Source organism: Pseudomonas sp. Pf153 (assembly GCF_001269775.1).
GTDB classification, from domain to species: Bacteria; Pseudomonadota; Gammaproteobacteria; order Pseudomonadales; family Pseudomonadaceae; genus Aquipseudomonas; species Aquipseudomonas uvaldensis.
Genome location: NZ_LHVL01000018.1, coordinates 115,344 through 173,014, shown reverse-complemented (window position 1 = coordinate 173,014; position 57,671 = coordinate 115,344). Strand labels below are relative to the sequence as shown.

Annotated in this window: 46 protein-coding genes (2 of these 46 cut by a window edge); 23 read left to right on the top strand and 23 right to left on the bottom strand. The window is 60.8% G+C overall.

Translation table 11 applies throughout. From position 1 onward, the window contains the following. From mreD to mreB, 3 genes are all read right to left on the bottom strand, one after another. Positions 1 to 434, bottom strand: partial view of a rod shape-determining protein MreD gene (gene mreD / locus AD666_RS12840; RefSeq protein WP_053152248.1) — the 5' portion only. It extends 55 nt beyond the left edge of the window; 434 of the gene's 489 nt are visible here — the first part of the coding sequence; the start codon lies at positions 432 to 434; the stop codon falls past the left edge of the window. Then, positions 431 to 1,498 carry a rod shape-determining protein MreC gene (mreC, locus tag AD666_RS12835; RefSeq protein ID WP_371259592.1) on the bottom strand — a complete coding sequence of 356 codons (1,068 nt, stop codon included), beginning with the start codon at positions 1,496 to 1,498 and terminating at the stop codon, positions 431 to 433. The genes mreD and mreC overlap by 4 nt, the downstream gene beginning before the upstream one ends. Positions 1,499 to 1,669: 171 nt before the next feature. After that, complete coding sequence (mreB, locus tag AD666_RS12830; RefSeq protein WP_002555108.1) at positions 1,670 to 2,707, bottom strand: rod shape-determining protein MreB; 1,038 nt, start codon at positions 2,705 to 2,707, stop codon at positions 1,670 to 1,672. Between the two features lie 250 nt (positions 2,708 to 2,957). On the opposite strand from mreB, the gene gatC reads away from it, so the two are divergent. The 6 genes from gatC to AD666_RS12800 all read left to right on the top strand — a co-directional run bounded on the left by gatC (position 2,958) and on the right by AD666_RS12800 (position 8,212). Continuing rightward, positions 2,958 to 3,245: an Asp-tRNA(Asn)/Glu-tRNA(Gln) amidotransferase subunit GatC gene (gene gatC / locus AD666_RS12825; RefSeq protein WP_053152244.1), complete on the top strand. Its 288-nt coding sequence runs from the start codon at positions 2,958 to 2,960 to the stop codon at positions 3,243 to 3,245. A gap of 16 nt (positions 3,246 to 3,261) precedes the next feature. Then, complete coding sequence (gene gatA, locus AD666_RS12820; RefSeq protein WP_053152242.1) at positions 3,262 to 4,713, top strand: Asp-tRNA(Asn)/Glu-tRNA(Gln) amidotransferase subunit GatA; 1,452 nt, start codon at positions 3,262 to 3,264, stop codon at positions 4,711 to 4,713. Between the two features lie 10 nt (positions 4,714 to 4,723). Beyond that, positions 4,724 to 6,169 carry an Asp-tRNA(Asn)/Glu-tRNA(Gln) amidotransferase subunit GatB gene (gatB, locus tag AD666_RS12815; protein WP_053152240.1) on the top strand — a complete coding sequence of 482 codons (1,446 nt, stop codon included), beginning with the start codon at positions 4,724 to 4,726 and terminating at the stop codon, positions 6,167 to 6,169. Between the two features lie 179 nt (positions 6,170 to 6,348). Further along, positions 6,349 to 6,726 carry a septal ring lytic transglycosylase RlpA family protein gene (locus AD666_RS12810; RefSeq protein WP_053152238.1) on the top strand — a complete coding sequence of 126 codons (378 nt, stop codon included), beginning with the start codon at positions 6,349 to 6,351 and terminating at the stop codon, positions 6,724 to 6,726. A 50-nt stretch (positions 6,727 to 6,776) separates the two neighbouring features. Further along, on the top strand, positions 6,777 to 7,835 hold the full coding sequence (locus tag AD666_RS12805) for a calcium/sodium antiporter (RefSeq protein WP_053153223.1): 1,059 nt from the start codon (positions 6,777 to 6,779) through the stop codon (positions 7,833 to 7,835). After that, complete coding sequence (locus tag AD666_RS12800; protein ID WP_053152236.1) at positions 7,832 to 8,212, top strand: carboxymuconolactone decarboxylase family protein; 381 nt, start codon at positions 7,832 to 7,834, stop codon at positions 8,210 to 8,212. Before AD666_RS12805 ends, AD666_RS12800 begins: the two co-directional genes overlap by 4 nt. Positions 8,213 to 8,348: 136 nt before the next feature. Here AD666_RS12800 and AD666_RS12795 read toward each other — a convergent pair whose 3' ends face one another. The 5 genes from AD666_RS12795 to kdgD form a co-directional block, all read right to left on the bottom strand. Further along, entirely contained in the window at positions 8,349 to 9,290 is a 942-nt protein-coding gene (locus tag AD666_RS12795) for an AEC family transporter (protein WP_053152234.1), read from the bottom strand. Positions 9,291 to 9,496: 206 nt separating this feature from the next. Beyond that, complete coding sequence (gene garD / locus AD666_RS12790) at positions 9,497 to 11,050, bottom strand: galactarate dehydratase (RefSeq protein WP_053152232.1); 1,554 nt, start codon at positions 11,048 to 11,050, stop codon at positions 9,497 to 9,499. Positions 11,051 to 11,063: 13 nt separating this feature from the next. After that, positions 11,064 to 12,428 (bottom strand): MFS transporter, encoded by a 1,365-nt coding sequence (locus tag AD666_RS12785; protein ID WP_053152230.1) that lies wholly within the window; start codon positions 12,426 to 12,428, stop codon positions 11,064 to 11,066. Positions 12,429 to 12,513: 85 nt separating this feature from the next. After that, positions 12,514 to 13,959, bottom strand: coding sequence for an aldehyde dehydrogenase family protein (locus AD666_RS12780; RefSeq protein ID WP_053152228.1), 1,446 nt, complete (start codon positions 13,957 to 13,959; stop codon positions 12,514 to 12,516). 129 nt (positions 13,960 to 14,088) lie between these two features. Beyond that, complete coding sequence (gene kdgD / locus AD666_RS12775; protein WP_053152226.1) at positions 14,089 to 15,000, bottom strand: 5-dehydro-4-deoxyglucarate dehydratase; 912 nt, start codon at positions 14,998 to 15,000, stop codon at positions 14,089 to 14,091. A gap of 368 nt (positions 15,001 to 15,368) precedes the next feature. Between kdgD and AD666_RS12770 the strand changes: the two genes are divergently transcribed. Next, positions 15,369 to 15,725 (top strand): hypothetical protein, encoded by a 357-nt coding sequence (locus AD666_RS12770; protein ID WP_053152224.1) that lies wholly within the window; start codon positions 15,369 to 15,371, stop codon positions 15,723 to 15,725. A 285-nt stretch (positions 15,726 to 16,010) separates the two neighbouring features. Here the strand turns inward: AD666_RS12770 and AD666_RS12765 are convergent, their stop codons facing one another. From AD666_RS12765 to AD666_RS12750, 4 genes are all read right to left on the bottom strand, one after another. Continuing rightward, positions 16,011 to 16,757, bottom strand: coding sequence for a FadR/GntR family transcriptional regulator (locus tag AD666_RS12765; protein WP_053152221.1), 747 nt, complete (start codon positions 16,755 to 16,757; stop codon positions 16,011 to 16,013). Positions 16,758 to 16,955: 198 nt separating this feature from the next. Beyond that, on the bottom strand, positions 16,956 to 18,683 hold the full coding sequence (locus AD666_RS12760) for an ABC transporter ATP-binding protein/permease (protein WP_053152219.1): 1,728 nt from the start codon (positions 18,681 to 18,683) through the stop codon (positions 16,956 to 16,958). 87 nt (positions 18,684 to 18,770) lie between these two features. Beyond that, positions 18,771 to 19,331 carry a response regulator transcription factor gene (locus AD666_RS12755; protein ID WP_053152217.1) on the bottom strand — a complete coding sequence of 187 codons (561 nt, stop codon included), beginning with the start codon at positions 19,329 to 19,331 and terminating at the stop codon, positions 18,771 to 18,773. Further along, on the bottom strand, positions 19,324 to 20,586 hold the full coding sequence (locus AD666_RS12750) for an ATP-binding protein (RefSeq protein WP_053152215.1): 1,263 nt from the start codon (positions 20,584 to 20,586) through the stop codon (positions 19,324 to 19,326). The genes AD666_RS12755 and AD666_RS12750 overlap by 8 nt, the downstream gene beginning before the upstream one ends. Before the next feature lie 271 nt (positions 20,587 to 20,857). On the opposite strand from AD666_RS12750, the gene AD666_RS12745 reads away from it, so the two are divergent. After that, positions 20,858 to 21,577: an SIMPL domain-containing protein gene (locus AD666_RS12745; protein ID WP_053152213.1), complete on the top strand. Its 720-nt coding sequence runs from the start codon at positions 20,858 to 20,860 to the stop codon at positions 21,575 to 21,577. Between the two features lie 44 nt (positions 21,578 to 21,621). Here the strand turns inward: AD666_RS12745 and AD666_RS27020 are convergent, their stop codons facing one another. Continuing rightward, positions 21,622 to 21,714: a DUF6124 family protein gene (locus tag AD666_RS27020; protein ID WP_371259587.1), complete on the bottom strand. Its 93-nt coding sequence runs from the start codon at positions 21,712 to 21,714 to the stop codon at positions 21,622 to 21,624. 1,208 nt (positions 21,715 to 22,922) lie between these two features. Here AD666_RS27020 and AD666_RS12740 point away from each other — a divergent pair. The 9 genes from AD666_RS12740 (at position 22,923) to AD666_RS12700 (ending at position 35,493) form a co-directional block, all read left to right on the top strand. Beyond that, complete coding sequence (locus AD666_RS12740) at positions 22,923 to 24,524, top strand: ABC transporter substrate-binding protein (protein WP_053152211.1); 1,602 nt, start codon at positions 22,923 to 22,925, stop codon at positions 24,522 to 24,524. A gap of 255 nt (positions 24,525 to 24,779) precedes the next feature. Continuing rightward, positions 24,780 to 26,405 carry an ABC transporter substrate-binding protein gene (locus tag AD666_RS12735; RefSeq protein WP_053152209.1) on the top strand — a complete coding sequence of 542 codons (1,626 nt, stop codon included), beginning with the start codon at positions 24,780 to 24,782 and terminating at the stop codon, positions 26,403 to 26,405. Positions 26,406 to 26,709: 304 nt separating this feature from the next. Further along, positions 26,710 to 28,314: an ABC transporter substrate-binding protein gene (locus tag AD666_RS12730; RefSeq protein ID WP_053152207.1), complete on the top strand. Its 1,605-nt coding sequence runs from the start codon at positions 26,710 to 26,712 to the stop codon at positions 28,312 to 28,314. 168 nt (positions 28,315 to 28,482) lie between these two features. Continuing rightward, on the top strand, positions 28,483 to 29,856 hold the full coding sequence (locus AD666_RS12725) for an OprD family porin (protein WP_053152205.1): 1,374 nt from the start codon (positions 28,483 to 28,485) through the stop codon (positions 29,854 to 29,856). 75 nt (positions 29,857 to 29,931) lie between these two features. Then, positions 29,932 to 31,527, top strand: a complete 1,596-nt coding sequence (locus AD666_RS12720; protein ID WP_053152203.1) for an ABC transporter substrate-binding protein — start codon at positions 29,932 to 29,934, stop codon at positions 31,525 to 31,527. Positions 31,528 to 31,601: 74 nt separating this feature from the next. After that, positions 31,602 to 32,612 (top strand): ABC transporter permease subunit, encoded by a 1,011-nt coding sequence (locus AD666_RS12715; protein WP_053152201.1) that lies wholly within the window; start codon positions 31,602 to 31,604, stop codon positions 32,610 to 32,612. Positions 32,613 to 32,622: 10 nt separating this feature from the next. Beyond that, positions 32,623 to 33,534, top strand: coding sequence for an ABC transporter permease subunit (locus AD666_RS12710; RefSeq protein ID WP_053152199.1), 912 nt, complete (start codon positions 32,623 to 32,625; stop codon positions 33,532 to 33,534). 10 nt (positions 33,535 to 33,544) lie between these two features. Then, positions 33,545 to 34,513, top strand: a complete 969-nt coding sequence (locus tag AD666_RS12705; RefSeq protein ID WP_053152197.1) for an ABC transporter ATP-binding protein — start codon at positions 33,545 to 33,547, stop codon at positions 34,511 to 34,513. Beyond that, the gene (locus AD666_RS12700; protein WP_053152195.1) at positions 34,513 to 35,493 is read left to right on the top strand and encodes a peptide ABC transporter ATP-binding protein; all 981 of its coding nucleotides are present in this window, start codon (positions 34,513 to 34,515) and stop codon (positions 35,491 to 35,493) included. Before AD666_RS12705 ends, AD666_RS12700 begins: the two co-directional genes overlap by 1 nt. A 136-nt stretch (positions 35,494 to 35,629) precedes the next feature. Here the strand turns inward: AD666_RS12700 and AD666_RS12695 are convergent, their stop codons facing one another. The 4 genes from AD666_RS12695 to AD666_RS12680 form a co-directional block, all read right to left on the bottom strand. Next, positions 35,630 to 36,091 (bottom strand): hypothetical protein, encoded by a 462-nt coding sequence (locus AD666_RS12695; protein ID WP_053152193.1) that lies wholly within the window; start codon positions 36,089 to 36,091, stop codon positions 35,630 to 35,632. A gap of 272 nt (positions 36,092 to 36,363) precedes the next feature. Next, a complete protein-coding gene (locus tag AD666_RS12690) occupies positions 36,364 to 36,609 on the bottom strand; it encodes a hypothetical protein (RefSeq protein ID WP_053152191.1) in 246 nt (81 codons plus the stop codon). 332 nt (positions 36,610 to 36,941) lie between these two features. Beyond that, the gene (locus AD666_RS12685) at positions 36,942 to 38,525 is read right to left on the bottom strand and encodes a peptide chain release factor 3 (protein WP_053152188.1); all 1,584 of its coding nucleotides are present in this window, start codon (positions 38,523 to 38,525) and stop codon (positions 36,942 to 36,944) included. A 165-nt stretch (positions 38,526 to 38,690) separates the two neighbouring features. Then, complete coding sequence (locus AD666_RS12680; RefSeq protein ID WP_053153221.1) at positions 38,691 to 39,614, bottom strand: hypothetical protein; 924 nt, start codon at positions 39,612 to 39,614, stop codon at positions 38,691 to 38,693. Between the two features lie 459 nt (positions 39,615 to 40,073). Here AD666_RS12680 and AD666_RS12675 point away from each other — a divergent pair, with 459 nt between their 5' ends. The 5 genes from AD666_RS12675 (at position 40,074) to AD666_RS12655 (ending at position 45,144) form a co-directional block, all read left to right on the top strand. Continuing rightward, a complete protein-coding gene (locus AD666_RS12675; protein WP_172679632.1) occupies positions 40,074 to 40,763 on the top strand; it encodes an ABC transporter permease in 690 nt (229 codons plus the stop codon). 24 nt (positions 40,764 to 40,787) lie between these two features. Next, a complete protein-coding gene (locus AD666_RS12670) occupies positions 40,788 to 41,681 on the top strand; it encodes a glycine betaine ABC transporter substrate-binding protein (RefSeq protein WP_053152184.1) in 894 nt (297 codons plus the stop codon). Positions 41,682 to 41,693: 12 nt separating this feature from the next. After that, the gene (locus tag AD666_RS12665; protein ID WP_053152182.1) at positions 41,694 to 42,347 is read left to right on the top strand and encodes an ABC transporter permease; all 654 of its coding nucleotides are present in this window, start codon (positions 41,694 to 41,696) and stop codon (positions 42,345 to 42,347) included. Beyond that, positions 42,344 to 43,501 carry a betaine/proline/choline family ABC transporter ATP-binding protein gene (locus AD666_RS12660; RefSeq protein WP_053152180.1) on the top strand — a complete coding sequence of 386 codons (1,158 nt, stop codon included), beginning with the start codon at positions 42,344 to 42,346 and terminating at the stop codon, positions 43,499 to 43,501. Before AD666_RS12665 ends, AD666_RS12660 begins: the two co-directional genes overlap by 4 nt. 479 nt (positions 43,502 to 43,980) lie before the next feature. Beyond that, complete coding sequence (locus AD666_RS12655; protein ID WP_053152177.1) at positions 43,981 to 45,144, top strand: type III PLP-dependent enzyme; 1,164 nt, start codon at positions 43,981 to 43,983, stop codon at positions 45,142 to 45,144. 42 nt (positions 45,145 to 45,186) lie between these two features. Here AD666_RS12655 and AD666_RS12650 read toward each other — a convergent pair whose 3' ends face one another. Together AD666_RS12650 and AD666_RS12645 are read right to left on the bottom strand one after the other, a co-directional pair. Continuing rightward, positions 45,187 to 46,065, bottom strand: a complete 879-nt coding sequence (locus AD666_RS12650; RefSeq protein WP_053152174.1) for a hypothetical protein — start codon at positions 46,063 to 46,065, stop codon at positions 45,187 to 45,189. Positions 46,066 to 46,187: 122 nt separating this feature from the next. After that, entirely contained in the window at positions 46,188 to 48,470 is a 2,283-nt protein-coding gene (locus AD666_RS12645; RefSeq protein ID WP_256222616.1) for an alpha-xenorhabdolysin family binary toxin subunit A, read from the bottom strand. A 511-nt stretch (positions 48,471 to 48,981) separates the two neighbouring features. Here AD666_RS12645 and AD666_RS12640 point away from each other — a divergent pair. Continuing rightward, complete coding sequence (locus AD666_RS12640; RefSeq protein ID WP_053153214.1) at positions 48,982 to 51,507, top strand: sulfite reductase flavoprotein subunit alpha; 2,526 nt, start codon at positions 48,982 to 48,984, stop codon at positions 51,505 to 51,507. Between the two features lie 132 nt (positions 51,508 to 51,639). Here AD666_RS12640 and AD666_RS12635 read toward each other — a convergent pair whose 3' ends face one another. The 4 genes from AD666_RS12635 to ptsP all read right to left on the bottom strand — a co-directional run. Further along, positions 51,640 to 53,181 carry an alkaline phosphatase gene (locus AD666_RS12635; protein WP_053152172.1) on the bottom strand — a complete coding sequence of 514 codons (1,542 nt, stop codon included), beginning with the start codon at positions 53,179 to 53,181 and terminating at the stop codon, positions 51,640 to 51,642. Between the two features lie 194 nt (positions 53,182 to 53,375). Next, positions 53,376 to 55,118, bottom strand: coding sequence for a PTS fructose-like transporter subunit IIB (locus tag AD666_RS12630; RefSeq protein ID WP_053152170.1), 1,743 nt, complete (start codon positions 55,116 to 55,118; stop codon positions 53,376 to 53,378). A gap of 14 nt (positions 55,119 to 55,132) precedes the next feature. After that, entirely contained in the window at positions 55,133 to 56,074 is a 942-nt protein-coding gene (pfkB, locus tag AD666_RS12625) for a 1-phosphofructokinase (RefSeq protein ID WP_053152168.1), read from the bottom strand. Further along, positions 56,074 to 57,671, bottom strand: the 3' portion of a protein-coding gene (gene ptsP, locus AD666_RS12620) for a phosphoenolpyruvate--protein phosphotransferase (RefSeq protein ID WP_053152166.1). 1,267 nt of this gene lie beyond the right edge of the window; 1,598 of the gene's 2,865 nt are visible here — the last part of the coding sequence; the start codon falls outside the window, past its right edge — the gene reads right to left on this strand; the stop codon is at positions 56,074 to 56,076. The genes pfkB and ptsP overlap by 1 nt, the downstream gene beginning before the upstream one ends.

The following is a 57,671-nucleotide window of genomic DNA, read 5'->3' as shown; positions in this document are numbered from 1 at the left end:
CAGAGCAAGGCACTGACCAGGGCGGGCAGCACCATCGCCAGGGTGGGCTGGCGATTGCCCGTTAACGCACTGAGCCACAATTGCACCAGCTGGGCGAGGCCGAAGATCACCAGGATCACCAGGCATTGCTGCCACATCGGGAACATGCGCAGGCGTTGCTGCAGCGACAGCACCAGGAAGGTGATCAAGGTCAGGATCAGTGCGTTCTGGCCCAGCAACGTGCCATAAAGCACGTCCTCGGCCAGCCCCAGGCACCAGGCGGTGACCATGCCCACCTTGTGCGGCAGCGCCAGTGCCCAGAAGGCCAGCAGCAGGGCCAGCCACAGTGGACGCAGGATCTCCATGAACTGCGGCAGTGGCGAGATACTGAGCAACAGGCCCAGGGCGAAAGTCAGCCAGACCATCCAGCCGTTACCGGATTGAGTACTGCTCATTCTTCTCGTGCTCCCCTGGTGGCTGGCGTGGCGGCAGGTGGCTTGGGCGCAGGACGGGTCGCCGGTGCGTGAGCTGCCGGCCTGGCAGGTGTCGCAGCAGGTGCGGGAGCGGTAGCCGGCGCCGTTGCCGGGGCTGGTGCGGTCGGTGGCACCGAGGGGGTCGGAGTCGTGGCCGGTGCCGGGGCCGAAGTGCCGTGCGCTGTCGCTTCGCCCCCCTGCCGATCCTGCGCCTCCTGGGCGACAGCGGCATCATTGGCGCGCTCTTCCGGCGTACGGTTATCGCTGAATACCAATAGCAGGTATCGGCTGCGGTTCAGGGCAGCCGTTGGCACCGCGCGGACGATGGCGAATGGCTGGCCGGAGTCATGAATGACTTCCTTGACCGTCGCCACGGGGTAACCGGCCGGGAATCGCTGGCCAAGGCCGGAGCTGACCAGCAGGTCGCCCTCCTTGATATCGGCAGTATCAGCCACGTGCCGCAGTTCCAGGCGCTCCGGGTTGCCGGTACCGCTGGCAATCGCCCGCAAGCCGTTGCGGTTCACTTGCACGGGAATGCTGTGGGTGGTGTCGGTCAGCAACAGCACACGAGAGGTGTACGGCATCAACTCCACCACCTGGCCCATCAGGCCTCGGGCATCGAGCACCGGCTGGCCAAGGACCACGCCGTCGCGCTCCCCCTTGTTGATGATGATTCGATGGGTGAAGGGGTTGGGGTCCATGCCGATGAGCTCGGCCACTTCGACCTTTTCGTTGACCAGCGCCGAAGAATTGAGCAACTCGCGCAGGCGCACATTCTGCTCGGTCAGGGCCGCCAGCTTCTGCATGCGCCCCTGCAGCAGCAGGTTTTCAGTCTTGAGTTTCTCGTTTTCGGCGACCAGCTCGGTCCGGCTGCCGAACTGGCTGGCCACACCTTGCCACAACCGCTGCGGCAGGTCGGTGATCCAGTAGGACTCCATAAGGACCAGCGACATCTGGCTGCGCAGAGGCTTGAGCAGCGTGAAACGGGCATCGACCACCATCAGCGCAACCGATAGCACGGCCAGCACCAGCAGGCGCACACCCAGCGAGGGGCCTTTGGCAAAAAGCGGTTTAATAGGCCGCTCCTCCCAGGCAGATGTTCTCTTTATTCATACGGTATCGAACCGGCCTGGCTACGAATGACAGAAGATAAACGCCAACAGGCAGCACTGCAAAGTGCTGCCTGTGCGCTCACCCATGTAATGCAAATCCGGCGATTATTCGCTGGAGAGCAGGTCCATGGTGTGCTTGTCCATCATTTCCAATGCACGGCCACCGCCGCGGGCAACACAGGTCAGCGGGTCTTCGGCAACGATCACTGGCAGCCCGGTTTCCTGGGCCAGCAGTTTGTCGAGGTCGCGCAACAACGCACCACCACCGGTCAGCACCAGGCCGCGCTCGGCGATGTCGGAAGCCAGTTCCGGCGGCGATTGTTCCAGGGCACTTTTCACAGCCTGGACGATAGTAGCCAGGGACTCTTGCAGAGCCTCCAGCACTTCGTTGGAGTTCAGGGTGAATGCACGTGGAACGCCTTCGGCCAGATTGCGACCGCGCACATCGACTTCACGTACTTCGCCGCCCGGGTAGGCGGTGCCGATTTCCTGCTTGATGCGCTCGGCGGTGGATTCGCCGATCAGGCTGCCGTAGTTGCGGCGTACGTAGGTGATGATCGCTTCGTCGAAACGGTCGCCGCCCACACGCACGGATTCGGCATAGACCACACCGTTGAGGGAGATCAGGGCGATTTCGGTGGTACCACCACCGATGTCGACGACCATCGAGCCACGGGCTTCTTCTACCGGCAAGCCGGCACCGATGGCGGCTGCCATGGGCTCTTCGATCAGGAACACTTCGCGGGCACCGGCGCCGAGGGCCGATTCACGGATGGCGCGACGCTCCACCTGGGTGGACTTGCATGGAACGCAGATCAGCACGCGTGGGCTGGGCTGCAGAAAGCTGTTTTCGTGAACTTTGTTGATGAAGTACTGCAGCATCTTTTCGCAGACGCTGAAGTCGGCGATCACACCGTCTTTCATCGGGCGAATGGCCGCGATGTTGCCCGGCGTACGGCCCAGCATGCGCTTGGCTTCCGTACCGACAGCCACGACACTTTTCTGGTTGCCGTGGGTGCGGATGGCCACGACCGAGGGTTCATTCAGGACGATACCGCGCTCGCGCACGTAAATAAGGGTGTTGGCAGTGCCCAGGTCAATGGAAAGATCGCTGGAAAACATGCCACGCAGTTTCTTGAACATGGGAAAGGGACCCTAGGCAACGCGTGGGTAAAAAAGTGCGGCAAACTCTAACAACGACAGGGATTTTGGGCAAGGCGCCAATATGTTAAATTGGCCGCTTTTCTGTGCACCAAACCCTACAATCGCGGCCAATGCCCTGTTTCGAACAGTATTTGTGATACACGGCACTGGACCGTAGAAATGCGGTAGTGTTCCGACAATCTAACACACGGACAGACTGCGTCCGTTTTGTTTTCCACTGGAGAATCCCATGGCGCTTGAACGCTCCGACGTGGAAAAAATCGCTCATCTGGCCTGCCTGGGCCTCAATGAAGCCGATCTTCCACACATCACTTCTGCCCTGAACAGCATTCTGGGGCTGGTCGACGAGATGCAGGCGGTCAATACCGACGGTATCGAACCCCTGGCCCACCCACTGGAAGCCAGCCAGCGCCTGCGCGCAGACGTCGTGACCGAGCCGAATAACCGCGAGGCCTACCAATCCATCGCACCCGCGGTCGAAAACGGCCTGTACCTGGTTCCGAAAGTCATCGACTAAAGGGAAAGAGCCTCTCATGCATCACATGACCCTGGCCGAGATCGCCCGCGGACTCGCCGATAAAAAGTTTTCTTCCGAAGAGCTGACCAAGACTCTGCTGGCGCGCATCGCCCAGCTCGACCCGCAGCTCAACAGTTTCATCAGCCTCACCGAAGAACTGGCCATGAGCCAGGCCAAGGCCGCCGACGCCCGTCGCGCCAACGGTGAAACCGGCGCCCTGCTCGGCGCGCCGATTGCCCACAAGGACCTGTTCTGCACCCAGGGCATCCGCACCAGCTGCGGCTCGAAGATGCTCGACAACTTCAAGGCCCCGTACGACGCTACCGTGGTCGCCAAGCTGGCTGCCGCCGGGACCGTAACCCTGGGCAAGACCAACATGGACGAATTCGCCATGGGCTCGGCCAACGAGTCGAGCCACTACGGCGCCGTGAAGAACCCATGGAACCTGGCACACGTGCCGGGCGGCTCGTCCGGCGGTTCCGCCGCGGCCGTGGCCGCGCGATTGCTGCCAGCCGCTACCGCCACCGACACCGGCGGCTCGATCCGCCAACCGGCGGCGTTCACCAACCTCACCGGCCTCAAGCCCACCTACGGCCGCGTATCGCGCTGGGGCATGATCGCCTACGCCTCCAGCCTCGACCAGGGCGGTCCACTGGCCCGCACCGCCGAAGACTGCGCGATCCTGCTGCAAGGCATGGCCGGCTTCGACCCGAACGACTCCACCAGCATCGACGAACCGGTGCCGGACTACAGCGCCAGCCTCAACGACTCGTTGCAGGGCCTGCGCATCGGCGTGCCAAAAGAGTACTTCGGCGCCGGCCTCGACCCACGCATCGCCGATCTGGTCCAGAACAGCATCAAGGAACTGGAAAAGCTCGGCGCGATCATCAAGCAAATCAGCCTGCCAAACATGCAGCACGCGATTCCGGCGTACTACGTGATCGCCCCGGCTGAAGCCTCCTCCAACCTGTCGCGTTTCGACGGCGTGCGCTTCGGCTACCGCTGCGAGAACCCGCAGAACCTGGTAGACCTGTACAAGCGCTCCCGTGGCGAAGGCTTCGGCGCCGAAGTGCAGCGCCGGATCATGGTCGGCACCTATGCGCTGTCCGCCGGCTACTACGATGCCTACTACCTCAAGGCCCAGAAGATCCGCCGCCTGGTGAAGAACGATTTCATGGCCGCCTTCAACGAGGTCGACATCATCCTCGGCCCGACCACGCCAAACCCGGCCTGGAAACTCGGCGCCAAGAACAGTGACCCGATCGCCGAGTACCTGGAAGACGTCTACACCATCACCGCCAACCTCGCCGGTTTGCCGGGCCTGTCCATGCCGGCCGGTTTCGTCGATGGCCTGCCGGTGGGCGTGCAGTTGCTCGCGCCGTATTTCCAGGAAGGCCGCCTACTCAATGTGGCGCATCAGTACCAGCTCAATACCGACTGGCACACCCGCACCCCAACCGGCTTCTGAGGAGACACACATGCAATGGGAAGTCGTGATCGGGCTGGAGATTCACACCCAGCTCACCACCCGGTCGAAAATCTTTTCCGGCAGCGCCACCACGTTCGGTTCCGAGCCCAACACCCAGGCCAGCCTGGTCGACCTGGGCATGCCCGGCGTACTGCCGGTGCTCAACGCCGAAGCAGTGCGCATGGCGGTGATGTTCGGCCTGGCGATTGACGCCGAGATCGGCCAGCACAACGTGTTTGCCCGCAAGAACTACTTCTATCCGGACCTGCCGAAGGGCTACCAGATCAGCCAGATGGAATTGCCGATCGTCGGCAAGGGCCACCTGGACATCGCCCTGGAAGACGGCACGGTCAAGCGCGTCGGTATTACCCGGGCGCACCTGGAGGAAGACGCCGGCAAGAGCCTGCACGAGGAATTCAGCGGCGCCACCGGCATCGACCTGAACCGCGCCGGCACGCCACTGCTGGAAATCGTCTCCGAACCGGACATGCGCAGCGCCAAGGAAGCCGTGGCCTACGTCAAGGCAATCCACGCGCTGGTGCGTTACCTGGGCATCTGCGACGGCAACATGGCCGAAGGCTCGTTGCGCTGCGACTGCAACGTATCGGTCCGGCCCAAGGGCCAGGCTGAGTTCGGTACGCGCTGCGAGATCAAGAACGTCAACTCGTTCCGCTTCATCGAGAAAGCGATCAACAGCGAGATCCAGCGCCAGATCGAACTGATCGAAGACGGCGGCAAGGTCATCCAGCAGACCCGCCTGTACGACCCGAACAAGGACGAGACCCGTCCGATGCGCAGCAAGGAAGAGGCCAACGACTACCGTTACTTCCCCGACCCGGACCTGCTGCCGGTGGTCATCGAGGATTCGTTCCTCAATGACGTGCGCGCCACCCTGCCTGAACTGCCGCCGCAGAAACGCGAGCGCTTCCAGGCCCAGTTCGGCCTGTCGAGCTATGACGCCAACGTCCTGGCCACCAGCCGCGAACAGGCCGATTACTTCGAAAAAGTCGTGAGCATCGGCGGCGATGCCAAGCTGGCGGCCAACTGGGTGATGGTCGAGTTGGGCAGCTTGCTGAACAAGCAAGGCCTGGAGATCGAAGAGTCGCCGGTGTCGGCCGAACAACTGGGCGGCATGCTGCTGCGGATCAAGGACAACACCATCTCCGGCAAGATCGCCAAGATGGTCTTCGAAGCCATGGCCAATGGCGAAGGCAGCGCCGACGAGATCATCGAGAAGCGCGGCTTGAAGCAGGTCACCGACACCGGGGCGATCAGCGCCGTGCTCGATGAAATGCTCGCGGCCAACGCCGAGCAGGTCGAACAGTACCGTGCGGCAGACGAAGCCAAGCGCGGCAAGATGTTCGGCTTCTTCGTCGGCCAGGCCATGAAAGCCTCCAAGGGCAAGGCCAACCCGCAACAGGTCAACGAACTGCTGAAAAGCAAGCTCGAGGGCTGATTGTCATGGAGCCAGATGTTCGACCTGGCTCCACTCTCCCTTGTGGGAGCGCCTCGGTGGGAGCAAAGCTTGCTCGCGATGAAAACGCCTCGATCCGTCAGAAGATCGCGTTATCGTTTATCGCGAGCAAGCTTTGCTCCCACAGGCTCGCCTCCATATTTATATTCGGAAACTTCCAGATGAAGCGTCTCCTTGGCGCCTGCGCCCTGCTGTCCCTGCTGGCCGGCTGCGCCAGCCAGAGCGGGACGGTCGATCCACACGGCTACGACCAGACCGGCGTTGCCTCGTATTATGGTTCCCGCCATCATGGCAAGCGCACCGCCAGCGGCGAGCGTTTCGACCAGCACAGCCTGACTGCCGCCCATCGCCAGTTGCCGTTCGGCACACGGGTAAAGATCACCAACCTGGGCAACAACGACAGTGTTGTGGTGCGCATCAACGACCGTGGTCCGTATACCCGCGGTCGCCTGATCGACGTATCGCAAGCGGCAGCCAAACAACTGGGTATGTTGCGTAGCGGCACTGCCCGGGTGCGCGTGCAGGCCCTCGACGACTGATAGACGGAGCCCAGGCCATTTCTCTATTGTCAGCCTTGCCACTGTTCAGCCTGATCGAATTATTCGGTGCGCTGCTGCTACTGATCGCTGGCGCCGAGCTTTTGGTGCGGGCTGCCGTTGGCCTGGCCGCACGCCTGCAGGTGCGACCACTGATCATCGGCCTGAGTGTCGTCGCCTTCGGCAGCAGCGCGCCGCAAATGGCCGTCAGCCTGCAGGCGACCCTGGCTCAGAACGCCGACATCGCTGTGGGCAGCGTAATCGGCAGCGGCATTTTCAACATTCTCGTCACGCTGGGACTGTCGGCCCTGATCATCCCACTGCGCGTTTCGCGCCAGTTGGTGCGCCTGGACATTCCGCTGATGATCGGCGCCAGCCTGCTGGTGTTCGTGCTGGCATGGAATGAGGCACTGACACGGCTGGACGGCGTGCTGCTGTTGATGGCCCTGGCGGTCTACCTGGGTCTGCTGCTGCGCCAGTCGCGCCACTCGGGTCGTCCCCATGCGGTGATCGAAGTCACACAGGCATCCTGGTTCAAGAGCCTTTCGATGATCGTGCTGGGGTTGGCCATGTTGATATTCGCCGGCCATCTGTTACTAGGCGCTGCCGTGGAAGTGGCCACCGATCTCGGGCTATCGGAACGCATCATTGGCTTGACCATCGTCGCCGTCAGCACATCACTACCGGAACTCGCCACGTCCCTGATCGCCGCGCTGCGTGGCCAACGTGACATTGCGGTAGGCAACGTGATCGGCAGCAACCTGTTCAATCTGCTGGGCGTCCTGGGAGTGACCGCCCTGGTGGCGCCCTCGCCACTGTCGGTCTCCCCCAACGCCTTGGATTTCGACTTGCCGGTGATGCTCGGCGTGGCCGTGCTGTGCCTGCCGGTGTTCTATTCCGGCTACCGCGTCACCCGCGCCGAAGGGCTGCTGTTGCTGGGCCTGTACCTGGCTTATGGGCTGCATGTGGTGTCGTTCACCACGGGCATGCCACTGGCCGGCCAGCTGGAACGGCTGATGCTGTTCTACGTGCTGCCAGCCCTGCTCGCCTTCCTGCTGTTCACTTCCGTGCGCGCCTGGCGCCGCCAACACCACAAGAGGGATTTGCCATGACCGATATTCCAAAGACCGGCCTGGACATGCGTCGCCAGGTGATGGGCGACGCCTTTGTCGACCGCGCCCTGGGCAACGCCACCGAATTCACCCAGCCGCTGCAAGACTTCGTCAATGAACACGCCTGGGGCAGCGTCTGGAGCCGCGAAGGTCTGCCGCTGAAGACCCGCAGCCTGATCACCCTAGCCGCCCTCACCGCCCTCAAATGCCCGCAGGAACTCAAGGGTCACGTGCGCGGCGCGTTGAACAATGGCTGCACGGTGGAGGAGATTCGCGAGGCGCTGCTGCATTGCGCAGTGTATGCCGGGGTGCCGGCGGCGATCGATGCGTTTCGGGCGGCGCAGGAAGTGATCGATAGCTACCAGAAACCTGAGTGACTGAAAGACCGCTATCGCGAGCAGGCTCGCTCCCACAGCAGATTGATGGCGTACACAAAATTCGTGTTCAACACTGACCCACGGTGGGAGCGAGCCTGCTCGCGGTTGGGCCTGAAGGTCACCACAAACCCTGACCTTAGATCCACCCACCCCACTGCAACACAAAGATCCCAAGGTTGGTGGTGATCGCCGCCATCAACGTGGTGATGACGATGATCGCCGCCGCCAGTTCGTGGTTGCCATCGGCAGCCCGGGCCATGACGAAGCTGGCGGCTGCGGTGGGGCTGCCGAAGTACAGGAACAGAATCCCCAGTTCCGCCCCGCGAAAGCCCCAGAGCCAGGCGCCAAGCGTGGTGATCAACGGCAGGCCGACCATCTTCACCAGGCTGGAACTCAGGGCCATCTTGCCGCTCTTGCGCAGGGCTGCCAGAGACAGCGTGCCGCCGATACAGATCAACGCCAGGGGCAAGGTCATCTGCGCCAGGTACTTGCCCGAGGTCTCGAGCCAGTTCGGCAGGCCAATCTGCCAGTAGGCGAACGGTGCAGCGGCGATCACGCTGATGATCAGCGGATTGCTGATCACGCTTTTGCAGATGCTCCAAGGGTCGGACTTGATCACCGGGCTGTAGACCGCCAGCACGATGGTCGACAGGGTGTTGTAGAACAGGATCACCAGCGCCGCGAGGATCGCGCCCAGGGAAATCCCATAGTCGCCATACATGCTCGCCGCCAGCGCCAGGCCGATCACGCCGTTGTTGCCGCGAAACGCGCCCTGGGTGTAGATGCCGCGATCCTGACGCGGACAACGCCAGATCGCCCAGCCCCAGGCCATGGCGAAACTCACCAGGGTCGCAATGGAAAAATAGATCAACAGGTCCGGCTGTAATGCGGCGTGCAGATCGGCGTGCAAGATCCCCAGGAACAGCAGCGCCGGCATGGTGACGTTGAACACCAGCGACGAGGCGATATGGATGAAGTTATCGTTGATCCAGTAGACGCGCTTGAGCAACACCCCCAGAAACAGCATGGCAAACACCGGCGCGGTGATGTTCAGGGTTTCGAGGAAAATGGCCAGCATGCCGGGGACCTTTGGAGAGGGTGTCGTTAGGTAGCTAATGATAAGCCACTTACGGCACTGGCGTCTGGTGATTCCTGTGGGAGCGGGCTTGCTCGCGAATGCGGTATGTCATCCGATGCATGTGTTGAATGACACACCGCTTTCGCGAGCAAGCCCGCTCCCACATTGGATTATGGGCGAGCGCAACATCTGCGCTCGCCGCCGGCTCAGGTAATCGGCGCCGGGTTGAACAGGGTGATGTCGTTGAACAGCTTGTGCTGTTCGGCCCAGGTCTTCTTCTTGCCGCTGGCCACATCCAAGTAGTAGTGGAACAGCTCCCAACCCAACTCTTCGATCGTCGCCCGCCCCGTAGCGATCCGACCGGCGTCGATGTCGATCAGGTCCGGCCAGCGCTGGGCCAGTTCGGTACGGGTCGAGACCTTCACCACCGGTGCCATCGCCAAACCGTACGGCGTGCCGCGACCGGTGGTGAACACGTGCAGGTTCATCCCTGCTGCCAACTGCAAGGTGCCGCAGACGAAATCGCTGGCCGGCGTGGCGCAGAAGATCAGGCCCTTTTGCTTGAAGCGCTCGCCCGGGCCGAGCACGCCGTTGATCGCGCTGCTGCCGGACTTGACGATCGAACCCAGGGATTTCTCGACGATGTTCGACAACCCGCCCTTCTTGTTCCCCGGCGTGGTGTTGGCACTGCGGTCGGCCTCGCCCTTGGCCAGGTAACGGTCGTACCAGTCCATTTCCCGCACCAGCTCTTGAGCAACTTCCTGGGTCTGCGCCCGGGAGGTCAGCAGGTAGATCGCATCGCGCACTTCAGTGACTTCGGAAAACATCACCGTCGCCCCGGCACGCAGCAGCAGGTCCGAGGCATAGCCCAGCGCGGGGTTGGCGGTGATGCCGGAAAACGCATCGCTGCCGCCGCACTGCATGCCCAGGATCAGCTCCGAGGCCGGCACGGTTTCGCGACGGCGCTGGTCGAGCTTCTTCAAGCGAGTCTCGGCCAGTTCCATGATCTGCTCGATCATTTCGGTGAAGCCGTGGCTGGAATCCTGCAAGCGATACAACCACGGCTCACTGAGGTCCACCGAGCTATCGTTGTCGTGCATCACCTGCCCGGCCTGCAATTTCTCACAGCCCAGGCTGATCACCAGGGCTTCGCCGCCCAGGTTCGGGTTGCGCGCCAGGTTGCGCACGGTGCGGATCGGGATGTACGCATCGGTCGCGGTGATCGCTACGCCACAGCCGTAGCTGTGGGTCAGCGCCACCACGTCATCGACGTTCGGGTACTTGGGCAGCAACTCGTCCTTGATGCGCTTGACGGCATGGTCCAGAACGCCGGTTACACACTGCACCGTCGTGGTGATGCCCAGGATATTGCGCGTACCGACGGTGCCGTCGGCGTTGCGGTAGCCTTCGAAGGTGTAGCCCTCCAGCGGCGCATCGGCCGCCGGCACGTCGGTGGACAGCGGCAAGCTGTCCAGCGGCGGCGCGGTCGGCATGCGCAGCTGGTCTTCCTTGACCCAGCTGCCACGGGGGATCGGCTGCAACGCATAGCCAATGACCTGACCATAGCGAATGACCTCGCCGCCCTCGGGAATGTCCTGCAACGTGACCTTGTGGCTCTGGGGCACAAAGTCCACGGTGACCAGGCCATCCGGGAACTCGGTCCCGGCCGGTACGCCCTGGTCGTTGACGACGATCACCACGTTGTCCCGCTCGTGCAGGCGGATGTAACGGGGCGAGTCGGCATGTTCAATCAATTGCATTGTTGCCGCTCCTTCAGGATTTGGCTTCAGACAGACTGGTGATACCGGCATCCTTGGCCGTGGGTTCCTTGAGCACGACACGCTTGATCGGCCCGACGATAACCAGGTAGCTGAACACCGCCATCAGCGCGTTGCAGCCGACGAACACCAAGGCCCATTTGAACGAACCAGTGGAGCTGATGATGTAGCCGATGACGATCGGGGTAGTGATCGAGGCCAGGTTGCCGAAGGTGTTGAACAGGCCACCGCTCAGGCCGGCGATCTGTTTTGGCGAGGTGTCGGACACCACGGCCCAGCCCAGCGCACCCACGCCCTTACCGAAGAAGGCCAGGGCCATGAAGCCCACCACCATCCATTCGATGTCCACGTAGTTGCACGCCACGATGCTGCTGGACACCAGCAGGCCGCCAATGATTGGCGCTTTGCGGGCGAAGGTCAGCGAGTGGCCCTTGCGCAGCAGGTAATCGGAAATCACCCCGCCCAGCACACCACCGATGAACCCGCAGATGGCCGGCAAGGAGGCGATGAAACCGGCCTTGAGGATAGTCATGCCGCGCTCCTGCACCAGGTACACCGGGAACCAGGTCAGGAAGAAGTAGGTGATACCGTTGATGCAGTACTGGCCCAGGTATACGCCCAGCATCATGCGGTTGGTCAGCAGTTGGCGGATGTAATCCCACTTCGGACCGTCGGCTTTCTTTTCCTTGCCTTTGTCCTGGTCCATGTCGACCATCGCACCGTTGGCGGCGATGTGATTGAACTCGGCCTCGTTGATCATCGGGTGTTGGCGCGGGCTGTAGATCACCTTCAGCCAGATCAGCGAGAACACGATGCCGATCACGCCCATCACGATGAACACATGCTGCCAGCCGAAGCGATAGACGATCCAGCCCATCAGCGGCGCGAACAGCACGGTGGCGAAATACTGCGCCGAGTTGAAGATCGCCGAGGCGGTGCCGCGTTCTGCGGTCGGGAACCAGGCGGCGACGATACGTGCGTTACCCGGGAAGGACGGCGCTTCGGCCAACCCCACCAGAAAGCGCAGCATGAACAGCGCTACCACGGCGGTGGACAGGCCGAACTCACCCACATAGCCTTGCAGCACGGTGAACAGCGACCAGGTGAAAATGCTCAGGGCATAGATTTTTTTCGACCCGAAACGGTCGAGCAGCCAGCCGCCAGGAATCTGCCCGGCCACGTAGGCCCAGCCGAAGGCGGAGAAGATGTAACCGAGGGTGACCGCGTCGATGCCGAGGTCTTTTTGCAGGCTGGAGCCTGCGATGGCGATGGTGGCGCGGTCGGCATAGTTGATCGTTGTCACCACAAACAGCATGAGCAGGATCAAGTAGCGGACGTGCGTCGGCTTGGTCGCTTGCATGTAACAGTACTCCCACTATTTATTTTTATGCGGGTCAGCAGATTGTACGACCGGGGCTGGATCACCAGCCCGGCCGGTGTTGCGTTTACGAACCGATGTAGGCGGTTTTCACCACGGTGTAAAACTCTTGTGCGTAGCGACCTTGCTCACGCGAACCATAGGACGAACCTTTGCGCCCGCCGAACGGCACGTGGTAATCCACGCCGGCGGTCGGCAGGTTGACCATTACCATGCCCGCCTGGGAATGGCGCTTGAAGTGGTTGGCGTACTTCAAGGAGGTGGTGGCAATACCGGCCGACAGACCGAACTCGGTGTCGTTGGCCATCGCCAGCGCCGCCTCGTAGTCCGCCACGCGCACCACGTTGGCGACCGGGCCGAAGATCTCTTCACGGCTGATGCGCATCGAGGCTTCGCTATCGCTGAACAGCGTCGGCGCCAGGAAGTAACCTTCGGTGTCGCAGGTCACCAGACCACCACCGCTGACCAGCCGAGCACCTTCGCTCTGACCGATGTCGATGTATTTCAGGTCCTGGCTGAGCTGGGCTTCGGAGACGACCGGGCCGATGTCGGTACCGGCCCTCAATGCGTGGCCGACCTTGATCGACTGCATGCGCTCGGCCATGGCCGCGACGAATTTGTCGTGGATGCCGGCGGTCACAATCAGGCGACTCGAAGCCGTGCAACGCTGGCCGGTAGAGTAGAACGCACTCTGCACCGCCAGTTCGACGGCCTGCTTGAGGTCGGCATCGTCGAGGATGATCTGCGGGTTCTTGCCGCCCATTTCCAACTGCACCTTGGCCTGGCGCGACACGCAGCTGACGGCGATCTGCCGGCCCACGCCCACGGACCCGGTGAAGCTGATGCCGTCGACTTTCGGGCTGTTGACCAGGATGTCACCGACCACACGACCGCTGCCCATCACCAGGTTGAACGCACCGGCCGGGAAACCGGCGCGGGAAATGATTTCCGCCAGGGCCCAGGCGCAACCCGGTACCAGCTCGGCGGGCTTGATCACCACGCAGTTGCCGTAGGCCAGGGCCGGGGCGATTTTCCATGCGGGGATAGCAATCGGGAAATTCCATGGGGTGATCAGGCCGACCACGCCGAGGGCTTCACGGGTGACTTCGACGTTGACGCCCGGACGCACCGACGGCACGTAGTCACCGGAAAGACGCAGGCATTCACCGGCGAAGAACTTGAAAATGTTGCCGGCGCGGGTCACTTCGCCGATGGCTTCGGGCAGGGTCTTGCCCTCTTCCCGGGCCAGCAGTTGACCGAGCTCTTCGCGACGGGCGAGGATCTCGCTGCCGACTTTATCCAGCGCATCGTGACGGGCCTGTATGCCCGAAGTCGACCAGGCCGGGAACGCAGCACGGGCAGCTTCGATGGCGGCATTGACTTGAGCTGCGTCAGCCTTGGCGTATTCACCGATGACATCGGACAAGTCAGATGGGTTGATGTTGGTGCAATAGTCGGCACCGGCTACCCACTCACCGTTGATGTAGTTATCGAAACGCTTTGCATCAGTCACGGAGCTACTCCTTTTACAAAAGCTGTCTAGGAACGCCGAGCGTCCCTGGCTGCATTCCCACGCAGAGCATGGGAACGATCAAGCCTTACGTAAAAAGCCGCTGATTGCTCAGCGGCCTCGTCGGGTCTGTTATTGCTTGCCTTGCTTGTCGATCAGCGCGGCCAGGGCTTCGTATTCTTCCGGCAGCAGGTCGGTCAGCGGCGTGCGCACAGGGCCCGCGTCGTAGCCGACGATCTTCGCACCGGCCTTGACGATGCTCACGGCATAACCGGCTTTGCGATTACGGATATCCAGGTAAGGCAGGAAGAAGTCGTCGATGATTTTGCCGACGGTGGCGTGGTCGTCGCGGGCAATGGCGTTGTAGAAGTCCATCGCGGTTTTCGGGATGAAGTTGAACACCGCCGAGGAGTAGACCGGCACACCCAGGGCCTTGTAGGCCGCGGCATAGACTTCAGCGGTCGGCAGGCCACCCAGGTAGCTGAAACGATCGCCGAGGCGACGACGGATCGATACCATCAGTTCGATGTCGCCCAGACCATCCTTGTAGCCGATCAGGTTCGGGCAACGCTCGGCCAGTTGTTCCAGCTGAACCGCGTTCAGGCGGCAAACGTTGCGGTTGTACACCACTACGCCGATCTTCACCGACTTGCACACGGCTTCAACGTGGGCGGCAACACCGTCCTGGCTGGCTTCGGTCAGGTAGTGCGGCAGCAACAGCAGACCCTTGGCACCCAGACGCTCGGCTTCCTGGGCGTATTCAATGGCCTGGCGGGTCGCACCGCCGACACCGGCGAGGATTGGCACGCTGCTGGCGCAGGTATCGACCGCAGTCTTGATGACTTGGGAGTACTCACTGGCGGCCAGGGAGAAGAATTCGCCGGTGCCACCCGCTGCGAACAGCGCAGAGGCGCCGTACGGGGCCAGCCACTCGAGGCGCTTGATGTAGCTGTCGCGATTGAAATCGCCTTGGGCAGTGAAATCGGTGACCGGGAACGACAGCAGGCCAGACGAGAGGATGGACTTCAGTTCTTGTGGATTCATTATTCGAACACCCTGGGACGCAAATGTGTGTGTGTGAGGTTAAGCTTCGGCCAGAAGTTGTAGGTCATCGTACAACTTAAAATGTAGACGTCAACTGTATTTCGTCTTTTGTCAGGTGCGTGGGCATGGAGGTTAGTCGCTAAGCCTTGTAAATCGGGCCATCCGCGAAATTGGAGAGCCAATGAAACTTGAGAGCGAAGCCCCTGGACCGCTCATCAAGACTGTCAACTCTGTCAGTAGGCGAGATTGCGGGAAGGAGGCATAACGGCAGTGTGGCCGTGCGACGCCCGGCTGTGGTCCTTTTCTGAAATCTTTAAAGTGAGTCGCCCGTACGCAACGATCAAGGCCGCCTCACAAGGAGTGACATCATGGCGAAGACGTATGCGAAACCGATGCTCAAGGATTTTCCGGCCACTGGGGAAGTCACGATCAGCTTGGCAAAGACAAAGACGTTAACCGTGAAAATTCCGGATGCAGCTTTCGACCAGTACTCGAACGCCCGACTGACTCTGGGCGTCGGCTCGACGCCTCCTACTCCGGTAGGCGCGTTTACACCTCTGACCGACGGCGAGGAAGGTACGCCACGCAAGGATGTGACAATGACGCTAACCAATACCGACTTGGCAGCTTATGTCGGCCAATTGGTTGAGCTTCGTTATGAGGTTAGCTACGAGAGCGGGGATCCCGATACATCCGAGCCGCAAATGTTGCGGATCAGCGCGTAGGGCTGGCGCTGCGATTTGTCAAACAGGCAAACAGATGAAAACCGAACACCGTTTTCTTCGGCGAGGGATGTTTTATGTGGCGAGGGAGCTTGCTCCCGTTGGGGCGCGAAGTAGCCCCTCATTTTGATCGTTCCCACGCTCCGCGTGGGCATGCCTCCCGTGACGCTCTGCGTCACCTTCCAGAAGCGGAACGCGGAGCATCCCAGGCGCCGTGCCCACGCGGGAGTGGAAACGATCAAACTCAAGCGGGAGCAAGATCCCTCGCCACAGGAACACTGATGCGTTTCAGCCCTGTGCCTGGGCCTCCTCATGAGCCTGGCGCAGCCGCTCGCGGCTGTTGGTCAGGTGCAGGCGCATCGCCGCACGGGCGGCGTCGGAGTCCTGGCGGGCGATGGCCTCATAGATTTCCTCGTGCTCGCGGCTCAGGCGGTCCATGTAGTGCTGCTGGTCATCGTGGGCCAGGCGCGCCGAATTCACCCGAGTACGCGGGATGATGCTGGTGCCCAGGTGGGTCATGATGTCGGTGAAATAGCGGTTGCCGGTGGACAGGGCGATTTCCAGGTGGAAGGCGAAGTCCGAGGCCACAGCGTCGGTGGCGTGGGTCGCGCTTTCGTTCAACGCGTCGAGGGCGGCGCGCATGGTCGCCAGTTGCTCGTCGGTGCGGCGTTGGGCCGCGAGGCCGGCCGATTCCACCTCCAGGCTGATGCGCAACTCCAGGATCGCCAGCACATCGCGCAATGTGACCACCGTGGCCGGGTCGATCCTGAATCCGCTCGGGCTGGGTGTGTCCAGCACGAACGTGCCGATGCCGTGGCGGGTTTCCACCTGCCCTGCCGCCTGCAAGCGGGAAATCGCCTCGCGCACCACCGTGCGGCTGACGCCGTGGGCCTCCATGATCGCCGACTCGGTGGGCAGTTTATCGCCGCGCTTGAGCACGCCGTCGCGAATCTGCTCGGACAGCACCGTCACCAGCTCCTGCGCCAGGCTGCGGCGCTTGCGGGGAAGTCGTGGGACGTCGATCGGGTTTTCCATGAGTCTGTGTCTCGGGCAGGCGGCTGAATGCGCATCATCATAGCGCAACGTGGTTGTATGATCACTTTTTGCGCAAGGAAGCATTAATCACATCCCCTGCGAGGGCGGCTTGCTCGCGAAAGCGGTACGTCAGTTGTAGTGAAGGTGTCTGATATACCGTCTTCGCGAGCAAGCCCGCTCCCACAGGGTTTGCGGTGTTCACGCGATCACGGCATGCTCCACCAGTTGGCCATTTTCAATGCGCACCTGTCGCGGATGGAAGCGTTTCAAACTGCTTCGGTGACCAACGCTGACGATACTCAACCCCGGTAACTGGTCGATCAGCGCCTGATACAGCGTCGCCTCGTCTTCCTCATCCATCGCTGACGTGGCTTCGTCCATGTACAGCCACAGCGGCGCATAGAGCAAGGCGCGGGCGAACGCCAGGCGCTGTTGTTCGCCAGGCGAGAGCATGCGTTGCCAATGATTACTTTCATCCAGCCGCGGGATCAGGTGCGGCAGGCGGCAGGTTTCCAGTACCTGTGCATAACGTTCATTGGGGTAGACGTCCCCGGGCTGTGGATAACTCAGCACCTCGCGCAGGCTGCCAATAGGCAAATAGGGTTTTTGCGGCAGGAACAGATACCGCGCCGCCGGCAACAGGATGCGTCCGTGGCCGGTGGGCCACAGATGTCCCATCGCCCGGAACAGCGTGGATTTACCGCTACCGGAACGGCCGCTGAGCATCACCCGCTCCCCCGGCTCCACGGTCATGTCGGCGTTGGAGAGCAAGTGTCGGCCATCGGCCACATCCAGTCCCAGGCCTTTCACTTGCAGCAGGTTGCCTTGGTTCTCCACGTCGATGGCCGGCACGCGGTCCTCGTTATCGCTCATGGCCTGGCGGAAGCTCAGCAGACGATCACACGTGGCGCGCCACTCGGCGAGCTGGGCGTAGGCATCGATGAACCAGCTGAAGTTCTCCTGCACATTGCCGAACGCCGAGTTGATCTGCATAAGCTCACCCAGCTGGATCTTGCCAGCGAAGTAACGCGGGGCGGCGACGATAAAAGGAAAGATGATTGCGATCTGACCGTAGCCGGAGGTGAAGAAGGTCAACCGCTTGGACACCCGCATGATGTCCCAGAAGTTATGCCAGACCAGGCCAAAACGTCCGCTCAGGCGCCGGTTCTCGTTGGGTTCGCCGTTATACAGCGCAATGCTTTCGGCATTCTCGCGCACCCGCACCATGGAGAAACGCAAGTCCGCCTCGAAGCGTTGCTGATTGTTGTTCAGACCGATCAGGCGCCGGCCGATCAGGTGCGTCAGCCAACTGCCCACCGCGGCATACACCAGGGCGCACCAGAACATATAGCCTGGAATCGTATAGCCGAACACTTCGATGCTGCCCGACACGCCCCATAGGATGATCGAGAACGACACCAGGCTGACCACGGTGCGCAACAATCCCAACCCCAGGCCGAGGGTGTTGGTGGTGAAGCTGTTGAGGTCTTCGGAAATCCGCTGGTCCGGGTTGTCGGTATAGCCGCCCTGCTCCAGCCGGTAGTAATTCTTGTCCTTGAGCCAGCGCGCGAAATGCTGCTCGGTGAGCCAGGCTCGCCAGCGGATAGTGAGCATCTGCGTCAGGTACAAGCGATACACTGCCCCCAGGATCGCCACCGCAGCGATGCCACAGAAGTACAGGATCAGTTGCCAGAATGCAGTGTCGTTCTTCTCTTGCAGGGCATTGTAGAAATCCTTGTACCAACTGTTGATCCAAACCGAAATCGCCACGCTGAACAACGACAGCGCAATGACTGCGATCAACAGCGCCCAGGCCTTGCCCTTCTCCTCGCTACGCCAGTATGGCGTGGTCATCTGCCAGACACGGCGGAAAAACTGTCCGCGCACCGCGTCATTGACCGCGGAATATTCAGCGTTCTGATTCATGGTTAGAGCCCGATAAAAACAATCGGGCCGATCATAGAGCATCGGCCCGATTTATCGCGAGGGGGACAACATCCGTTCAGCGCAGGTTCAGCGACGCACGGGGCGCTTCTGCAATTTGCGCTGCAAGGTGCGCCGGTGCATGCCCAGGGCGCGGGCGGTGGCGGAAATATTGCCTTCGTGCTCGGTCAGCACCCGCTGGATATGCTCCCACTGCAGGCGGTCCACCGACATGGGGTTTTCCGGCACCAGGGAGTCGAGGTCGGCGTGTTCGGACAGCAGCGCGGCCAGCACGTCATCGGCATCCGCCGGTTTGCACAGGTAATTGCAGGCGCCGCGCTTGATGGCCTCGACCGCCGTGGCGATGCTCGAATAACCGGTGAGGATCACCACGCGCATTTCCGGGTCCAGTTCCAGCAGCTTGGGCAGCAATACCAGGCCCGAGTCGCCGTCCATTTTCAGGTCCAGGGCCGCGTAGTCCGGCAGATCGGCCTGGGCAATGGTCAGGCCCTCTTCGGCGGAACCTGCGGTGCTGACGCGAAACCCGCGACGGGACATGGCCCGTGCCATGACGCGGGTGAACGTGGCGTCGTCATCTACCAGCAACAGGTGCGGCAGTTCTTCGCCGTCGACTTGGATCTCGTCACTCATATTCGTCTCCTCGGTCGGCACGAGGCAGGCGCAGCTCGGTGAGCGTGCCGCCTCCCTCATGGGGGTAGAGTTTCACCGAGCCGCCGGCGCGTGTCACGCTGGCCTTGCTCAAAAACAGGCCAAGGCCCAGACCTTTGCCCTTGGTGGTAAAGAAAGGCTTGCCGATCTGCTCGGCAATCGCCAGCGGCACACCGGCGCCATGGTCGCGGATGCAGATGGTCAGTTCGTAGTCATTCCAGTCCAGCGCCACCTCCAGGCCTTCGGGGCAGGCATCGGCAGCGTTGTTCAACAGGTTCAGTAACGCCTGGGTCAAATCCGGCGGCGGCGCCATGCGTGGAACCACACCCTTGCCCAAGTGCTGCAAGCGATAACTGGCTTCAGGGCGCATCAGGTGCCAGCGGTTCAAAGCTTCGTCCAACCAGAAAGTGACTGCCTGCATGTCGATGTCCAGGCGCCGGTTGGCCTCGGCGGCGCGCACCAGGTATTGCAGGGTTTCCTTGCAGAGCTTGACCTGATCCTGCAGCACACTGAGGTCGTCCTGCAGCGCCGGGTCGGGGTGATCCTGGCGCATTTCCTTGAGCAGCACGCTCATGGTTGCCAACGGGGTGCCCAATTCATGGGCAGCGCCAGCGGCCTGAGTCGCCACGGCCAGCAGTTGCTCGTCCCGCAGGCCTTCTTCACGGCGAATGGCCCGCAGTTCTTCCTGGCGACGCAACTCCTCAGCCATGCGCGCGGCGAAAAAGGTGATGACTGCCGCGGCCAGGGCGAAACTCAGCCACATCCCGTAGATCTGCAGGTTCTCCCGGGCGATGGGAAAGGTTTCCAGCGGATAAAAGCGCGCCAGCAGCAGGGTGTACAGCGCCAGGGCGATGCCGGACAGGATCAACGAATAACGCCAAGGCAACGTCACCGCGGCGATGGTCAGCGGCACCAGGTAATAAGAGACAAACGGGTTGGTGGAACCGCCAGAGAAGTACAGCAGCGCACTGTGAATAAACAGGTCACAGGCCAGTTGCACGGCGTACTCGAGCTCGGTTACTGGCCACGAGGTGCGCAGGCGGACGGCCGTCAGCGCACAGAGCACACTGGAACAGACCAGGGTGATCGCCAGTTGCAGCCAGGGCAGCGGCAGCAGGTCGAACCAATAGGCGAGCCCCACCGAGCCGGCCTGGGCCGCCAGGACCAGAATGCGGATGAATGTCAGGCGCCAGAGGTTCTGGCGAGAGGCGGATGTCATTTGCAAAGGGGCGAGCATGAGCTCTCCTGATGAGCGCTCCAGGCGGATCGCACGGAGTATACCCAAGGCGCGGGTGACACAGGCAGATATGCGGCAAAGCGCCACAGCGTCCAAACGTTACACATCATCCTGTGGCGAGTGGATTTATCCCTTCGCCACAAAAGCATGCCCTGCGTTGCCATTCGATCTGTATAGAAGTTGTAACTGTGCGAACCCACTCATAAAAGCTAGAGTCTTATCGTTCACGCAGGCCCGGACCTACCCCTGCGCCTCATCCCAAGGAGCTTTCATGCACACGTTCCGCCGCCACGTCACCCTGCTCGCCCTCAGCCTCGGCACCGTCGCCAGCCTGCCGGCCCTGGCCGCTGACGAGCTTCACTACAACCAGATTTCCCTGCGCGCCGAAGTCAGCCAGGAAGTGGCCCGCGACCTGATGATCGTCACCCTCTACACCGAGGAACAGAACACCGACCCGGCCAAACTCGCCGCTGCCGTCAGCACCACGTTGAACAAAGCCATCGGCCAGGCCAAGCAGGTCAAGGACATCACCCTGCGCCAGGGCAGCCGCAACAGCTACCCTATCTACGACGGCAAAGGCCAGAAAATCACCGGCTGGCGCGAACGCGCCGAACTGCGCCTGGAAAGCGCCGACTTCGCAGCCTTGTCCAAGCTCACCGGCGAACTGCTCACCGACATGAAAATGGGCGGCATGGACTTCGCTATCGCCACCGCCACCCGCCAGAGCAGCGAAGACGCCCTGCTCAAAGACGCCGTCAACGCCTTCAAGGCCCGCGCCCAACTGGCCACCGAGGCCCTGGGCGGCAAGGGTTACAAGATCGTCAACCTGAACCTCAACACCAACGGTTATCCACAACCGTACATGCGCGCCCCAACGATGATGATGAAAAGCGGTTCCATGGATGCTGAATCCGTGACGCCTGACGTGGAAGCGGGTACCAGCAAGGTGACCATGACGGCGGATGGGTCGGTTGAAGTGTTGATGCAATAAAGCAGAGCAAGGTGCCCGACCTTGAATAGTCGGGCAACCCCACGCTAAACCCCGGCCATGGCTTTGACCGAAGCCAGAGTTTCGGAGGTGCTGGTGAGCAGCGTGTCGGCATCGGCCTTTGCGGTCACTGAAAACATAGTAATCGTTCCTACGTACCTCATGGCTAGCCACCTCAGATCAGGCATGCAAAGTCGAACTGTGTGCGAGTGCTCGCGATAGCGCTCTGTCATTCAGCATTCGCATCGACTGACCCACCGCCATCGCGAGCAGGGCTCGCTCCCACAATGGGTCGGTGCATTCTTTCAAGAGCCGTGTCGAGCTATAAGCCGCGCCGCGGCTTTTGATCTTCCGCACCTTCGGGAGGCTGAGTGGAGGCGTTCATCAGGGGGGATGGCGCACAGCGCCGTTCGACGTAGTCGAACCCATCGAGTGGAGGTCAAGCGCAGCGGACCGGAGCCGATGCCCCCTGATGAATGCCGGAGCGAAGGAACCCCGAGCTTCGGCGAGGGGCCGTACGCTGGGGCGAGCCCTTTTGGTTACTTTTGGCTGGGCCGGCATTCCGGGCGTCCGCCAAAAGTGACCCGCTGTAAAAGCGGAACCATAAGTAGCCGTTACCGAAGCAATGGATATACACCCGGTCGACAAAACCCGGACACAGCCATCGCGAGCAAGCTTTGCTCCCACAGTGAGATCTGTGGTCGGCTGCGAATGATCAGTCACCGCAAAATCCTGTGGGAGCGAGCCTGCTCGCGATAGCGGTGAATCAGTCGATGCAGATGTTGAATGACAGACCGCCATCGCGAGCAAGCCCGCTCCCACAATGGGTCGATGTAAGCCTTCAAGACCGTACCGAGCAATAGGACGCGCCGCGGCTTTTGATCTTCCGCCCCTTCGGGAGGCTGAGTGGAGGCGTTCATCAGGGGGATGGCGCGCAGCGCCGTTCGACGCAGTCGAACCCATCGTGTGGAGGTCAAGCGCAGCGGACCGGAGCCGATGCCCCCGGATGAATGCCGGAGCGAAGGAACCCCGAGCCTTGGCGAGGGGCCGTACGCAGGGGCGAGCGTTCTTTGCTTACTTTCTTTGGCGTCTGAAAGAAAGTAAGTCGCCGTCAGGGCGAAACCATAAGTAGCCGTTACCGAAGCAATGGATATACACCCGGTCGACAAAACCCGGACACAGCCATCGCGAGCAAGCTTTGCTCCCACAGTGAAATGCGCGCCCATCAAGCCCAGATACCGGGCCAGCTATGCCCAAACCCAAGGGTCCCCCTCACTTTTGGCTATTTCCCCCGCCGCCCTCCAGAACGCTACTCTTCGCCAATCGTCGCCATCGCCCAAGGGATTTCATGGACAGAACCACCTTCAAGCCCCTCCTGCTCGCCCTCGCCCTGATCAGCAGCGCCCCAATGGCCCAGGCCGCCACCACCCTGGTCTACTGCTCCGAAGCCAGCCCCGCCGGGTTCGATCCCAGCCAGTACACCAGCGGCACCGATTTCGACGCTTCGGCCGAAACCGTCTTCAACCGCCTCACCCAATTCAAGCGCGGCGGCACCGAAGTCGAGCCGGGGCTGGCGACAAGCTGGGACGTGTCTACCGACGGCCTGGCCTACACCTTCCACCTGCGCGAAGGCGTCAAGTTCCATACCACCGACTACTTCACGCCCACCCGCGATTTCAACGCGGACGATGTGGTGTTCACCTTCCAGCGCCTGCTCGACCCCCAGCACCCGTTCCGCCAGGCCTACCCCACCGAGTCGCCTTACTTCACCGACATGGGCCTGAACACCACGATCAAGCGCGTCGAAAAAATCGACGAGCACACCGTGCGTTTCAACCTGAACAACGTCGATGCCGCTTTCATACAGAACCTGGCGATGAGTTTTGCGTCGGTGCAATCCGCCGAGTACGCCGCGCAGTTATTAAAGGAAGGCAAGGCCGGCGACCTCAATCTGAAACCCGTTGGCACCGGCCCATTCGTGTTCAAGCGCTATCAGAAGGATTCGCAGATCCGCTACGCCGCCAACACCGCGTACTGGAAACCTGAAGATGTCAGAATCGACAACCTGATCTTCTCCATCACCCCCGACGCCGCCGTGCGTCTGCAAAAGCTCAAGCGCAATGAATGCCAGGTCAGCGGCTATCCGCGCCCCGCCGACATCGAGATCATGGAACAGGATCCGAACCTGCGGGTGCTCAGGCAGCCCGGCTTTAACCTGGGCTTCCTGGCCTACAACGTGACGCACCCGCCCCTGGACCAACTCAAGGTCCGCCAGGCGCTGGACATGGCCATCGACAAGCCGGCAATCATCAAAGCCGTGTACCAGAGCGCCGGACAACTGGCGCAGAACGCTTTGCCGCCGGCCCAGTGGTCGTTCGACCCGGCCATCAAGGACGCGCCCCATGACGTGACCAAGGCCAAGGCGCTACTCCAGGAAGCCGGGGTTGCGCCGGGTACTACCATCAATTTATGGGCGATGACGGTGCAGCGCGCCTCCAACCCCAACGCGCGGATGTCAGCGCAGATGATCCAGCAGGACTGGGCGAAAATCGGGATCAAGGCCAACATCGTCAGCTACGAATGGGGCGAGTACATCAAGCGCGCCAAGAACGGCGAGCACGACGCGATGATTTATGGCTGGACCGGCGACAACGGCGACCCGGACAACTGGCTGGGGGTGCTCTACAGCTGCGCGGCGGTCAAGGGCAGCAACTACGCCAAGTGGTGCGACCCGGCCTACGACAAACTGATCCGCCAGGCCAAGGTCTCCACCGACCGCCAGCAGCGCATCGACCTCTACCGGCAGGCACAAGAAATCCTCAAGCAACAGGTGCCCATTACACCGATTGCCAACTCCACGGTGTTTCAGCCGATAAACAAAAACGTGGTGGATTTCAAACTCAGCCCCTTTGGTCTCACACCCTTCTACGGCGTGGGTTTGCAGAAGTAAAACCCGCCCCAAACCGGTGCTCTGCGTCTTCGACGCGCACCGGTAAAGGGCGCCTTTTGCACCTAAAAAACCCACGCAAACGATCAACAGCGTCAGAAGTTACACGGATGCGACATTAAGGTACGTTCGTGCCACTGTTTCAGATTTGGAACCGCTCTGGATCTTGCATTGGGTATGGGGCCTGCATAAGTATCCGCAGGACGACTCACGAGGTCGCCCTCAAATCCAAAAATGACAACAAATCATGAGGCCAACATGCTTAAACACGCGGTCATTCCGTTTTTAGTCGGCGCAGGCTTATTGGCCAGCGCACCCTTCGCCCAAGCGGCGGCTAACCTGGTGTTCTGCTCCGAAGGCAGCCCCGCCGGCTTCGACCCGGGTCAATACACCACCGGAACCGACTTCGACGCCTCTGCAGAAACCATGTTCAACCGCCTCACCCAGTTCGAGCGCGGCGGCACCGCCGTGATTCCTGGCCTGGCGACCAAGTGGGATATTTCCGAAGACGGTCTGAGCTACACCTTCCACCTGCGTGAAGGCGTCAAGTTCCACACCACCCCTTACTTCAAGCCGACTCGTGAGTTCAACGCCGACGACGTGCTGTTCACCTTCAATCGCATGATTAACAAGGATGATCCGTTCCGTAAGGCGTACCCGACCGAATTTCCGTACTTCACCGACATGGGGATGGACACCAACATCACCAAGATCGAAAAAGTCGACGACCACACCGTCAAGTTCACCCTCAAGGATGTCGACGCTGCATTCATCCAGAACATGGCCATGAGTTTTGCCTCGATCCAGTCCGCCGAGTACGCGGCCCAGCTGCTCAAGGACGGCAAGGCACCGGACATCAATCAGAAACCGATCGGCACTGGCCCGTTCGTGTTCAAGAGCTACCAGAAAGACTCCAACATCCGCTACACCGGGAACAAGGATTACTGGAACCCTTCCGACGTGAAGATCGACAACCTGATCTTCGCCATCACCACCGACCCGTCGGTGCGTATCCAGAAGCTGAAGAAGAACGAGTGCCAGGTCACCCTGTTCCCGCGTCCCGCCGACCTCAAGGCGCTGAAGGACGACAAAGCTTTGAAGATGCCTGACCAGGCCGGCTTCAACCTGGGCTACATCGCCTACAACGTGATGGACAAGATCAAGGGCAGCAACGAGCCGAACGTGCTCGCCAACCTGAAGGTTCGCCAGGCACTGGACATGGCGGTCAACAAGCCGCAGATCATCGACTCGGTCTACCAGGGCGCCGGCCAGCTGGCGGTCAACGCCATGCCTCCGACCCAATGGTCCTACGACACCACCATCAAGGATGCCAAGTACGATCCTGAGAAAGCCAAGGAGCTGCTCAAGGAAGCCGGCGTCAAGGAAGGCACCAACATCACCCTGTGGGCGATGCCGGTCCAGCGTCCGTACAACCCGAACGCCAAGCTGATGGCTGAAATGCTCCAGTCCGACTGGAAGAAAATCGGCCTGAACGTGAACATCGTCAGCTACGAATGGGGCGAGTACATCAAGCGTTCCAAGGGCGGCGAGAACCAGGCGATGATCATCGGCTGGAGCGGTGATAACGGTGACCCGGACAACTGGCTCAACGTGCTGTTCGGTTGCGACTCCCTGAGTGGCAACAACTTCTCCAAATGGTGCGACAAGAAATTCGACGGTCTCGTCAAGGAAGCCAAGCGCACCACCGACCAGGCCAAGCGCACCGAACTGTACAAACAGGCACAACACGTCCTCAAGGACGCCGTGCCAATGACACCTATCGCTCACTCGACGGTGTATCAACCCATGCGCGCCAACGTGCAGGACTTCAAGATCAGCCCGTTTGGCTTGAACTCCTTCTACGGCGTCAGCGTCAGCAACTGAAGGTATGCAACGGCGGCGTCTTCTGACGGCGCCGTTGCTTCATCTGCCAAGACCCAGGAAATCGCCTGCGTCCTTCCCCTCCTGCGCATTGCCGTAGCCGGTCGAGGATGTATCGCCCTTTCTCACAAGTCTTTCAGGCGTTACGCATTTACTGCCCGAACCACGGCCCATACCGTTGGAACCGGGCAGATCTGCCAGCCCTGCGGCATTGCTGTACACAATGGAATGAGCCCGGTGTTCCCGGACCTGTCCCACCAAGGACGCCGGTTCACTGTCAAACACACCGAACGAGAGAGGGAGCGTCATGCGCCATACCCTGGTTTTATCCGCATTGCTGAGTACCGGCCTGCTGGCCGCGACATCCGCCGCCCACGCCGCCACCGCTGGTAGCCTGGTGTTCTGTTCCGAAGGCAGCCCCGCCGGCTTCGACACGGCGCAATACACCACCGCCACCGACAACGATGCCGCTGAACCGCTGTACAACCGCCTGGCCGAGTTTGAAAAGGGCGCGACCAATGTCGTACCGGGCCTGGCGACGAGCTGGGATATTTCCGAAGACGGTTTGAAGTACACCTTCCACCTGCGCGAAGGGGTGAAGTTCCATACCACCGACTATTTCACGCCAACCCGGGACTTCAACGCCGACGACGTGGTGTTCACGTTCACCCGCATGCTCGATCCGCAGCATCCGTTCCGCAAGGCCTACCCCACCGAGTTCCCGTACTTCAACGGCATGAGCCTGAACAAGAACATCGCCAAGGTGGAAAAGACCGGGCCGTTGACGGTGGTCATGACCCTCAACAGTGTGGACGCCGCGTTCATCCAGAATATCGCCATGAGCTTCGCCTCGATTTTGTCGGCCGAGTACGCCGACCAGTTGCTCAAGGACGGCAAGCCGAGCGACATCAACCAGAAGCCCATCGGCACCGGGCCGTTCGAGTTCAAGAGCTACCAGAAGGACTCCAACATCCGCTACGTCGCCAACAAGCAGTACTGGGCGCCGGAACGAGTCAAGCTGAACAACCTGATTTTCTCCATCAACACCGACGCCTCGGTGCGAGTGCAGAAGCTCAAGGCCAACGAATGCCAGATCACCCTGCATCCGCGTCCGGCCGACGTACCCGCCTTGAAGAACGATCCCAAGCTGCAACTGATCGAGAAGCCCGGCTTCAACCTCGGCTACATCGCCTATAACACCCGCCACAAACCGTTCGATCAGGTGGAAGTACGCCGGGCACTGGACATGGCGGTGAATAAGCAGGGCATCCTCAATGCCGTGTACCAGGGCGCGGGGCAGCTGGCGCAGAACGCCATGCCACCGACCCAGTGGTCCTACGACGACACCATCAAGGACACCCCCTACAACCCGGAAAAAGCCAAGGAGCTGCTCAAGGCCGCCGGGGTCAAGGAAGGTACGGAAATCACCTTGTGGGCGATGCCCGTGCAACGCCCGTACAACCCCAACGCCAAGCTGATGGCCGAGATGCTCCAGGCCGACTGGGCGAAAATCGGTCTGAAGGTGAAGATCGTCAGCTACGAATGGGGCGAGTACATCAAGCGCACCAAGAACGGCGAGCACGACGTCAGCCTGATCGGCTGGACCGGCGACAATGGTGACCCGGACAACTGGCTGGGCACGCTGTACAGCTGCGATGCCATTGGCGGCAACAACTACTCCATGTGGTGCGACCAGGATTACGACAAGCTGATCAAGCAGGCCAAAGTCGTCACTGATCGCGACCAGCGCACCGTGCTCTACAAACAGGCCCAGCAGTTGCTCAAGCAGCAAGTGCCGATCACTCCTGTTGCCCACTCGACGGTCAACCAGCCGCTGAGTGCCAAAGTCGAAGGGTTCAAGGTCAGCCCCTTCGGTCGCAACGTGTTCTCGGGCGTCAGCCTGAACCCATAACCGATTAGCCCTGCAGCGAGGGCCCCCAGGGGCTCTCACGCACACGTCTTGCCTGAATTCGTCGATCAGGCGCCATGCAAACGTTTGCGACTGTGATGAGTTGTAAAACCGATAGCCGTATCACCAAAAAAGACCGGCATAAAAAAGAAAGAAAAAGGAGCGTTACCCATGAAGTTGAGCAGCACCGCGATACTGGCCTTGGCCATCAGCAGCATCACCGCGACCGCTTATGCGGAATCGCAGAGCCAGGACTTCGTGCCAACCGAGCTGGCAAGCACCAGTAGCCAATCCGAAGCCAAGGGCTTTCTCGACGGCCAGAGCCTGTCGGGCACCACCCGGAACTGGTATGCCAACGAACTGCGCAAACGCGGCAGCTTCAGCTATCAGAAACACGGCCAGACACTTCCCACCGATCGTCGCATCAACTGGGTCCAGGGCACCATTCTCAACTATACCTCGGGCTTCACCCAAGGCACCGTCGGTTTCAGCACGGAAGTCGCGGCGTACAACGCCGTGGTGCTGGACCGCAGCCGCAAGGACATCGCCAATGGCGGTAACCGTACGCTGGCCGAGAACAACGGCGATGCCGTGGACCAGTGGAGCAAGCTGGGCCTGGCCAACGTCAAGGCTCGGGTATCCAACACCACGCTGACCGCTGGTCGCCAGAACTTCAGCACGCCCATCGTCGATGTCATCGGCAACCGTGCGCTGCCTTCGAGCTTCGAAGGCGTGAGCTTGCACAGCGAAGAATTCAACAACCTTTCGTTCGATGCCGGTGTGTTCGACCGTGTGTCGCCGCGTACCGAACAGAGCCTGTCGAAATTCCGCTCCGAGTACACCAACAACAGCGCCGAAACCGACAAGGTCAGCGTGGTTGGCCTGAACTACCAGCCCCTCAAGAGCCTGAAGACCAGCGTCTACGCCTCTAAGGTCGAAGACTTCTGGAACCAGTACTACTTCGGCGCTACCCACGAACTGGGTGACGCTTCGGTGCTGGCGCTGACCACCGGCCTGAACTACTACAAGACCGTGGACGAAGGCAAAAAGGAGATGGGTGAAATCGACAACGACACCTACTCGTTGTCGCTGGGCCTGGCTCACCAGGCCCACAGCCTGACTTTCTCGTACCAGGAAGTGAACGGTAACGAATACTTCGACTACCTGCACGAAACCAACGGCATCTACCTGGCCAACTCCCTGCTGTCGGACTTCAACGGCCCGAACGAAAAATCCTTCCAGATCGCCTATGGCATCAACATGGCCGAATACGGCGTGCCGGGCCTGAAGTTCAATGTCTACCGCGCTCGCGGCTGGGGCATCGACGGTACCCATTACACCGGTACCGCCTATGACGTCCGCGGCATGGATGACGAGAACCACTATGAAACCGGCGTGGGCGCGTCCTACGCGGTACAGAGCGGTCCTCTGAAAGCCACGGCGATCCGTGCGACCTACACCGAACACCGTTCCAGCCGCAACCAGGCCGACGGCAGCATCAACGAGTTCCGCCTGGTCACCACCATCCCGTTCAACATCCTGTAAACCCTGCGCCGGACGGTCGACCCACAAGGTCGGCCGTCCGGCTTTAACCGTTCAACCGATTGCAGAGGATTGACGATGAACATGATTCCCCTACGCGCAGCCATCGCAGCCGCGCTGCTGAGTGTCGCCGTTGGCGTCACGGCCAAACCCCTGGTGGTTTGCACAGAAGCCAGTCCGGAAGGCTTCGACATGGTCCAGTACACGACTGCAGTCACCGCCGACGCCGTGGCAGAAACCATCTTCAACCGCCTGGCCGACTTCAAGCCCGGCACCACCGAAGTGATTCCGGCCCTGGCCGAATCCTGGGACATCAGTGACGATGGCCTGACGTACACCTTCCACCTGCGCAAGGGCGTCAAGTTCCACACCACCGAATACTTCAAGCCGAACCGCGAGTTCAATGCCGACGACGTGGTCTGGAGCTTCCAGCGCCAGCTGGACCCGAATCACCCATGGCACAAACTCTCGAGCGTGGGCTTCCCCTACTTTGAAAGCATGGGCTTCAAAGAGCTGCTCAAGAACGTCGAGAAAGTCGACGAGCACACCGTCAAGTTCACCCTGACCCGCCGCGAAGCGCCGTTCCTGGCCGACATCGCCATGGCCTTCTCCTCGATCTACCCGGCCGAATACGCGGACCAGTTGCTCAAGTCCGGCAAGACCGGCGACCTGAACAGCAAGCCGGTCGGCACCGGGCCATTCGTGTTCCAGCGCTACAACAAGGACGCCCAGGTGCGTTTCAAGGCCAACCCGGATTACTTCCGCGGCAAGCCGCCAGCCGATGCCCTGGTACTGGCCATCGCCACCGACAACAACGTACGCCTGCAGAAACTCAAGGCCAACGAATGCCAGATCGCGCTGTATCCCAAGCCCGATGACATTCCAAGCATCAAGAAAGACGCCAACCTGAAAGTCGACGAACTGGACGCCATGACCGTGTCCTACGTCGCCATGAACACCCAGCACAAGTACCTGAGCGATGTGCGGGTGCGCAAGGCCATCGACATTGCCTTCGACAAAGAGGCTTACGTCAATGCCCTGTTCGGCAAGGGCAACGCCACCGTGGCGGTCAACCCGTACCCACCGACCCTGCTGGGCTTCAATCACGAACTGAAGAACCCGCCGCGGGACCTGGACAAGGCCCGCCAGTTGCTCAAGGAAGCCGGCGTGCCGGAAGGCACCGTGCTGACGTTGTTCACTCGCAACGGCGGCGGCCCGACCAACCCCAACCCGATGTTGGGCGCGCAGATGATGCAGGCCGACCTGGCGAAAGTCGGGATCAAGGTCGACATCCGCGTGATGGAATGGGGTGAAATGCTCAAGCGCGCGAAAAACGGCGAGCACGACATGGTGTCCGCCGGATGGGCGGGTGATAACGGCGACCCGGATAACTTCCTGACGCCTATGCTCAGTTGCGAGGCGGCCAAGAACGGCGAAAACTACGCCCGCTGGTGCAACGAGAAATTCCAGGCGCTGATCGACCAGGCCCGCGCCACAGTGAACCCCGAGGAGCGGACCAGGCTCTATGAACAGGCCCAGGTGATTTTCAACCAGGACCAACCGTGGATCAGCATGGCCCACACCCGGATGTTCACGGCAATGCGCAAGAACGTAGAGGGCTATTCCATTAGCCCGCTCACCACCAATAACTTCGCCACCACCCAGGTGAAGTAGATAAGAAAGTCCCCGGCAACCCTTATCCAAGGGCTGCCGGGCACGCCTAACCGGCTGATGAGGTACACCTGAAGATGTTTAGTTTTATTGCCCGCCGACTGGGATTGTTGATTCCCACGTTCTTCGGCATCACCTTGCTGACCTTCGCGTTGATTCGCATGATCCCCGGCGACCCCGTGGAAGTGATGATGGGCGAACGTCGGGTCGATCCCGAAATGCATGCTCAGGCAATGGAACGCCTTGGCCTCAATAAACCGCTGTATGCCCAGTATCTGGACTACATCGGCAAACTGGCCCACGGCGATCTCGGCGAATCGCTGCGCACCCGCGAAAGCGTCTGGACCGAGTTCAGCTCCCTGTTTCCCGCGACCCTGGAACTGTCCATGGCCGCCCTGTTGTTCGCCGGTATCCTGGGCCTGCTGGCCGGGGTGATCGCGGCACTCAAGCGAGGATCCCTGTTCGACCATGGGGTAATGGGCGTCTCCCTGGCGGGTTACTCGATGCCGATCTTCTGGTGGGGCCTGATCCTGATCATGTTCTTCTCGGTGTCCCTGGGCTGGACGCCGGTGTCCGGGCGGATCGACCTGCTCTACGACATCGAGCCGAAAACCGGCTTCATGCTGATCGATACGCTGTTGGCCGACGAGCCAGGCGCGTTCCTCGATGCCCTGCATCACCTGATCCTGCCGGCCATCGTGCTGGGGACCATTCCGCTGGCGGTGATCGCCCGCATGACCCGTTCTTCGATGCTCGAAGTATTGCGCGAAGACTACATCCGCACCGCCAAGGCCAAGGGCCTGTCGCCGACCCGCGTGGTGTTCGTGCACGGCCTGCGCAATGCGTTGATCCCGGTGCTGACCGTGGTCGGCCTGCAAGTCGGCACGCTGCTGGCCGGTGCGGTCCTGACCGAAACGATCTTCTCCTGGCCGGGCATCGGCAAGTGGCTGATCGAAGCCATCGGCGCCCGGGATTATCCCGTGGTGCAGAACGGCATCCTCTTAATCGCCTGCCTGGTGATTCTGGTCAACTTCGTCGTGGACATCCTCTACGGCTTTGCCAACCCACGTATCCGTCACCAGCGCTGAGATCAAATCCATGAGTACTCCAACTCCTTCGGTAGCAGTCGATCAAAGCCTGCTGTATCCGTCTCCTTATAAAGAATTCTGGCAGGCGTTTTCCCGTAACAAGGGCGCCGTGGCCGGGCTGCTGTTCATGATCCTGGTGGTGTTCTGCGCCATCTTTGCGCCGTGGGTCGCGCCCCATGACCCGAGTGAACAGTACCGCGACTTCCTGCTGACCCCACCGGCCTGGCTCGAAGGTGGGCAGATGCAGTTCCTGCTGGGCACCGACGAGCTGGGTCGCGACCTGCTGTCGCGCCTGATCCAGGGTTCGCGCCTGTCGCTGCTGATCGGCTTGTCGTCGGTGGTGATGTCGCTGATCCCTGGCATCCTGCTGGGGCTGTTCGCCGGGTTCTTCCCGCGCATCCTCGGCCCGACCATCATGCGTCTGATGGACATCATGCTGGCCCTGCCTTCGCTGCTGTTGGCCGTGGCGATCGTCGCCATCCTCGGCCCAGGTCTGATTAACACCGTGATCGCCATCGCCATCGTCTCGCTGCCGTCCTATGTACGCCTGACCCGCGCCGCGGTGATGGGTGAGCTGAACCGCGACTACGTGACCGCCGCCCGCCTGGCCGGTGCCGGCCTGCCGCGCCTGATGTTCATCACCGTACTGCCAAACTGCATGGCGCCGCTGATCGTACAGGCAACCCTGAGCTTTTCCTCGGCGATCCTCGACGCCGCCGCCCTGGGCTTCCTCGGCCTCGGCGTCCAGCCGCCCACCCCAGAGTGGGGCACCATGCTGGCCTCGGCCCGCGACTACATCGAACGCGCCTGGTGGGTCGTGAGCCTGCCTGGCTTGACCATTTTGCTCAGCGTGCTGGCAATCAACCTGATGGGCGACGGGCTGCGCGATGCGCTGGACCCGAAACTCAAGAATGCCGCCTGAGGAGATTCCCATGTCACTGCTAGAAATCAAGAATCTCAACGTCCGCTTCGGCGACGCCACCGCCGTCCCGGTGGTCGACGGCCTGGACCTGAGCGTGGAAAAAGGCGAAGTGCTGGCTATCGTCGGCGAATCGGGGTCGGGTAAGTCCGTGACCATGATGGCGCTGATGGGCCTGATCGAGCACCCCGGCATCGTGACCGCCGACGCGCTGAATTTCGACGGCCATAACATGCTCAAGCTGAGCGCCCGTCAGCGCCGGCAGATCATCGGCAAGGACCTGGCAATGGTGTTCCAGGACCCGATGACCGCGCTCAACCCCAGCTACACCGTGGGTTTCCAGATCGAAGAAGTGCTGCGCCTGCACCTGAAGATGTCCGGCAAGGCTGCCCGCAAGCGTGCCATCGAGCTGCTGGAAAAAGTCGAGATCCCCGGCGCCGCCAACCGCATGGACGCCTACCCTCACCAACTGTCCGGCGGTATGAGCCAGCGCGTGGCAATTGCCATGGCCATTGCCGGCGAGCCGAAACTGCTGATCGCCGACGAACCGACCACCGCCCTGGACGTGACCATCCAGGCGCAGATCATGGACCTGCTGCTGGCGCTGCAAAAAGAACAGAACATGGGCCTGGTGTTGATCACCCACGACCTGGCCGTGGTGGCCGAGACCGCCCAGCGCGTGTGCGTGATGTACGCCGGCCAGGCCGTGGAAGTGGGCAAGGTGCCCGAGCTGTTCGACATTCCGGCCCACCCGTACAGCGAAGCACTGCTGGCGGCCATTCCGGAGCACAGCATGGGCGCCGAGCGCCTGGCGACGCTGCCGGGCATCGTTCCCGGTCGCTACGACCGCCCGCAGGGCTGCCTGTTGTCGCCGCGCTGTCCGTACGTGCGGGATAACTGTCGTCAAGAGCGTCCTGCCCTCGACCCGAAAACCAACAGCCTCGCCCGCTGCTTCTACCCGTTGAACCAGGAGGTGGCGTGATGGCCGTCGTACTTACCGCCCGTGACCTGACCCGTCATTACGAAGTGTCCCGCGGCATGTTCAAGGGCCACGCGACCGTGCGTGCCCTCAATGGCGTTTCGTTCGAACTCGAAGCCGGCAAGACCCTGGCCGTGGTGGGCGAATCCGGTTGCGGCAAATCCACCCTCGCCCGGGCCCTGACACTGATCGAGGAGCCGTCCGCAGGCTCGTTGAAAATTGCCGGCCAGGAAGTCGCCGGTGCCAACAAGGCCGAACGCAAGCAACTGCGCAAAGACGTGCAGATGGTGTTCCAGAGCCCTTATGCCTCCCTCAACCCACGGCAGAAAATCGGTGATCAACTGGCCGAGCCGTTGCTGATCAACACCAACCTGTCGGCGACGGAGCGGCGTGAAAAAGTCCAGGCGATGATGAAGCAGGTGGGTTTGCGCCCCGAGCATTACCAGCGCTACCCACACATGTTCTCCGGCGGTCAGCGCCAGCGCATCGCCCTGGCCCGCGCCATGATGCTGCAACCCAAAGTGCTGGTGGCGGACGAACCGACGTCGGCGCTGGACGTGTCGATCCAGGCCCAGGTGTTGAACCTGTTCATGGACCTGCAGCAGGAGTTCAACACGGCCTACGTGTTCATCTCCCACAACCTGGCGGTGGTGCAGCACGTCGCGGACGATGTGATGGTGATGTACCTCGGTCGCCCGGTGGAAATGGGCCCCAACGAGTCGATCTACAGCCGCCCGCTGCACCCGTACACCCAGGCGCTGCTGTCGGCCACGCCCACCATCCACCCGGACCCGAACAAGCCGAAGATCAAGATCGTCGGCGAACTGCCCAACCCGCTCAACCCACCACCCGGCTGCGCCTTCCACAAGCGCTGCCCGTACGCTACCGAGCGCTGCAAGACCGAAGAGCCGGCCTTGCGTCCGCTCGATAACCGGCTGGTAGCGTGCCATTACGCCGAGCAATTCCTCAACGGCGCGGCATAAGGAGTCTGGTCTAATGGGGGTGTTGAACAACACCGCCCCCTGTGGCGAGGAAGCTTGCTCCCGCTGGGCTGCGCAGCAGCCCCATTCTTGTGAGCGCTACGCACTCAAGCGGGAGCAAGCTCCCTCGCCACAGGAATCAGGCTGAGGCAAAGCGCTGGCGCATGCTCCTGCCCCACGGCGATGCGCCGGTGACCTCGCCCTCACCTTTGATCCACACAGCCTGACCATCGAGGCTGACCTCGAAATTGAACCCCATCACCACCTGCCATTGCCTGGGGTCGAACGAAGTAAAATCCACTCGCTCCCGGGTGATGGAACCGCCCTCCCAATCCATGGTTCGCTCTCCCGCGATCTCATAGTACGCGCCGGCCCCTTCAGCCGAAGGAAACCGATAGATCTTTGGCTCCCGGTCCCGTTCGGGAATATAGAAGATCAGCTCCCTCTGACGCCCATCGTCGCCTACCCAAACGGCCTGGATCACAAAATCCTCACTGCTCCCGTCGGCCATCAACGTGAGCGAAGTTGAATCAAACGCGACGCCACCTACCCATCCGTTCAAGTATCCCGACGCTTTTGCTGATTGGTCGCTAGTGCTCATTTTGCTCTCCGATCCCAGATAATCGTTGCACCTGAGTTATAAGAGCCGACCACATAAGCGTCTACTGTCAAACCTGACAGGTCAGCGCATCGGACATTCAGGGATAGCTGGAATCACCGTGGCGAGGGAGCTTGCTCCCGCTGGGCTGCGCAGCAGCCCCATTCTAGTGAGCGCTGCGCACTAAAGCGGGAGCAAGCTTCCTCGCTACAGGTTCGGTGGTGCGCCATGGACAGCGTTGCGGTTATCAATGGAGCAAGCGATTCACGACGATCTCAGGACTGGCTATCGCCTTCATCAGCATCGTCGTCTGGATTCGGCTGATCGACGCTCGAATCATCACCATCCTGATCGCCGGTGTCTTTTTGATCATCAGTCGCCAGCATCATCCCGCCCTGCATCACTTGCCCACCCGCGGCGTGCTTTTCATGCTCATCGCATTCGGCCCATGCGGCTGTAGAGCCCAGGGACAGCATGACCACGACCTTCGGCAGCAACATGACCCGTAGAAACCTGTTCATAGCCAACTCCCTCTCTTCTGAATAAAGCCGCGACCCGACGGCGTCCAGGACACAGTCCCGAACAGGTTGGCTTACAGAATAGGACGCAGAACCCCAGGCAGAATGCCCCTCATCGACAGACCGCTTTCGAATAGAAGTTAGTTCGAACAGTTATGCCTGGAATGCAATCCATTGTGGGAGCGGGCTTGCTCGCGAAAGCGGTGTGACAGCCAATGAAGAGGCTGAATGTGAAGGCCTCTTCGCGAGCAAGCCCGCTCCCACCGTTGGTGAGTTAGCACCAACAAAAAACCCCGCTGCTCTCACAACGGGGTTTGGGTCTTGCTACTCAGCGCTTAGTGATGCTCGCGGGTCGCGCGGAATTTCACGTCTGGCCAGCGTTCTTCCATCAGCGCCAGGTTGACCCGGGTCGGCGCGAGGTAGGTCAGGTGACCGCCGCCGTCCAGTGCCAGGTTTTCCACAGCCTTATTGGAAAATTCCTCGAGCTTCTTCTTGTCGCTGCAATCGACCCAGCGGGCTGAGTACACGGTGATCGGCTCGTAGGAACACTCGACCTTGTATTCCTCTTTCAAGCGGCTGGCGACCACGTCGAACTGCAGCACGCCCACGGCGCCGAGGATGATGTCGTTGCTGCGTTCCGGGAAGAACACCTGGGTGGCGCCTTCTTCGGCCAGTTGCTGCAAGCCCTGGCGCAGTTGCTTGGACTTGAGCGGATCCTTCAGGCGTACGCGGCGGAACAATTCCGGGGCAAAGTGCGGGATGCCGGTGAAGCCCAAGGTTTCGCCTTCGGTGAAGGTGTCGCCGATCTGGATGGTGCCGTGGTTGTGCAGGCCGATGATGTCACCGGCGAACGCTTCTTCCAGCTGCTCGCGTTCCGAGGAGAAGAACGTCAGGGCGTCGCCGATGCGCACGTCCTTGCCGGTGCGCACGTGGCGCATCTTCATGCCTTTTTCGTATTTGCCGGAGCAGATGCGCATGAAGGCGATGCGGTCGCGGTGCTTGGGGTCCATGTTCGCCTGGATCTTGAAGATGAAGCCCGAGAACTTCTCTTCCACCGGCTCCACGGTGCGCTCGTTGGCGACCCGGGCCAATGGGCGCGGGGCCCAGTCGACCACGGCGTCGAGCACATGGTCCACGCCGAAGTTGCCCAGTGCGGTACCGAAGAACACCGGGGTCATCTGACCGTCGATGAAGGCCTGCTGGTCGAACTCGTGGCAGGCGCCCTGCACCAGCTCCAGTTGCTCGATGAAACGCTCGTACTCGTCGCCCAGGTGCGCACGCGCCTCGTCGGAGTCCAGCCGTTCGATGATCTTGGTTTCGGTGCGCTCATGCCCGTGGCCGGCGGTGTAGACGATGATGTAGTCGCCCGCCAGGTGGTACACGCCCTTGAAGTCGCGGTAGCAGCCAATCGGCCATGTGATCGGCGCGGCCTTGATCTTCAGGACGGCCTCGATTTCGTCGAGCAGCTCGATGGGGTCGCGGATGTCGCGGTCGAGCTTGTTGATGAAGCTGACGATCGGCGTATCCCGCAGACGGCAGACGTCCATCAGGGCGATGGTCCGTGGCTCGACGCCCTTACCACCGTCGAGGACCATCAGCGCCGAGTCCACCGCGGTCAGTGTGCGGTAGGTATCTTCGGAGAAGTCTTCGTGGCCCGGAGTATCGAGCAGGTTGATCATGTGCTCGCGATACGGGAACTGCATGACCGACGTGGTAATGGAAATGCCCCGCTGCTTTTCCATCTCCATCCAGTCGGAGGTGGCATGGCGGTCGGACTTGCGGGATTTCACCGTGCCGGCCACCGCAATCGCCTTGCCCATCAGCAAGAGCTTTTCGGTGATGGTGGTCTTACCCGCGTCGGGGTGGGAAATAATGGCGAAAGTGCGGCGTTTCGCGACTTCGGCGGCCTGTTTGGTCATGGGAAATCGCCTGGCAGGTGATTCAAAAAAGGGCGGCGATTATAGCCCAGAACCCTCCATATGGACCACCTGCGCAAGCGCAGTCTGGCGACCCGCGCTTAACGACAGCGCATGCACAACGCAAGAGTCATAGCTGTTCGTCACCGCCTTCCAGCATCCGACGTATCAAGATGAAATAGCTTGGTCAGCAGGAATAAACTCGAATCTTGCGTCATTGGCGGCCGTTTGGGGAAGCGTAATCTTGATCACGGGAATCCAAATCCCGGTGTTCGTTTTAAAGTCCCGTTGGTCATACTGAGCGCCAACCTTACCCGCATCATTGATATAGAAAACTGCCTCGATCGGAAGCGTCCCCCCAAGATTTTGAGCCCATTTTCTTATGCGGAATTCGTTCTGCGTAGAAAATGCGGAAGCTGGAAGTTGCCCTTGGGCCTTGACAGCTTCAGTGAACGCCCGGGCGCCCTGTTCATTCAACTCGTCACGAACATCGAAGCCACACAATGCGCCGTACATACCGGCGTTAGCATTGAAATGTGCAATGTAGTGCGCTGCCGTGGTAATACCTTGAGATTGGCAAGGTCGGCTGTTGGGGCGATCTGGATATTGACCACAACCTTCGTCAGGTCGGTGGTCAGTGGCGCCGTCTACTGGAAAGAAACACAGCACGGCCAATGCGATTTTCCCCGCCGGCTTAAAGAAGTCTGGATAAAGAATAAAACCATTGTTGTAGCCAAACACTAATTTTCCGAATTCCGCATCTTTTCGCAACCAGGAAAACGAAACACCTGTCGATGCCGGGTTGGGATTCCAAAAATGAAACTGAGTGGAGTGTTGTGTTGCCCGTAACATGACGCCGGTGCATAAAAATGATGGCGCTGAAGGGTTGTTGCGACACATGGGCAAGACGTTGTTGTAGGCTTCTGTCAGGTAGGCTGCTATTTCTGGACCGGTGCCAGCGCCCTGGACGCTAGGCCCACTAGGGTCGAAAGCCTGCCCTGATGTCCCCTGAATAACGCCCGTTCCCGACTCACGTGTTGCACAGCCGGCTGTTAACAATAAAAGCAGTGCAATACAAAGTTGTTTTTTCATTTTCAACAACCCCTTTCATTACAGAGAGAGCCTCAGGGCAGTCTTGCCTTTTCAGGCTTCGCCACTGAAAACTTTTACCTACGCTACAAGAGCAGCTTCCTTCGAACACCTGTCATCTATCACAGTGGCTGATACAAATTTGAAATAAAAAAAGGTGTTATCCATTTCGATCAAATGGCGGAAAGTCATCACCGAGAGCAATCCACCAGGGAACCTTTTGAACGCTCCATGCGTCCACTCCCCTTGCTACAGCCGTTCGTCAGGGTCTTGAAAATCAGCCACTTAGCCTGACGAGGCTGCGCTCATGGCTCGAATGAACCGTCGTTTACCGGCGGTGAAAAGAGCTGCTTCTCGCGAACGTTCTTCCTCGGCAATCCATGGGGTTTGCCGCCAGGGGAAGCGTGCGCCGACTGAAAGAAAAGGAGTCCGCCTGTGGCTATCCGCTATGGCAAAGGGCTTATGGGGGGTGTCGTCGTCATCGCTCTCCTGGCCCTGTTGGTCCACTGGATCGGCATCGATACGATCCAACATTACCGTGACGACCTGCTGTTTTATCTCCAGGCACACCTGATGCTGGTCCTGGTTTCCATGCTCGCGGCCCTGATCGTGGGCCTTCCCGCCGGCATCGCCCTCAGCCGTCCTGCCATGGTCGGGCGCGCCGAACGCTTCATGCAAATCTTCAACATCGGCAACACCGTGCCGCCCTTGGCCGTACTGGCCATCGCCCTGGGTTTCCTGGGCATCGGCAGCGGTCCCGCCATCTTCGCCCTGTTCCTCGCCTCGCTGCTGCCCATTGTGCGCAACACCTACGAGGGCCTGAAAAACGTCCAGGGTTCTCTCAAGGAAGCCGCCACCGGCATCGGCATGACCCCGCGCCAGGTGCTGTGGAAAGTCGAGTTGCCCAACGCCGTGCCGATCATCGTCGGCGGCGTGCGCGTGGCCCTGGCCATCAACGTCGGCACCGCGCCATTGGCCTTCCTGATCGGCGCCAACAGCCTCGGTAGCCTGATCTTTCCCGGCATCGCCTTGAACAACCAGCCGCAGCTGCTGCTCGGCGCGGCCTGCACCGCCCTGTTGGCGCTGCTGCTCGACGGTCTGGTGACACTGGCCAGCCGCCTCTGGCTGGAACGTGGCCTGCGCCCGTCATAAACCCGGTTGGATAAAGGAATCGTGATGAAGAAGACAAGCTTGTTGCTGGGCTGCCTGCTGCTGTTCGCAGGGATAGCCCAGGCGGCGGAAAAACCGCTGATCCGCCTCGGCGCCAGGGTGTTCACCGAACAGACGCTGCTGGCGGAAATCACTGCCCAGTACCTTCGCGGCAAAGGCTACGACGCGCAGATCACCGGCGGCCTGGGCAGCAACCTGGCCCGCAGCGCCCATGAGACCGGGCAACTGGACCTCCTTTGGGAATACACCGGGGTGTCACTGGTGTCCTACAACCATGTCACGGAAAAACTCGACAGCGCCCAGTCCTACGCCCGGGTGAAAGAACTCGATGCGAAAAAAGGCCTGGTCTGGCTTTCGCCGTCGAAATTCAGCAACACCTACGCACTGGCACTGCCGGAAAAAGTCGCCCGGCAGTATCCCCAGATCAACAACATCAGCCAGCTCAACGCCGTGCTGCAGGCCGAAGCCGACGAGAATCACCTGGTGGCGCTGGACACCGAGTTCGCCAACCGCTCCGACGGACTGGCCGGCCTGGTCGAACAGTACGGCCTGAACCTGACCCGCAAGAACATTCGGCAGATGGATGCGGGCCTGGTCTATACCGCCCTGCGCAACAGCCAGGTATTCGCCGGGCTGGTCTACACCACCGATGGCCGACTGAACGCCTTCAAGCTGAAACTGCTGGAAGACGACAGGCACTACTTCCCCGACTACACCGCCGCGCCGGTGGTGCGCCAAGCCTTCCTTGACACACACCCGCAACTGGCCGCCCAGCTCAAGCCCCTGGCCGAGCTGTTCGACGACGAAACCATGCGCCAGCTCAACGCCCGCGTGGACGTCGGTCATGAAAGCCCTTCCGCTGTGGCCGCCGACTTCCTGCGCCAACACCCCATCGACTGAAGAGGAAAAGCCATGGAATTCTTGAACGCCTTTTCTCATCTCGACTGGCAACAAGTGCTGCACCTGACCTGGCAGCACATCACCCTGGTCGGTATCGCCGTCACCCTGGCGATCATCATTGGCGTACCGTTGGGTATCTTCATGACCCGCTTCCCAGCGCTCGCCGGCCCGTTGCAGGCCAGCGCCACCGTACTGCTGACCATTCCATCGATTGCGCTGTTCGGCCTGTTACTGCCGTTCTATTCGAAATTCGGCCAGGGCCTGGGTCCGATGCCGGCGATCACCGCCGTGTTTCTCTATTCCCTGCTGCCGATCATGCGCAACACCTATCTCGCCCTGACCGGCGTCGAACCCGGCATTCGTGAAGCCGCCCGTGGCATCGGCATGACCTTCGGCCAGCGCCTGCGCATGGTCGAACTGCCTATCGCCGTGCCGGTGATCCTGGCCGGCGTGCGCACCGCCGTGGTCATGAACATCGGCGTCATGACCATCGCCGCCACCATCGGTGCCGGTGGCCTGGGCGTGCTCATCCTCGCTTCCATCAGCCGCAGCGACATGTCGATGCTGATCGTCGGCGCCGTGCTGGTCAGCCTCCTGGCCATCTTCGCCGACCTGCTTCTGCAATGGCTGCAACGCTCGCTGACTCCTAAAGGATTAACCAAATGATCGAACTTCAAAACCTCAGCAAAACCTTCAAGAGCAACGGCAAGGACGTCAAGGCCGTGGACTCGGTGAACCTGACCGTCAACGAAGGCGAGATCTGCGTGTTCCTCGGGCCGTCGGGCTGTGGCAAAAGCACCACGCTGAAGATGATCAACCGGCTGATCCCGCCGACGTCGGGCAAGGTGCTGATCAATGGCGAAGACACCACCGGCCTGGACGAGGTGACCCTGCGCCGCAACATCGGCTATGTGATCCAGCAGATCGGCTTGTTCCCGAACATGACCATCGAGGAAAACATCACCGTGGTCCCGCGACTGCTGGGTTGGGACAAGCAGAAATGCCACGACCGCGCCCGCGAGCTGATGAGCATGATCAAGCTCGAACCCAAGCAATATCTGCATCGCTATCCGCGTGAATTGTCGGGTGGCCAGCAGCAACGGATCGGCGTGATCCGCGCCCTGGCCGCCGAGGCACCGCTGTTGCTGATGGACGAGCCGTTTGGCGCGGTGGACCCGATCAACCGCGAGATGATCCAGAACGAGTTCTTCGAGATGCAACGGGCGCTGAACAAGACCGTGATCATGGTCAGCCACGACATCGACGAAGCCATCAAGCTCGCAGACAAGATCGCAATCTTCCGCGCCGGCAAACTCATTCAGTGCGATCACCCGGACACCTTGCTGGCGCACCCGGCCGATGAGTTCGTCAGCAACTTCGTTGGCCAGGACAGCACCCTCAAGCGGCTCTTACTGGTCAAGGCCGAGGACGCGGCGGACAACGCCCCGTCGGTCAGCCCCGAGACGCCGGTGGCCGAGGCGCTGGAGCTGATGGACGAACACGACCGGCGCTACGTGGTGGTCACCTGCGCCGAGAACAAGGCCCTGGGCTATGTACGCCGTCGCGACCTGCACCGCCAGAGCGGCACCTGTGGACAGTACCTGCGCGAGTTCAACGCCACCGCGGCCTACGACGAACACCTGCGGATCCTGCTGTCACGCATGTACGAATTCAACCGCTCTTGGCTGCCGGTGATGGATGCCGAGCGGGTGTTCCTCGGGGAGGTGACCCAGGAATCGATTGCCGAGTACCTCAGCTCCGGGCGCTCGCGTGGCGGCAAAACCCGTATCGTGTCGCCGGCGGAGATTGCGCAGGTTTGATGGACGCTTTCGCGAGCAAGCCCGCTCCCACATGGGATAGGCATCGGCCGACCAGTTTGTGGCTGAACGCAGACCACTGTGGGAGCGGGCTTGCTCGCGAATGGAGCACCACAAATTTCCCTGAAACGCCTCAATAACAGCTTCAGCGGGAACATCAATCTGTCACGCAGGTCGGTTACATCAGGAGCTGTCGCGTGCCGCACGACGAATGCGTGCAAAAACGCGACATTTTTAGTTGATCTCAGGCCCCTCACGCCCTAAAGTTCGCGCCGAACGTCCATGCTGGAAACGATCCATCCGGCTCAAGTACTGACGACGAGACAGCAAGGCCAAGGGAACACGCGTCCCATGGCCTTTTTGCTTTCGGCGACATGCCTTGGGAAGTAGGCGAACCAAAGTGGGGATACGGAGGACGTTCACGAAGGCTGCCAGCCTTCACACCCATTGATCCTGATGTTTGCCAGTAGGAGTCCCAACGTATGTCGATCCAGGTCGAAGATTATTTCGCGCGCGATACCTTTCAGAAAATGAAGGCGTTCGCCGACAAGCAGGAAACCCCGTTCGTGGTCATCGACACCGCGATGATCGCCCAGGCCTATGATGACCTGCGCGCCGGTTTCGAATTCGCCAAGGTCTACTACGCCGTCAAGGCCAACCCGGCGGTGGAAATCATCGACCTGCTCAAGGAAAAAGGCTCGAACTTCGACATCGCCTCGATCTATGAGCTGGACAAGGTCCTGAGCCGCGGCGTGCGCCCGGACCAGATCAGCTATGGCAACACCATCAAGAAATCCAAGGACATCCGCTACTTCTACGACAAGGGCGTGCGCTTGTACGCCACCGACTCCGAAGCCGACTTGCGTAACATCGCCAAAGCCGCACCGGGTTCGAAAGTCTACGTGCGCATCCTCACCGAAGGCTCGACCACCGCTGACTGGCCGCTGTCGCGCAAATTCGGCTGCCAGACCGACATGGCCATGGACCTGCTGATCCTGGCCCGCGACCTGGGCCTGGTGCCCTACGGCATCTCGTTCCACGTTGGCTCGCAACAACGCGACATCAGCGTCTGGGACGCGGCGATTGCCAAGGTCAAGGTGATCTTCGAGCGCCTGAAAGAAGAAGACGGCATCGAGCTGAAGCTGATCAATATGGGCGGCGGCTTCCCGGCCAACTACATCACCCGCACCAACAGTCTGGAAACCTACGCCGAGGAAATCATCCGCTTCCTCAAGGAAGACTTCGGCGACGACCTGCCGGAAATCATCCTCGAGCCGGGCCGTTCGCTGATCGCCAACGCCGGTATTCTGGTGAGCGAAGTGGTGCTGGTGGCGCGTAAATCCCGTACCGCCGTCGAGCGTTGGGTGTACACCGACGTGGGCAAGTTCTCCGGCCTGATCGAAACCATGGACGAAGCCATCAAGTTCCCGATCTGGACCGAGAAGAAAGGCGAGATGGAAGAAGTGGTCATCGCCGGCCCGACCTGCGACAGCGCCGACATCATGTACGAAAACTACAAGTACGGCCTGCCGCTGAACCTGGCGATCGGTGACCGTTTGTACTGGCTGTCGACCGGTGCCTACACCACCAGCTACAGCGCCGTGGAGTTCAACGGCTTCCCACCGCTGAAGTCGTTCTACGTGTAACGTAACCTGTCGCTAAAAAGGTCCATGACATCATGGACCTTTTTATTTGCGCAGCCAGGTTTCGAAATTCTCCAGCAACATCATGCACTGCTGAAGCTCCTTCATTACCGTGCTTAACTTCGAATTCAACTCTCCCAGCCGGACGGCATAGCTTGCGCGCCTGAGCTCCAGCACCACGCCCTCCATACGCTGATACAGATCCTGAGCCAGTAACCCCATCTGCGCGTTCAGCTTGTTGACAGCCTTGAATAACAAGGCGATATCCGCCTGATACTCCATCGCCCGGATCGATGCATCCCGAGAAGAATAAGCGATGTCCCAGACAGGCGCGGTAAGCGTCTCCTGGAATAACACCTGTGCCACGGTCGGTTGGGTGTGGCAACGACAGGAACGATGGGCCATGGCCCTCATGAACACCGCATCCAACCCGAACGACTCTTGATACAGCTCGTTGAATCGAAACACCCACTGCCTGATCGCGCTTCTGAGGTCGATGAAGCGCAAATGAAACTCATGGGTCAGGTCCTCTACCTTTGTTGGCGCCGCCAATAACCAGCGTTGCGAAGCGGCCAGACTGAACAATCTGAAATCCACCTGTTCGATCGGTTCTCTTCTGGAAGTCCGTGAGGTGATGCCGAGGGCCTCTTCGGTGTAAACCGCCAGCGCCGTGACCTCGTTTGCGAAGCGTATTTTGACTTCATTGACGTGCCCCCAAAGCGCCGAGAGATACTGCCCGTTGAACGAAGCGTTGTTCCACCGTGAATCCACCGCAAGCACGGCAAGTTGATGGCCGCTTTTTTGACGGCGCTCGAGCGCGACCGGTATGTTGTTCAGGATCGAGCGCAGGGAGCCAAGAAATTGAGCGTAACGATCCAGGGTTTTTCGCTGCGCCCCGGTAAACTCATAGTTGAATTGATTCATGATCTGCCTTGGCGATGGCAGAGGCCAGCGTCCTGTTTCGCAAGGAAACCGAACACCTGCTCCACCACCGCTTCACTAAGGGAAATGACCATTGCGCTCGGAATGGTTCCGTGTGTGGCCCTTTATGCAGCTTCTCCACGGATCGGTAGCAGGTAATTGACAATGCCCGGGATAAGCCCACAAGCGGTGCGCACGCGGTCCTCGACAGGTTGCGACTTGTCATGCTCGAAGGCCTGCGTGAACTGCTCAAAAGCTTCCACGATGTTCTCGAACGTTTTGACGTAATCCCAACGCCCGCCATCCAATAGATCGAGGCTCTGGACCAACTCCACTTTTCGCTCGATCAAGGTAATGTCCCTGGCATACGCTTCGGCCTCCAGCTGCAGTTGCCTGACCTGCTCCTGAAGCCTGTTCAACCCGGCGACCATGCTGAGATAAGAAATGCTTTCGGCAATGCCCGAGAGCGTTTTCTTCAGTGTCTCCATGGCCAGCAATGCAATCTGGACTTGAGGAGGCGCCATGCCCATTGCTATCAGACTGTCCACGGTCAATTGAGCCTGCTGACCGATTTTTTCCACGCCGCTTCTTTCAAGCAATCGAATCGCATCAGCAACCGACTTCATCTGCGCATTCAGTTCAACGCGCTTGGCCTCGGCCTTGTTTTTCTGTCCGTCGGCAAATGCCCGATCCTGTTCCAGGGTAACGATCCATTGCGCCGAGGCGTTCTGGTCGTAGCGAGTACTGAGGTCAATCCGGATTTTTTTCAGTTCATTGGTCTGCCCAGAGAGCTTTAGAAACACCCCTCGAAGCTCATCCTCCATTTCCTTGGACATTTCATATTTTTCATGGATGTCTTGCGAGCTTTCAAAATCCTCCTGAATTTCCTCAAGGTTACCGAGCGCTCGCCGCAATTCATAAATCGTTGTCTGGGCACGGCTACGCAGACCAAACGTCGTGCGGTCGATCACAAGCGCCAGACCGGTCATCCGCCCTACCACGCCGGGTAGATACTCATGCTGTTGAAAGAGCATCTGCGCCCGAACGCTGGCATTTTGAACAACCGAATTATGACCGCGTAACACTGCCATATCGAAAGCGGGGTAATCGGAAACCTTCAACATCATTCGCCCCATCCTCCTTGAAATTAAATTACCCATTTCGTATTCCTTCTGGGCCTCTGCAAACACAGCGAGCAATGCATCGGAACTTGTTCTTATGGCAAACCAGGGACTGAATACCTTACGCACACTGCGGATAAAAGCCCGCAAGCTCACGGCATTGTTTATCTTGTCCACTTCCTGCAGCGAAGAAGTGATATATAAACCGAGCGCCTCCCACACCAGCATCAGGTTCTGGGTTGCCACTTCCGCTTCAATGGTAACGGCACTCAGATCCTGCAGATCCCCTCGTACGCGATTCAAGGAACTCAGCGTCTGGTTCTTACTGGCCATTTTCTGGATGGCAATGTCTTGCGTTTCTTTCAACTGTTTACGTTTAGTGCGCACCTGCTCAGCCTTGACCCCCTGATAGATGCCCATGATCAACCCGCCCACATTCATCGTCGCGGCTGAAATGATCGCTTCCTTTACCATCCGATCGTATTGCTTATTGAGCTCGTCGATCTCTGCGGCCCGCAGGTCGATATCCTCCTGAAGCGCCTGAATGTCCTGCTTATAGGTATTCTCACTGACGGCTTTCAATCGCAGCTTGACTTCCGGCAAGACCTTTTCACGCAAATCGATGCCGAAGCGATCCAGCTCCAGCCTGACTTTTTCTGCCTTCGTTCGGCAGTCCCTCACATCCGCAAGCATGGAATCGAGGTAGTACCTGATCTCTGGAATATCCCCCGAAGGCAGCGTGATATCGGGAAGGCGGGGGTGTTTGAGCTTGAGCTGCAAATACCCTTCCACCGTGTTGATTTCATGCTCGTCGAGATACTTGGAAATCTCGCTATCCCGATAGACGTCTACAATCCCTTCGCCATTCTCGATGATTTTTCCAGCGAACAATTTCAGATGGGTGCCTGTCAGCATGATCTCCTGGCGTAAGGGCGCCCAACGCTTGGCATGGTCATATGTCATTGAAAATGTCCGCAGGAAATCCCTGGCCGTCAGCCCAAGCCCGCCCTCGTCTCCCGCGCCATAATTCAAGTATGCAACCACATCGTTGTATCGATAAGGCAGCGACAAGCCGAGAACTTCATACTTGCGCAAACTGATGATTTGTTCTTTGGTCAGTTGTATACCGGGATCTCGATTATACTCTGCCCCCTCCCCCAAGGAGGCCGCTACAAATACTTCGGGGGCTTGCGCCGCAGCGTCGACAATCCTGTCGTCCACATTGAATTCCATCACAGACTTCCTGTCTTCCAATTCACTCAAAAATATAATTTCGTCGAACGCCATCAACTGAAATAACACCTCACATAAAGATCGATCGCGCAAAAAGACTCTAAGACACTTTCGCGTCCAGCTACCACCCTTCAAATATTAGAAAACGAGACAACCAGAACAACCTGCAAGCCACAGCAGGACAAACTACGCATGCGCAGTCATTACCAGACATTAAATGACAGTCCCTCTCAACTTAAAAAACAAAACAGCGCCAAATCGACGACATCACTACTACTTCGCCAGTTGTCAATAACGCTGCCGATAAACAAGGGCCATGGCGCGAATCTCAGGATGGAGGGCTCCCTGCAACGATTCGCCACTCCAGACCCAACGCTACACCCTGGACGGCAACTACCAGTCCTTCGCGAGCACGCCCGCTCCCGCAGGATTCGCTACCCACTCCACTCAAGCCCCGGTCATGCACCTGGCAGGGGCTTTTTGTACGTATTTATGAATGCTTCTCGATAACACACGGCATAATGCGCGCCGTGATGAACAGTATTGATTGAACAAGGCGGGCGACGTGTTGAAGAAAACCCTGTTCCAGTTGCATTGGTTTTTCGGCATCAGCGCCGGGCTGGTGCTGGCGTTCATGGGCATTACCGGTGCGGCGGTATCGTTCCAGGACGAGATCCTGCGGGCGTTGAACCCACACGTGTTGACGGTCGAAAAACAACCGGCCGGCGTCCTGCCGCCCGCCGAGTTGGTGGAGCAGATCGAGGCCGCCTCGGGCAAAACCGTTGCCATGCTCTGGGTCGAGATCGACAGCGGCAACGCCGCACGGGCGATCTTCACCGCCCCGCCCGGTGAAAAACGCGGGGCGATACGTTACTTCAATCCGTACAACGGCCAGTTCGTGGGCGATGTGGTGGGCCAGGATTTCTTCGTCCTGCTGCTCAAGCTGCACCGCATCCTGGCCCTGGAAGACGTGGGTCGGCAAATCACCGGCGCTTGCACGCTGATTCTGGTGTTTTTCTGCCTGTCCGGCCTTTACCTGCGCTGGCCGCGCCAATGGAAAAACTGGCGCGCCTGGCTCACTCTCGATTGGGCGAAGAAAGGCCGCGGTTTCAACTGGGACCTGCATTCGGTGGCCGGCACTTGGTGCCTGGTGTTTTACCTGCTGGCGGCGTTGACCGGCCTGACCTGGTCCTACGAGTGGTACAACAAAGGCGTGACCCGCCTGCTGTCCGACTCGCCCAAGGACGAGCGGGTGCGCAACCGAGGCCCGGCGCCGGAAGGTCCGCCGCCGGTGGCCGACTACCGGGCCATGTGGAGCAGCATCTACAGCGCCGCCGGTCCGGACCTGTCTTCCTATAACGTGCGCATGCCACCCGTAGCCGGGCAACCGGCGACGGTGTTCTATCTGCTGAAGAACTCGCCTCATGACCGGGCACTGAACCAGCTCATGCTTGATCCGGCCACGGGCGCTATCAGCCGCCACAGCCGCTATAGCGACAAGAGCCTCAAGGCCCAGCTGTTGACCAGCGTCTATGCCTTGCACGTAGGCAGTTATTTCGGCCTGGTCGGGCGAATCCTCGTGACGGTTGCCGCACTGACCATGCCGTTGTTCTTCATCACCGGTTGGTTGCTGTACCTGGATCGCCGCCGCAAAAAACGCCAGGCCAGGCAGGCTCGCCAGGCGCTGGTCACCCGCCCCGGCGACGCGCCGGCCTGGTTGATCGGCTTCGCCAGCCAGAGCGGTTTCGCCGAGCAACTGGCCTGGCAGACCGCCGGCCAGCTCCAGGCCGCCGGCCTGCCTGTGAAGGTCCAGCCCTTGGCGGCTGTCAGCGAACAGGACCTGAGCCATTCCACCCACGCCCTGTTCGTGGTCAGCACCTTTGGCGACGGCGAAGGACCAGACAGCGCACGGGGGTTCGAACGCAAGGTGCTGGGTCGCACCCTGAGCCTGGAGCGTTTGCAATATGCAGTGCTGGGCCTGGGAGATCGGCAGTACGAAAACTTCTGCGGCTTCGCCCGGCGCCTGCACGCCTGGCTGGCCGAGCATGGCGGCAAGACGTTGTTCGCCCCCGTTGAAGTGGACAGCGGCGATCCTTATGCCCTGCGCCATTGGCAACAGCAACTGGCCGAACTCACCGGCCAGGCTCCGCTGGAGACCTGGAAAGCCCCGGACTTCGAGAACTGGACATTGAGCCAGCGCACCTTGCTCAACCCCGACAGCAGCGGTTCGGGCGTGTACCTGCTGGGCCTCACCGCCCCTGGGCCCGGCAGTTGGCTGGCCGGTGATCTGGTGGAGGTCATGCCACGCAATGACTTGTGGGCCATCGAGCACTTTCTCGACGGCCTGGGCATCGCCGGCAACGCTCGCGTGCAGGTCGACGGTCTGCCTCAAAGCCTGGAACAAGCGTTGGCCAGCCGCCAGTTGCCGGAGAACCGTGCCCACCTGGTGGGCTTGCATGCCCAGGCGCTGCTGGATGCGTTGGCGCCCTTGGCGATTCGTGAATACTCCATCGCCTCGATCCCGGCCGATGGCGTGCTCGAACTGATCGTGCGGCAGGAGCGTCATGCCGACGGCAGCCTGGGTATCGGCTCCGGTTGGCTCACCGAGCACGCTCCGCTGGGCGGCAGCATCACGCTGCGGATACGCCGCAACAGCGGTTTCCATTTGCCGCCCCAAGGCGTGCCGATGATCCTGTTGGGCAACGGCACGGGCCTGGCGGGCCTGCGCAGCTTGCTCAAGGCCCGTGTCGCCCAAGGCATGCAGCGCAACTGGTTGCTGTATGGCGAACGTCAGCGCGAACACGACTTCCATTGCCGCGATGAGCTGCAAGAATGGGTGACTTCGGGCGACCTGGAACGCCTGGACCTGGCGTTTTCCCGGGACCAGGAACAGAAAGTCTACGTCCAGCATCGCCTGCTGGAATCCGCCCCGCTGCTCAAGCAATGGCTGGCCGACGGCGCGGTGATCTACGTTTGCGGCAGCCTGCAAGGCATGGCTTCAGGGGTGGATCAGGTGCTTCACAATGTGTTGGGCGCCGAAGAGGTGGAGCGGTTGATCGAGCAGGGGCGATACCGGCGGGACGTTTACTGATCTAAAGCCAACACCTTCCTTTGTGGGAGCGGGCTTGCTCGCGAAAGCGGAATGTCAGGCAACGAATCGCTGACTGACCCAACGTCTTCGCGAGCAAGCCCGCTCCCACAGGGCTAGATTTGCGGCAGGCATTCAGACCGGCTGCAACTTCTTCTCAAACACCGCCACGCCTGCAAGGTCCCGCAACACCACGCTCATCTCGCCACTCTGCCCGTCGATGTTCACCTCGCCAAAGAACTGGTACCCGGCAAACGGCGAGGTATTCTGGGCCGGTGGGGCTTTCTGGAATACCACTTCGGGACCGAAGGTCTTGTCCAGGGCGTTGGGCCCGAAGCTGCCGGCATTCAACGGCCCGGCGACGAACTCCCAGAACGGTTCGAAATCCTGGAATGCAGCCTGTTCCGGATGATAGTGATGGGCGGCGCAGTAATGCACATCCGCGGTCAGCCAGACGTAGTTGCGTACCTGATGCTTGCGCAGGTACCCCAGCAGCTCGGCAATCTCCACTTCACGGCCCTGGGCCTCACCGGGATCGCCGTTGGCCACGGCCTCCCAGCGCGGGACGCCAGGGCTGACTTCGCCATCGGGCACACTCAGGCCGATGGGCATGTCGGCGGCGATGACTTTCCATTGGGCACGGGACTGCTTGAGCTCGCGCTTGAGCCAATTCAACTGTTCGCGGCCCAGGAAAGGTTTCGCCGCCCCCAGGTTGGCGTCATTGGCGCCGCGGTAGCTGCGCATGTCCAGCACGAACACGTCCAGCATCGGCCCATAACCGAGCTTGCGGTAGATCCGCCCGCCGCCGTCGGCCTTTTGCAGGCGCATCGGCGCGTATTCCAGCCAGGCCTGCCGCGCCCGGCCTACCAGGCTTTGGATATCCTTGGTCTGGTAGCGCTCGTCCAGTTGTTTGCCCGGCGACCAGTTGTTGACCACTTCGTGGTCGTCCCACTGCCAGATCTGCGGCACCTCGGCGTTGAAACGCCGCACGTTTTCATCCATCAGGTTATAGCGATAGTTACCGCGATACTCATCCAGGGTCTCGGCGACCTTGCTCTTGGCTTCGGTGGTCAGATTGCGCCAGACACGGCCGCCTTCGACGGTGATCTGCGCGGGCACCGGGCCGTCGGCGTAGATGGTGTCACCGCTGTGGATGAAGAAGTCCGGCATGCGCAAGCGCATGGCTTCGTAGATACGCATACCGCCGATGTCCGGGTTGATCCCGAACCCCTGGCCGACGGTGTCGCCACTCCAGACAAAACGGATGTTGCGTTTGAATTGCGGCACGCTGCGCAGGTGACCGAACCAAGGCTCGCTGGCGACTCCGGTTCGGGCATCCTCGAAACGCACGCGGTAGAAAATCGCCTGGTCGCGCGGCAACCCGGTCAGCTCGACCCGGGCGGTGAAATCGCTGCGGCTGTCGGCCAAGGGCGAGACAAACCGCCGGGGGTTGTGGAAACGGCTGCGGGTGTCCCACTCCACCACCATCCGCGCCGGACGGTCGCAGCGACTCCAGATCATCGCCCGATCGCCCCTCAAGTCGCCTGACTGCACGCCATCGGTGAGCACCGGACGATCCTTCACCGAGGCAATCACCGCCGGTGCCAACCCCGGCAACAACAACCCCGCCCCCACGGCTTGCATGACACGACGACGGCTCGGATCGAATTCGCTCATGGTGCTCTCCCTGAAATGGGGAAACTAAACCATGGCTGTGTTAATCGGGTGTGACAGGTTTTTTGAACGCTGCAAAACAAAAGGTGGGAGCGGGCTTGCTCGCGAAGGCGCTGGGTCAGGCAACATTTTCATCGACTGACCCCGCGCTTTCGCGGGCAAGCCCGCTCCCACATCGGGATGCGGTGTGGTTTTGATCAAGCCTTGGCCGGTTCCAACGCCATCTCCACCGCTTCCGGACGCTTGAGCAGCGCATACGCCACGCCGGTCAGCAGACTTCCCGCCACGATCGCCAGCAGGTACAACAGCGCATGGTTGATGGCATTGGGGATCAGCATCACGAACAGGCCGCCATGGGGCGCCATGAGTTTGCAGCCGAAGTACATCGACAGCGCACCGGTCAGCGCGCCGCCGGCGATGCTGGCGGGGATCACCCGCAGCGGGTCCTTGGCGGCGAAGGGAATAGCGCCTTCGGAGATGAAGCACAACCCCAGCACCAGGGCCGCCTTGCCGGCCTCGCGCTCGGTCTGGGCGAATTTGCGGCGGGCGATGAACGTCGCGATGCCCAGGCCAATCGGCGGCACCATGCCGGCGGCCATGGTCGCGGCCATCGGTGCATAACTCTGCGAAGCCAACAGGCCCACCGAAAACGCATAGGCTGCCTTGTTGATCGGCCCGCCAAGGTCGACGCACATCATCGCCCCCAGCAACACACCCAGCAGAATCGCATTGGTGGTCCCCATGCTGTCGAGGAAATGAGTCAAGCCTTCCAGCATCCCCGCCACCGGTTTGCCCACCACATAAATCATCACCAATCCGGTAAACAGGCTCGCCAGCAACGGAATGATCAGGATCGGCTTGAGGGCTTCCAGGCTCTGGGGCAGACGGGCATAACGGTTGATCGCCTTGGCCGCATAGCCGGCCAGGAAACCGGCGATGATGCCACCGATGAAGCCAGCGCCGAGGGTACTCGCCAGCATCCCGCCGATCATCCCCGGTGCCAGGCCCGGCCGGTCAGCGATGGAATAGGCGATGTAACCGGCCAGCAGCGGCACCATCAATTTGAAGGCGGTGTCACCGCCGATCTGCATCAACGCTGCCGCCAGCGTGCCGGGCTCCTTGAACGCGGTAATGCCGAACACAAAGGACAACGCGATCAACAAACCACCCGCCACCACCATGGGCAGCATGAACGACACGCCAGTCAACAAGTGCTTGTAGACGCCGGTCTTCTCCGACTTCGCCGGTTCTGTACTGGCGTTCGAGGCGCTTTCCTGGCGGCCTTCGGCCAGGGCTTTTTTCAGCGTGGCTTCGGGCTGCTTCAGGGCGATACCGGTGCCGCAGCGGTAAATCTTCTTTCCGGCAAAACGCTCCGTAGCGACCTCGATGTCGGTGGCCAGCAGCACCACGTCCGCATCCGCGATGGCCTGAGGGCTCAACGGATTGCGTGCCCCCACCGACCCCTGGGTTTCAACTTGCAGGTCATAACCCAATTTCGTCGCGGCTTGTTGCAAGGCTTCGGCGGCCATGAAGGTATGGGCGACACCGGTCGGGCAAGCGGTGATGGCGACGATGCGTGGGGCGCTCTCGCTCGATACCGCAGGAGCTTCTTCCAGGACATCCGTTTCACGTAGCACCTGGGCTTCTTCGGCACCGCGCCGCAACACCGAGTCGACGTCCTGCAATGCCTGGGACGGGGTGCTGCGGAACAGGCGTTTGCCGACGAACCGCGACAAATCCACCGGGCCGCTGGCAACCAGCAGGACCCATTCGGCCGCTTCAAGGGTAGCCGCCGACAATTGGCGTTCCGGATGGGCCGCATCGTGGACTTCGACGCTGGTGCTCCATCCCTGGCGCTGGGCCGCCGCGTCCAGCAGGCGGGCGCACAACACACTGGTGACCATGCCGTTCGGGCAGGCCGTCACAATGGCTAATTTCATTCTTGCGAACCCTCTTATTGTTCTGTCAGGGAGCGCACGCGCACGCCCTGTTCAAGCGACGCCAGCAACGCGGTGTCGTGGATGCCAAAACCGATCTGTGTAACAGCCATGGCGGCGATGGCCGTTGCGGTACGCAGGGTCTGCTCCGGAGTGTGGACTCCGAGCAGGCCATGCAGCATGCCCGCCAGCAGTGAGTCCCCGGCGCCCACGGTGCTGGCAACGGTGACCTTGGGCGGCGAAGCGTGCAGCGCCGAACCGCCACTGAACCAGTTCACACCCTCGGCACCGTGGGAAATCACCACATGTTCGACGCCCTCGGTGTGCAGCCGTTGGGCCGCGTGTGCCTGGGCCCGCTCCGTCACCACCTCGCAGCCCAGCGCATCGGCCAGCTCTTCAGTGTTCGGCTTGATCAGCCAGGGGCCGGCCGCCAGCGCGACGCGCAACGCTTCGCCGCTGGTGTCGAGGGCCACTTTCAGGCCGAGGCTTTTCAAGCGCGTGACCAGTCCCTGCAACCATTGTGGACTGACCCCTCGGGGCAAACTGCCCGCCACCACCACGACATCGTGCTCCGGGGCGATCTGGTCCAGTCGCGCCAGCAAGGCTTGTTGCGCGGCCTCGTCGACCATCGGGCCGGGACCATTGAGATCGGTGATGCGCCCGTCCTGCTCGGCCAACTTGATGTTGCTACGGGTTTCACCGGGCACCCGGATAAAGGCATCGACGAAGCCGCGCTGGGCGAACAACGTCTCGAACGCCTGGGCGTTGTCTTCGCCGAGAAAACCGCTGACGGTCAGCGTATGCCCCAGGTCGGCCAGAACCTGAGCCACGTTCACGCCTTTACCGGCGGCGTGGCTGTGCATGGCATCGCTGCGGTTGACCTGGCCGGGTTCCAGGCGCACGAGTTCCACCGTGAGGTCGAGCGCCGGGTTGAGGGTCAGGGTAAGAATCTTCGCCATTACAGCGCCTCCACTAATGCGCGCACGTCATTGGCGCTACCCACGGCCAAGGCCTCGCGAGCAAGGTTTTGTGCCTGTTCGAGGCTCAGTTCGCGTACCCGTGCCTTGACCTCGGCGATGCTGCGGGCCGACACGCTCAGTTCATCCACACCCAGGCCTACCAGCACCGGCACCGCCAGCGGGTCGGCCGCCAGCTCACCGCACACACCGACCCACTTGCCATGGGCATGGGCGGCGCGCACGGTGATGTCGATCAGTTGCAACACCGCCGGATGCAGGCCATCGGCCTGGGCCGAAAGGCTTGGGTGACCACGATCGATGGCCAGGGTGTATTGGGTCAGGTCGTTGGTACCGACACTGAAGAAATCGACTTCCTTGGCCAGCACCGGCGCCAGCAACGCGGCGGACGGCACTTCGATCATGATCCCCAGTTGCAGGTCCGCCACGGGGATTTCCCGGCGCAAACGCTCGGTCATGTCCCGGGCCTGGCGCCACTCCTCGACGCTGCCGACCATGGGGAACATGATCCGCAACGGACGGTTGTCCGCCGAGCGCAGCAAGGCACGCAGTTGCGCTTCCATGATCTGCGGGCGTTGCAGAGTCAGACGAATGCCGCGCACGCCGAGGAAAGGGTTTTCTTCCTTGGCGATCGGCCAATATGGCAGCGGTTTGTCGCCCCCCACGTCGAGGGTGCGCACCACCAGCGGCCGACCGGCCAGGCCATCGAGCACCTTGCGGTATTCGGCTTCCTGGATGGCTTCGTCCGGTGCCTGGGTGTGGGCCATGAAAATCAGTTCGGTGCGCAACAGGCCGATGCCTTCGGCGCCCTGCTCCACCGCGCTGGCGACGCCGGCGCTTTCGCCGATGTTGGCGAACACCTCCACCGGATGGCCGTCGCGGGTCAGGGCGTGTTGGTGACGCTGTTCGGCAGCGATCTTGAGACGCTGCTCGCGGGTGTCCCGTTCTTCGGCGGCCCGTTGCAGGGTGGCTGCGTCCGGGTCCACGTGCAGGCGACCGCGCTGGCCGTCGAGCAGCAGCGACGTACCCGGTGCCAGCAGCAGCACCGCCTCCCCGGCGCCCACCAGCGCCGGGATACCCAGGGCTCGGGCGACAATCGCACTGTGGGCGGTGGCGCCGCCGCGCGCCGTCAGAATCCCCGCCACACGGGTCGGGTCCAGACGCGCCACATCGGACGGGCCGACCTCGTCCATCACCAGGATGTACGGTTGATCGGGTTCGTTCGGCGTTTCGACGCCACACAATTGCGCCAGCACTCGGCGGCCCACGTCCCGCAGGTCGGCGGCACGTTCGGCGAGCAGTGCGTCCTGCAGGGCTTCCTGTTCTTTCGCGGCGGCTTCGATCACGCCCATCCACGCCGCTTGCGCGCTCTCACCCAGCTTCAAACGGGTGTCGACTTCATCGGTCAGCTCCGGATCGTCGAGCATTTCCTGGTGGGTCACGAAGATTTCGCGGATGGCCTTGGCCTTGGCGCGCTCGATCAACCCTTCGATATCACGGCGCACTTGCTTCAAGGCGTTTTGCAGGCGCTCGCGCTCGATGGCCGCCGACTCGCCGCGCAGCGGATAATCGATGGCCT

Bases quoted from the DNA above. Each gene is read 5' to 3' on its own strand.
- mreB (WP_002555108.1), bottom strand. From the start codon at position 2,707: ATGTTCAAGAAACTGCGTGGCATGTTTTCCAGCGATCTTTCCATTGAC.
- gatC (WP_053152244.1), top strand. From the start codon at position 2,958: ATGGCGCTTGAACGCTCCGACGTGGAAAAAATCGCTCATCTGGCCTGC.
- gatA (WP_053152242.1), top strand. From the start codon at position 3,262: ATGCATCACATGACCCTGGCCGAGATCGCCCGCGGACTCGCCGATAAA.
- gatB (WP_053152240.1), top strand. From the start codon at position 4,724: ATGCAATGGGAAGTCGTGATCGGGCTGGAGATTCACACCCAGCTCACC.
- AD666_RS12810 (WP_053152238.1), top strand. From the start codon at position 6,349: ATGAAGCGTCTCCTTGGCGCCTGCGCCCTGCTGTCCCTGCTGGCCGGC.
- AD666_RS12800 (WP_053152236.1), top strand. From the start codon at position 7,832: ATGACCGATATTCCAAAGACCGGCCTGGACATGCGTCGCCAGGTGATG.
- AD666_RS12795 (WP_053152234.1), bottom strand. From the start codon at position 9,290: ATGCTGGCCATTTTCCTCGAAACCCTGAACATCACCGCGCCGGTGTTT.
- garD (WP_053152232.1), bottom strand. From the start codon at position 11,050: ATGCAATTGATTGAACATGCCGACTCGCCCCGTTACATCCGCCTGCAC.
- AD666_RS12785 (WP_053152230.1), bottom strand. From the start codon at position 12,428: ATGCAAGCGACCAAGCCGACGCACGTCCGCTACTTGATCCTGCTCATG.
- kdgD (WP_053152226.1), bottom strand. From the start codon at position 15,000: ATGAATCCACAAGAACTGAAGTCCATCCTCTCGTCTGGCCTGCTGTCG.
- AD666_RS12770 (WP_053152224.1), top strand. From the start codon at position 15,369: ATGGCGAAGACGTATGCGAAACCGATGCTCAAGGATTTTCCGGCCACT.
- AD666_RS12765 (WP_053152221.1), bottom strand. From the start codon at position 16,757: ATGGAAAACCCGATCGACGTCCCACGACTTCCCCGCAAGCGCCGCAGC.
- AD666_RS12760 (WP_053152219.1), bottom strand. From the start codon at position 18,683: ATGAATCAGAACGCTGAATATTCCGCGGTCAATGACGCGGTGCGCGGA.
- AD666_RS12755 (WP_053152217.1), bottom strand. From the start codon at position 19,331: ATGAGTGACGAGATCCAAGTCGACGGCGAAGAACTGCCGCACCTGTTG.
- AD666_RS12750 (WP_053152215.1), bottom strand. From the start codon at position 20,586: ATGCTCGCCCCTTTGCAAATGACATCCGCCTCTCGCCAGAACCTCTGG.
- AD666_RS12745 (WP_053152213.1), top strand. From the start codon at position 20,858: ATGCACACGTTCCGCCGCCACGTCACCCTGCTCGCCCTCAGCCTCGGC.
- AD666_RS27020 (WP_371259587.1), bottom strand. From the start codon at position 21,714: ATGTTTTCAGTGACCGCAAAGGCCGATGCCGACACGCTGCTCACCAGC.
- AD666_RS12740 (WP_053152211.1), top strand. From the start codon at position 22,923: ATGGACAGAACCACCTTCAAGCCCCTCCTGCTCGCCCTCGCCCTGATC.
- AD666_RS12735 (WP_053152209.1), top strand. From the start codon at position 24,780: ATGCTTAAACACGCGGTCATTCCGTTTTTAGTCGGCGCAGGCTTATTG.
- AD666_RS12730 (WP_053152207.1), top strand. From the start codon at position 26,710: ATGCGCCATACCCTGGTTTTATCCGCATTGCTGAGTACCGGCCTGCTG.
- AD666_RS12725 (WP_053152205.1), top strand. From the start codon at position 28,483: ATGAAGTTGAGCAGCACCGCGATACTGGCCTTGGCCATCAGCAGCATC.
- AD666_RS12720 (WP_053152203.1), top strand. From the start codon at position 29,932: ATGAACATGATTCCCCTACGCGCAGCCATCGCAGCCGCGCTGCTGAGT.
- AD666_RS12715 (WP_053152201.1), top strand. From the start codon at position 31,602: ATGTTTAGTTTTATTGCCCGCCGACTGGGATTGTTGATTCCCACGTTC.
- AD666_RS12710 (WP_053152199.1), top strand. From the start codon at position 32,623: ATGAGTACTCCAACTCCTTCGGTAGCAGTCGATCAAAGCCTGCTGTAT.
- AD666_RS12705 (WP_053152197.1), top strand. From the start codon at position 33,545: ATGTCACTGCTAGAAATCAAGAATCTCAACGTCCGCTTCGGCGACGCC.
- AD666_RS12700 (WP_053152195.1), top strand. From the start codon at position 34,513: ATGGCCGTCGTACTTACCGCCCGTGACCTGACCCGTCATTACGAAGTG.
- AD666_RS12695 (WP_053152193.1), bottom strand. From the start codon at position 36,091: ATGAGCACTAGCGACCAATCAGCAAAAGCGTCGGGATACTTGAACGGA.
- AD666_RS12690 (WP_053152191.1), bottom strand. From the start codon at position 36,609: ATGAACAGGTTTCTACGGGTCATGTTGCTGCCGAAGGTCGTGGTCATG.
- AD666_RS12685 (WP_053152188.1), bottom strand. From the start codon at position 38,525: ATGACCAAACAGGCCGCCGAAGTCGCGAAACGCCGCACTTTCGCCATT.
- AD666_RS12680 (WP_053153221.1), bottom strand. From the start codon at position 39,614: ATGAAAAAACAACTTTGTATTGCACTGCTTTTATTGTTAACAGCCGGC.
- AD666_RS12675 (WP_172679632.1), top strand. From the start codon at position 40,074: ATGGGGGGTGTCGTCGTCATCGCTCTCCTGGCCCTGTTGGTCCACTGG.
- AD666_RS12670 (WP_053152184.1), top strand. From the start codon at position 40,788: ATGAAGAAGACAAGCTTGTTGCTGGGCTGCCTGCTGCTGTTCGCAGGG.
- AD666_RS12665 (WP_053152182.1), top strand. From the start codon at position 41,694: ATGGAATTCTTGAACGCCTTTTCTCATCTCGACTGGCAACAAGTGCTG.
- AD666_RS12660 (WP_053152180.1), top strand. From the start codon at position 42,344: ATGATCGAACTTCAAAACCTCAGCAAAACCTTCAAGAGCAACGGCAAG.
- AD666_RS12655 (WP_053152177.1), top strand. From the start codon at position 43,981: ATGTCGATCCAGGTCGAAGATTATTTCGCGCGCGATACCTTTCAGAAA.
- AD666_RS12650 (WP_053152174.1), bottom strand. From the start codon at position 46,065: ATGAATCAATTCAACTATGAGTTTACCGGGGCGCAGCGAAAAACCCTG.
- AD666_RS12645 (WP_256222616.1), bottom strand. From the start codon at position 48,470: ATGGCGTTCGACGAAATTATATTTTTGAGTGAATTGGAAGACAGGAAG.
- AD666_RS12635 (WP_053152172.1), bottom strand. From the start codon at position 53,181: ATGAGCGAATTCGATCCGAGCCGTCGTCGTGTCATGCAAGCCGTGGGG.
- AD666_RS12630 (WP_053152170.1), bottom strand. From the start codon at position 55,118: ATGAAATTAGCCATTGTGACGGCCTGCCCGAACGGCATGGTCACCAGT.
- pfkB (WP_053152168.1), bottom strand. From the start codon at position 56,074: ATGGCGAAGATTCTTACCCTGACCCTCAACCCGGCGCTCGACCTCACG.